Source organism: Allobosea sp. ASV33, assembly GCF_016428755.1.
Classification (GTDB): domain Bacteria; phylum Pseudomonadota; class Alphaproteobacteria; order Rhizobiales; family Beijerinckiaceae; genus Allobosea.
Genome location: NZ_JAELTI010000003.1, coordinates 1 through 57,325 on the forward strand (window position 1 = coordinate 1; position 57,325 = coordinate 57,325).

Sequence of the window (57,325 nt, forward strand, 5' to 3'; positions counted from 1 at the left end):
TTGCTATCTGCCCGAATAAGGCGCTCGATGTGAGCAATGCTGCCTTTGCGCGCTTTCCGGCCGACGGAGCATTTCGGCGGCAATCACGATCGAGGCCATCGCGGAACCCGGCCAGGCAGTCTGATCCTGCGCGAAGGCATGGACGTTCCCGTGGGCAGTGGATGATCGAAAACAGCGCAGGCCGAGCCCGGCGCGATTTACGGCAAGGTCCTCCTCCATTGCGATGAGGATGCAGCGGCTTAGCTCGCCGTGACCGACCGGACGGACCGGTATGGCGCTTGTCGCACGACCATTGCCGCACTCGGCGAGGCCTTGCATCGGCGCGTCAGAAGGATCTTAAGCTCGCTCTCGGCTCCAGAGGGCATCGAACCAAGGAGCGAGATATGTCGCATCACTTCAAGGTCGGGGACCGAGTCAGCCTCGCATTCGGCTTTTACGATCAGGGCGCCACCGGCACCTATGCCGTGACCCGGCTTCTGCCCACGCGCATGAACGGCGAGCCCCAGTATCGCGTCAAGGGGAGCGATGACCGCGAACGCGTCATAGGCGAAGGTCAGATCGCGCGGCCCGGGAAGGCCAGTTCGTTCGGGCGCCGACAAAGCGGCCACAATCCGATCACCGATGCCCTGAACCGCATACCCAGCAAGACGTGAGAAATGCCGCAACCGGAGGCATGAGCGAAGCCGCGGGAGCGCCCCTTCGCCAGGTCGGTCATGCCCCTAGGCGACCTCTTCGGTGATCACCTCGAAGCGGTTCAGCACATGCGGGCCGAAGGTATGGACCATCGGGATGTCGGCTGCGTCGCGCCCTCGCGCCACGAGGATGCGACCGATGCGCGGCATGTTGTGGCGCGCATCGAAAGTCCACCACGTCCCGCCGAGATAAGCCTCGAACCAGGCGTTGTAGTCCATGGGCGCAGGATCGGGGGGAACCCCGATATCGCCGAGGAAGCCGTTGCAGTAACGCGCCGGAATGTTCATCGCCCGGCACAATGCGATGGCCAGATGCGTGAAGTCGCGGCAGACGCCGACGCGCTCGCTCATCGCCTGGGCGGCTGTTCTCGTGCTGCGCGCGCATTGATAGTCGAAGCGAATCTGCGCGTTCACGTAATTGCAGATCTGCTGAACCCTGTTCCAGCCCGGCGCGAAACTCCCGAACAGATTCCAGGCCGTGGCCGACAGCTCGTCGACCTCGCAATAGCGGCTCGGCAGCATGTATTCGATCACGTCAGGAGGCAGATCGGCGGGCCATATCTCCGCAGCCGTCTGGTCGAACTGATCGGGCATCCCGGAATCGCGCACCACCAGGTCGTTGGTGAAGATCGCGCCGCCCGCGGGAATGACGAGCCGGCGGCAGAGATTGCCGAAGCCGTCCGTATACGCCTCCACGGGCACCTCGGCTCCGCCGGCGATCGAGACGGCCCGCGGATTTGGCTCGCTCACGAAATCAGCCTGTCGGCCCGGATGCGGATCAAGGAGCAGGATGCCCGGGACGGCCTGGATTGCGCCGATCTCGATGCGGTAGCCGACGCGAATGTCCATGAATGCCTTCTCACCTGAATGGGTGAGAGCGCAACACGCGGCCGCCGAGCCGGGTTCCGGCGAGTTATGGTGAGATTTTAGACAGGAATGCGCAGTGCGGACGCACCGCGCTCATCCACTCATCGTTGCGCGTGACGGCGCCCGATTGCGAATCCGCCTGGCGCCGGCGCCGGCAGAAATTCTAGCCAGCCGTCGAGGAGCTGGCTCGATGGGCAAGACTAGATGGCCGGCGATAGGCCCCGTTCCGGCAATCCGATCTCGAGACGCGTATCGACGTCAGCCTTTGGCCTTCGCGCGCTTCTTTTTGGGCGGCGGCGGTGATGCGAGAGCCAGGGCCTGATCTTGCGCCTCCTTGGCGAGCCGAAGATCGCGCAAGCGGGCCGTGTTCTCGGCGCGCTGCTGGATAATGCTCTCCATCTCCGAAGTCATTCGACCTCTCGACAGCGATTTGGTCTGCAGCTTGAGGAATTGATTGTCGGCAGCCATACGCTGCTTGGATTGTTGAAGCATGTCGTTCTCCTTGCGTTGTTATCGAGCACTGGCGCGAGCAGAAGCTATGTGCGCCCTGTTGGCCGCATCGTGTCGGCCCGGCCGGGGTCGCCGAGCGTCGGCGACCTCAAAAGCAAAAAAGGCCGAGCATGAGCCCGGCCTTTCCGATGGCTATGGTCAAGGCGCCAGTACATCCGTGGTCGCCGATGACACATTGCCTGATCACGCAGCCTGGAGCTGCTCCGCCGCCATCTTGCCGGACTTGTTGTCGCGAGCGACCTCAAACCCGATCTTCTGGCCCTCGCGGAGATCCCGCATGCCAGCACGCTCAACGGCGGAGACATGGACGAACACGTCCTGGCCGCCATCGTCGGGCTGGATGAAGCCGAAGCCCTTGGTGGAATTGAACCATTTCACGGTGCCGGTGGTCATGAAAACCCTCCTTTTGGCAAACTCTGTCGCTCCCCGACAGGATGTCGGGAGAGTTCAGAACGATTTTGAAGGGGGGATCATCGATGCCGCGCTCGGAGCGCGGTAAAACAAAAACCAACCAAGCAATCTCGATGCAGTTAGATCTAGATGATATCTTTCGAAAACACAAGAAAATTCTTTCGCGGAAAACGCGAGATACGAGATTACCGATTTTTATCTTTTCCGGAGATCGTTCCGTGCAGAGCCGGGCAGGGGCTCATCACGACGACGCATGCGGCGCCACAAGCGCCCGAAACTCCTCGCCGACGGAGAGCCGTCCATACATTGCGTGCGATCAGGCAGGCGGCCTATGTCGCGCTGTTCCGAAGAAACGTGACGACGTCGTCGAGCACCGGCGCTTGCCATTGCAGAAGCCGGGACAGCGCCGTGGCCGTGCCGGCATGGCCGAGCCCCTGATAGATCTTCAGCGAGACCGATCGCGCGCCCGCTTTTCGGAGCGCCAGCGCCATGCGTTCGCTGTTGCGCGGAAGCACCGTCGTGTCCTCCGATCCCGTGGCCAGAAAGACCGGCGGTGCGTCGCGCCTGGCAAAGTTGATCGGCTGCGTCCGGGCGGGGTCGCGCGCGTTTCCGAACGCCTCCTTCGTCACGTCGATATCGAACGGGAGAAAGTCGTAGGGGCCGGAGAGGCCGACAATGGACCGGATATCGCCGGCGCGCATGCCCACGGCGGCGAGATATCGCTTGTCCAGTGTCAGCATCATCGCGTTGTAGGCGCCCGCCGAGTGCCCCATCAGGTGGATCGCCTCCGGGGCGCCGCCGAAGCGGGCAATGTTGTCTCGCACGAAACGCAGCGCGAGCGCGCCGTCCTCAATGAAGACCGGGAAGCGGACCTCCGGAACCAGGCGGTAATCCGCGATCACCGTGACGAAGCCGCGAGCGGCAAGCGCGTCGCCCACGAAGGAATAGGTTTCTTTGGCGCCGTTGGCCCAGGACCCGCCATAGATGAAGAATACCACCGGCTTCGGCGCGTCTCCGCGGCCCCGAGGCACGTAGATGTCCATGCGCTGCCGGGGATGGGGACCATAGGCCACATCGCGCGCGCCTTCGGTCAGGCCGCCGGGGCGCAGGGCTGCGCAGGCAGGCAAGGCGAGTCCGGCAAGCAACGGCAGGATGGTGCGTCGGATAATCCGGATCGTCATGGTCACCTGCGTTCGAGGAGGTATCGCCTTCTATACGCTCGGCCCGCCGGAACGGATTTCCACGGCGATGGGGCAGGATCGCAAGCGGAACTGAACCATGTCAGCCCGCTCGGCGTATCTCCCGCTCTAGACCAGGGAGATCGCCATGCGCTTCGTTGCCGGTTACGTCGCCTTCCTCATCGCCTTCGGCATCTGCGACGCCATCTGGCTGGGCACGATGACAACGAGGCTCTACCGGCCCGCGCTTGGCGATCTGATCGTGGAGCAGGTGCGCTATTGGCCGGCGGCGCTGTTCTATTTCGGCTTTCCGCTCGGGGTCGTCTATTTCGCGCTGATGCCCGCGCTGCGCGACGGCAGTGCGAGCGCCGCCTTGCTGAATGGCGCGCTCATCGGCCTGCTGGCCTATGCGACCTATGACCTGACCAACTACGCCACGCTGCGGCCCTGGACGCTGACGATCACGCTCGTCGACCTCGTCTATGGCACGGTCGTCGTCGGCCTGTGCACATGGGTCGCCTTTATCGTTGTCCGGCGCCTTGTCGGCTGGGGCTGGGTCTAGTCCCAGCCCGGCCAATCGGTCAGGCCGCGCGCAACCTGTAGTGATGGACGCCCCAGGCGTCGCCACCGGCATGGCCGAACAGTCCGCTTGTCGCCAGGAAGAACAGCCGCCAGCGCCGGCGCCAGAGCGGCGCATCCGCACCATAGGTCTCGCGCAGGATCGGATCGATCGTCGCGAGATTGCGATCGAAATTCGCCAGCCAGTCCTCGGCCGTGGCGCGGTAGTGCTCGCCGCTCCAGCGCCACTCGTCCTCCACCGTGAAGAGATCGGGGAATTGGTGAGCGAGCGTCGCACTCGGCATCAGGCCGCCGGTGAAGAAATGCTGCGCGATCCAGTCGCCCGTATCGCCCGCATCGAAACGGTAGCAGCCCTGCCGGTGGGCGAAGACATGGATGAAGAGCCGGCCGTCCGGCTTTAGCCAGCCACGAACCCGCCCGAGCAGTTCGCGCCAGTTCGCCATGTGCTCGAACATTTCGACGGAGACGACGCGATCGAAACGCTCCTCCGTCCCGAACGCGTTCATGTCGGCGGTGACGACGCGGAGATTGCCGAGATGACGGCGTTGCGCCTGCTCTTCGATATAGGCGCGTTGCGACGCCGAGTTGGAAACCGATACGATCCGTGCCTGCGGATAGCGCTCCGCCATCCATAGCGAGAGCGAACCCCAGCCGCAGCCGAGTTCGAGGATGTCCTGCCCATCGGCAAGATCGGCATGCTCCGCGGTCAGCTCCAGCGCCTTGTCTTCCGCCGCGGCCAGCGTGTCGCCGGGATCCGCGTAATAGCAGGAGGAATACTTGCGCCGCGGGCCGAGCACCTGATCGAAGAAGGCGGCCGGCACCTCGTAATGCTGGGCATTGGCCGCATCGGTATGAACGGCGATCGGGAAGTCCGCCATGTCACGAGCGAAGGCCGCGGCATCGGCCGACTGCGCGGCCAGCGACCGGGCCGTGCGCCCGACCAGCGACGCGATCACCATGCGGCTGACGGCATCGGGAACGGGCAGCCCTTCGCCCCAGGTCGAAAGCTTCTGCATGATCGTCATGACGTCGCTCCTTTCGGCGGCAGCGGGATCAGGGCGCTGGTTCGATTCTGGTACGCCCGATAGGCCTCGCCGTGCTTGGCGAGCATGTGCTCTTCCAGGGGCGGAATGCCGGAGATGCGGGTGAGCAGCAGCGTGATGCAGGCCGGTGCCAGCAGGGCGAGCCAACCCCAGGGGTAGCCGGCGTCGAGCGCGATCACGGGATAGCAGCACCAGAGCAGGCACTCGAAGAAGTAGTTCGGATGCCGCGACCAGCGCCACAGGCCGGAGTCGCAGACGCCGCCCGCTCCCGAGCGTGCGAAGGCCCGCAATTGCCCATCGGCGATGGCGCCTCCTGCAAGGCCGGCGACGAATACGGCGATACCGGCAAGATCCTGCCAACCCAGCGCCGGCGCGGGGCTATGTGCCGCCAGGACGATCCCCAATCCCAGGGGTATGCTGACCAGCGCCTGCATCTGCAGCAGCCGGGCCAGTTGCTGCGGCGCGGCGCTGCCCCAGTCCCGCTTCAGCTTCGCGTAGCGAGGATCTTCGGTGATGCCGGCGGTCCGTCGCGCGATGTGCAGGCCGAGCCGAAGCGCCCAGGCCAATGCGAGCCCGGCCACGACGAGGCGTCGTGGCATCGGCCCAGCCCCGAAAGGCAGCAAGGCGCCGGCAACCCCCGTCAGCCCCAATCCGAAAGTCCAGACCACGTCGATCCAGCCGGAATTGCCGGTGCGCCGCTCGATCAACGTCCCCAGGGCCATGAAGGCCGACATGGCCATGGCCACGAAGACCAGAGCCGCTGCGAAGGACGCGATCGTCAAAACCGCACCAGCGGTTGCAGCAGCCGGCCGAGCCAGCCCTGCAACTGCACGCTCCCGGTCATCGCGACGATGCAAGTACAGCCCTCGACGGGATCGACCCGCGGCGTATGGTCATGCTCGGCATCGGCCTCGTCGAAATCGCCGGCTGCGTAGCGCCCATATTCGTGCTCATAGGCGCCGGCGAGGATCGTGGTCCATTCGAACCCGGTATGCTTGTGGTGCGGCAGGGAGATTCCGGGCCCGGCGCGCAGCATGAAGACGCGCGCATCTGCTCCGGGAACCTCGACGCGTCGCATGGCGATGCGGATACCGATGGGGCGCCACGGACCGAGGCCATAGGGGCGCAGCACCTTCGGCATCCCCTCGGACATCGGGGCGGTCGCAACCGACGCTGCCTCGGGTCGTGCTGCAGTGGCTGCAGTACTCGGGCCGGAAGCCATTGCGACGGGCTCGGCCGCATCCAGCAGCGCGCCTTGCACGGCCTGGAGCTCGCGGAGGCGGCCGCGGCTCTCCTGGTCCGCCTCGATATGGCAGGCGACGACGACCGCGAGGCCTTCGTCGAGCTGGCCCGCTGCGAAGGCGGCAAGCGTCTCGTCGGACGGGCGATGCGACATGCTCATCGCAGATCCTCCAGCCGGCCGCGCAGATGCGACAGGGCCAGGCGCAGGCGGGATTTCACCGTGCCCAACGGGATCGCGAGGCGATCGGCGACATCTTGGTGGCTGAAGCCTTCGATGAAGGCGAGTTCGACCACGCGGTACTGGTCGGGTGAAAGGTGGGTCATCGCGGCTCGCACGCGCGCATCGCGTTCGGCGCCGGAGAGCATCGCATCGGGTTGTTCAGGGGCTTCTTCATCCAGGATCTCGTAAACTTGCGACAGCCGCGACCGGGTCTCGCGTCGGGCAATGTCGATGCGCAGGTTGCGCGCGATCGTTGCGATCCAGGTCGAGGCGCTGGCCTTCGCCGGATCGAACAGGGCTGCCTTCCGCCAGACGGCCAGGAGCGTTTCCTGCGCGACCTCCTCGGCCAACTCGGCCGGGGCGCCGCCGCGCATCAGCAATCCCTTCACGCGTGGCGCGAAATGGTCGAACAATTCGGCAAAGGCCGCCCGGTCGCCCGAGCGCGCGATGGCGGCAATCAGACTGTTGGGGTCGAACAAGACGATAAACCGAACTCCTTGCGCGACAGCTCCCGCGTTGCGCATGCCGTCGACGGTCAGGGCGAGTGCGGGAACCATATACGAGATACGCGGCCGGCTCCGCACTGGATCACTTGGGCGAGAGCGGGCGCCATCACTCCACGGCCTTCCAGTTCACGTCGCGGCAGATCAGTTTCGCCGCGATGCAGCCGCGGGTGGTGAGAGCGCCGGGTTTGGCGGTGATCGTCATCGAATAGGTCCAGTCGCGCTTCGCGTCGTAGGCGCTGCCGGAAAACGTACCGTCGGGCTGGCGGGCCAGCGTCATGACGAGCTTGTCGCCGGCCGCCTCGCCCGTGCTGGTGTCGCCGATCCAGAGATTGGTGGCGCAGATCTTGTCGCCGCAGGGCGCGATCCGGACGCGGGCGTTGCCGTCGTCGCGCAACCACGTTCCGTCGAGATCGTTGGCGGCGGCGCTATGGGCCGAAAAAGCGATGAGGGCGAGGACAAGCGGAAGGCGCGTCATGATGAAGTCCTTTCGGCGGATGCGTTTCGTCTACGCTCCGGCAGCGCCGTCAGTTTCATCGGCGCGCGAATTTGTGTCCGGACGCCCGACGAACAGCCATCCGATCAGGGCGGTCAGGGATGCAGCGCTCAGAAAATTCAGGCGCTGCAAGGCTGCGTATTCGTCGGGCCCGTAGAGATGTATCGGCGCCCCCAGGATGGCGGCCGGCAGCAGATAGGCGGCGAAGGCCAGTGCCGCGAAACCGAGCGCGACGGCGCGTTCCGAACGGCGAAACAGCATCATCGCCAGCATGAGGCAAGGAAACAGGAAGACCTCGACCCCCGAGCCCGGGCCAAAGGCGGCCCGGCAGAGCAAGGTATTGCCGATGCCGGCGACAAGAAGCAGAGATCGCCCGAGCACGGCGCTGCGCCGCATGACGGCCGGCACCGCCGCGAAGAAAGGCGTCGACAGGAAGGTGAGATAGGACGGCGTTACGACGGGCGAGACCGCCCAGTATAGATAGAGCGGATAGAAGGGCTGGTTCGAGACGATCACCAGCGCGACGGTGTTGGCGATCGCGGCCCGCGGATCGGTATGCGCCGCGTAGGCGCCGATCGCTGCAAACACCCGCTTCATTCGGCTCATCGGCATCGTCGCCCTCGCGGAAAGTCCCGGCCTGTCTTCGTTTACGCAGGAAGCGCTGCGGCGGGTCACTCGGCCGGCGTGCTTTTGCTCGCGCGGCGGCAAATCCAGTCCGGCCCCAGCCGCGTATACCCGTCATGATCAATGAAGCAGCGACGATGGAACGGGCACAGGGCAAGGCGATGCGGATCGCCGTGATCGGTGCCGGCATATCCGGTCTCTCGGCGGCGTGGCTGCTCGGGCAGGCGCATGACGTGGTGCTGTTCGAGGCCGCGCCCCGCCTCGGCGGTCACGCCAACACGGTTCGCGTCACGGGGGCTGGCGGCGAGACGGCGGTCGATACCGGCTTCATCGTCTACAACGAGGCGACATACCCGAACTTCATCGCGCTGATGGATCATTTGCGCGTCGCCACCCAGCCGACCGAGATGTCCTTCGCCGTATCGCTCGATGGCGGGCGGCTTGAATATAGCGGCACCAGCGTCGCAGGGCTGTTCGCACAGCGCAGCAATCTCGTGCGCCCGCGGTTCTGGGCCATGCTGCAGGACATCACCCGCTTCTACCGGAGTGCATCGAAGGACGCGCTGGCGGGCGGCTTGGCCGGCATCTCGCTGGGCGACTATCTCGCGGCCGGACGCTACGGCGCCGCTTTCCGGGATGATCATCTCCTGCCGATGGCGGCAGCTATCTGGTCGGCTCCCTGCTCGGAGATCCTGTCCTATCCGGCCGCCGCCTTCCTGCGCTTCCATCACAATCACGGGCTCCTCCAGCTCACCGACCGGCCGGTCTGGCGCACCGTCACAGGCGGCAGCAGCGTCTATGTCGAGCAGCTACGCGCTGGCTTTTCGGGTGAAGTCAGGGCCGGCACGCCGGTGCGTCAGGTGCGACGTGGGGCAAACGATGTCATCCTGACGGGCGATGGCTGGGCAGAAACCTTCGACCAGGTCGTCTTCGCGACACATGCCGACCAGACGCTCGCCATGCTCGCCGATTCCAGCCCGACGGAAGCCCACGCGCTGGGCGCCTTCCGCTACAGCCGCAACCGCGCCGTCCTGCATGGCGACGAAACGTTGATGCCGAAGCGCCGCCGCGCCTGGGCAAGCTGGAACCATATCGGTCAGCGCACGCAGCCGGATTCTGCCTGCGCTGTCACCTACTGGATGAACCGGCTCCAGGGGCTGCCGGAGGCTCAGCCCTTCTTCGTCACGCTCAATCCGCCGGATACGCTGCGCGAAGAGACCATCTTCCACGAGGAGATCTACGAGCATCCGCTGTTCGATGCCGCAGCTCTCGACGCGCAGGAACGGCTCTGGTCCCTGCAGGGCACGCGTCGAAGCTGGTTCTGCGGCGCCTATTTCGGATCGGGCTTCCACGAGGATGGCCTGCAGGCGGGGCTTGCCGTCGCCGAGGCGCTCGGCGGCGTCCGCCGGCCCTGGAACGTCCCCAACGAATCCGGTCGCATTCCGATCCTGCCCCGGCTGGAGCAGGCCGCATGACCTTGCAATCCGCCCTCTATGTCGGCCTTGTCAGGCACCATCGGTTCCGGCCCCGGCCGCATGCGCTGGCCTATCGGGTGTTCTGGACGCTGCTCGATCTCGACGAGATCGATGGGTTGTCGGCGAAGCTCCGCTTCTTCTCGCGCAACCGCTTCAATCTCTACGCTTTTCGCGACGCAGATTATGGCGATCGCAGCGGGCGGCCCCTGCGGCCCCAGATCGAGGAAACCCTGGCCAAGGCCGGGATCGCGCATGACGGCGGCCCCATCCGCCTGCTGACCATGCCGCGCATCCTGGGCTACGCGTTCAACCCGCTCAGCACGTATTTCTGCTACCGCCGCGACGGCAGCCTTTGCGCGACCGTCTACGAGGTGCACAACACCTTCGGCGAGATCCATAGCTATGTGGCGCCTGCCGATATCTCGGAAGGCGCACTGAGGCAGGAGGCCGACAAGGTCTTCCACGTCTCGCCGTTCATGAACCTCGACATGCGCTACGCCTTCACCGTCACCGCGCCGGGAGAGCGCGTCTCCGTCGCCATCGAGGGCAGCGACACTGAGGGACGCCTGATCACCGCCGTGTTGAGCGGCAAGCGCACGGAACTGAGCGATGCGGCCCTCCTGCGGCTGCTCGCAACCCATCCGCTGCTCACGCTGAAGGTCACCGCGGCCATCCACTGGCACGCCGTGCGCCTGCTGGCGAAGCGGATTTCCTGGCGGCCCCATCCGGCGGCGCCCGAACGCCCCTTCAGTCTTTGCAGAGCCGTGACAGCCCATGCGAAAGGACCGATGAAGCCATGAGCCGTCCAGACGCGGAACAGCATTTCAGCATGCCCGAAGAGGGGCTCGCCTTGCCAGGTGGTATCGGCCTGTCGCGCTGGTTCCTGCGCCGCGTGCTCTCCCGGATCGCCATCGGCCACCTGACGATCTTCACGCCGGATGGCGAACGGCTCTGCAGCGCGCCCGGCCTGCCGGGGCCGCAGGCGACGATGATCCTGAACAACTGGCGCTCGATACGCCGCCTTCTGCTCGACGGCGATATCGGCCTGGCCGAAGCTTATCGCGACGGCGACCTTCACACGCCGGACCTCACGGCCTTGATCGAGCTCGGCGCGCGCAACGACGCGACGCTGCGCGGCCTGGTTTCGGGCGCCTGGCCGGCGCGGCTGCTCAACCGCCTGCGCCACGTTCTGAACGCCAATACGCGCCGCGGCAGCCGCCGCAACATCACGGCGCATTACGATCTCGGCAATGAATTCTACGGCCGCTGGCTCGATTCCAGCATGATGTATTCATCGGCGCTCTACGAGACGCCGACAGAGACGCTCGAGGCCGCGCAGCAGCGCCGGCTCGATCGGATCGTCGCCATGCTCGACCTTTCGGGCGGCGAGCATGTCCTGGAAATCGGTTGCGGCTGGGGTGCACTGGCGGAGCGGCTGGCCCGCGAGGGCTGCCGCGTGACCGCGATCACCCTGTCGCCGGCGCAGCTCGAAGCCGCACGAAAGCGCATTGCCGACGCGGGCCTGTCCGAGCGCGTCACCATCGAGCTCAGAGACTATCGAGACATCGCCGGGCAGTTCGACCGCATCGTTTCGATCGAAATGATCGAGGCGGTCGGCCGCGCCTACTGGCCGTCCTACTTCGATACCCTGAACCGCTCATTGAAGCCGGGCGGTCGCGTCGTCCTGCAGGCGATCACGATCGACGATGCGTTGTTCGAGAGTTACCAGCAGGGCACCGATTTCATCCAGCGCTACATTTTCCCCGGAGGTAGCCTGCCGTCGGTCCCGGTGCTGAAGAACAGTGCCGAGGCTGCTGCTCTCGCTGTGGTCGAGCAGCTCGACTTCGGGGGCAGCTACGCCCTGACCCTGAAGGAGTGGCGCCGGCGCTTTCTGGAAAGCTGGGCCGAGATCGCGCCGTTGGGGTTCGACGAGCCGTTCCGCCGGCTCTGGGAGTTCTACCTCTGCTACTGCGAAGCCGGCTTCCGCGCCCGGACGATCGACGTCAACCTGCTCGCTCTGGAAGGCCGCTGACGGGCGCGGCGATTTCCAACTCAACCATTTAAAGCCGTCGCGCAGTCAGTCCCTTGGCGACGATCGGGCCGGTCGGGCGTCCGGTCGGAGATCCGGCAGCGGGTTCCACCGTGATCTCGAAGAGCTGATCGGCCCCGAGCGGCAGGTTGTCCAAGCGCAGCGGCACGGCCCGGGCCCTGTCGATCAGGCCGACCGAGCGCGGCCCGGTGGCACGATCCCATAGCGTCCAGATTTCCAGCGCGCGGCCCTGCGGCACGGCGATATCCTGAAGCGGCAGCAATTCGACGCGCCCATCGGCAAAGGTGTTCACCACCGCCGCGGCGAGATTGGTCTCGGTCAGCAGAACGGCGACCATCACGGGCTGACGGCGCGCGCGATCGAGTGCCGCGACGAGTCCCACGGCGAGCAGGAGCGCGGCGGCGATGCCGGCCAAAGCGGTTCCGCGCCAGAGCCAGAGACTGTCCCACCATTGCGAGAGCCGCGCGCCGAGCGCGGATTGCGGGGCCGTCGCCTGGCTTCGAGCGGGAGCTTGGCCGAGGCCGCTCTCGATGCGCTGCCAGAGCCCTGTCGAGGGCTCTATCAGCGGAGCGGTGACATCAATCGGCGCCAGCCGCGCCTGCCAGCGGGCAACCGCGGCATCGAGTTTTGCGTCGCTCGCCGCTTGCTTCTCGAACGCCTCCTTCTCGGCGCCGTCGAGCAGACCCAGCACATATTCTCCGGCGACAATCTCGCGATCTGGTTCCTGCGTCATCCCAGGCACTCCTTGAGTGCGAGCAGAGATCGGCGGATCCAGGATTTAACCGTGCCGAGCGGCATGCCGAGCTTGCCGGCGATCTCGCCATGGCTCAGCCCCTGTACGAAGGCGAGCAGCACCATCCCGCGCCGCGGAGCGGGCAGGGTTTCCAGGCAGCCGCGCAAGGCCTTGGCATCGGAGAGCTTCGCCATCACGGTTTCCGGATCATCCTCCTCGCTCGCGGCCTCCTGGCCAATCGGGCTTTCGTCGGTCTCCAGGCGTTTCTCGTCTCGCAGGATCGAGAGCGAGCGATTGCGCAGGATGGCGTAGATCCAGGTCAGACCCGAACCGCGTTGCGGATCGAAGCGTCCCGCATGCCGCCAGATCAGGATGAAACTGTCCTGCACCGCTTCCTCCGCCAGGGCGCGGCGCTTCAACATGCGCTGCGCCACGCCGATCATACGCGGGCATTCCTGGTCGTAGATGCGCCGGAGTGCGTTTTTATCGCCGCCTGCGCAGGCGGCCAGCGCCTGCTCGATGCCTGCTCCCTGCGATTGCGCGGCATTGACGGCCATGCGGGATCCCTGAACTCGGCGGCCCCCGGTTGGGCGGCGCGACGGGAGGATACGCTGCCTGCGTGACGATGGATGCACCCCGGCGGCTTTATTTTTTCGAGCGCATCCAAGGCCTTGCTCCAGCTCTATCCGGCATGAGCGCCACCGCAAGGCACCCAGCCAGCGGCGCTGACAAAACCGGAGGACAAGATGACCAAGACGATCCGTTTCGCCCTCGTCGTTTCCACGTTTCTCGGCAGCGGTCTTGCCGCGCAGGCCGCCATGCTGGCAGCCCTGACCGGCGACGACACGCTCACCATGGTCGATACCGCGACCCTGAAGGCCAGCAAGCAGATGAAGGTCACCGGTATTGCCGGCAAGATCGCCGGCATCGATGTCAGGCCGGCTGACGGCATGCTCTACGCGCTTGGCGACGACGGCACGATCTACACGATCGACAAGGCGGGCAAGGCGACGATGAAGTCGAGGATGGACACTGTGCTCGCTGCCGGCGCCATGGCCACGGTCGATTTCAACCCGGCCGCCGACCGGCTCCGCGTGATCGGCTCCGACGGCACCAACCTGCGGGTCAATGTCGATGACGGCAAGACCACGGTCGACGGCAAGCTGAAATTCGCCGAGGCCGACATGCACAAGGGCGAGGCCCCCATGATCGTGGCCGGCGCTTACACGAACTCGGTCAAGGGCACGAAGGAAACGGCGCTCTACGACATCGACGGCAAGATCGGCGGCCTGATCAAGCAGGCGCCGCCCAATGACGGCGTCCTCGGCGCGGTCGGCAAGCTCGGGATCACGGCGAAGGCGATCGCCTTCGATATCGAGACGGCCGCCGACGGGTCCAATACCGGATGGCTGCTTGCCGACGGCGCGCTCCATAAGGTCGACCTTGCGACCGGCAAGGCGACTGCGATGGGTAAGGTCGCCGGTCTGGGCGAAGCGGCAAGGGACATCGCGGTCCTTCCCGCGATGTAGGCTCGCTTTGGGCGATCGGGACGCTCGCCACCCGGCGGGCGCCCCGATCCCGTCTCATCCAACGTTCAGGGTGCGCAGCTTGTCCTTGGCGGTGACCATCGCGACCTTGAAGCCGGCCTTCTGGAACTCGGCCAGGATGGTCGGCGCCCGCAGGAAGCGGGCATCGCTCATCATCACCTCTTCCTTGGCCTCTCGGTCGTAGAAGAAGTCACCGGCGATCCCGCGCCAGGCCGGCGGGCGGCCGGTGATGATCGAGAGGTTGTTCGGGTTGGTGAAGCTCGGGATCACCGAATAGGCGTGGGTGCTGGCGCCGGTCCGCATGATCCGGTCGAGGTGCGGCGTCAGCCCCTTGGCGCTCGCCGCCTCGATATAGGCCGGCTCCGAGCCGTCCATGCAGATCAACTACCGGACGCTGCGGGTGAGCGCATTCGCGACCGTTCGCAACCACGTCAGCGCCCCGTTTCGGATGCACGTTCGTCTCAGGGCTCCTTGTGTCGGCGCCGATCAGCGGATCAGCGCCCTGACGCGTGACGAAACAAGGTCCGCCACCAGGACCATCGCGAGGATGACAAGGATGCAGGTCGCGGTGTCCTGGTACTTGAACAGCTTCATCGAGGAGACGAGTTCGAAGCCGATGCCGCCGGCGCCGACCATGCCGAGCACGGTGGATTGCCGGACATTGGTCTCCAGCCGATAGAAGATCGTCCCGAGCCAGGTCGGCAGGACCTGCGGCAGCACACCGAAGAAGAAGGTCTTGAACGGGCCGACGCCGGCCGAGCGGAAGGCCTCCAGCGGCCCCTCGTCGATATCCTCCATCGCCTCGGCGAAGAACTTGCCGAGCATGCCGGCGCCGTGGATGGCGAGCGCCAGCACGCCGGCGAAGGGGCCAAGCCCGATGGCGGCGACGAAGATCAGCGCCAGGATGATCTCGTTGATGCCGCGCAGGCAATTCAGGAGTTGCCGCGTCGCATGGAAGATCGCCGGGCTGGGGCTGAGGTTCCGCGCCGCGAAGAAGCAGATCGGCAGGGAGATGACGACGCCGAGCAGCGTGCCCCAGACCGCCACCTGCAGGCTCTCCAGCGCCGGTTTCCACAGCCGTTCGAGGAATTCCGGGTTGGGCGGCACCATCCGCACGAGGAAATCCCACATATAGGGGATGCCGTTCCAGAGGTTGCCAGCGTTGATCTGGGAGCCGACCGCCGCCCACCACAGGAAGACGAGGATGGCGAGCGCAAGCGCGCCGACGCCCCACCAGCCGAAGCGGTTCTGCGGCGGCCGGATGACGAGTTGCAGCGTTCCGAAGGACATGAGCTTGCTCCTCGTCAGGCGATTGCGGGGGCGATCATCGGCGCCAGCACGGGTTGGCTCGCCGGGCGGGGCTTGAGCACGCGGCTGATGCCGGGGTCCTCGAGGCCGGGATAGATCTGGTGGACGATCTCGGAGGTAAGGTGGTCCGGCGTATCGTCGAAGATCACCCGGCCCCCGCTCAAGCCGACGATGCGCTCGCCGAACTCGACGGCATAGTCGACCTGGTGGAGGTTGCAGATCACGGCGATCCCTTCCGCCTTGCAGATCGCCTTGAGGTAGCCCAGCACGATGCGCGAGGTCTTGGGGTCGAGGCTCGCCACCGGTTCGTCGCAGAGGATCACCGCCGGCTGCTGCGCCAGCGCGCGGGCGATGCCGACGCGCTGCTGCTCGCCGCCGGAGAGCTGGTCGCCCCGCGAGTTCGCCTTGTGGGCGAGCTCGACACGCGCCAGGCAGTCCATGGCGATCTCGACATCCTGCCGCGGGAAGAGCTGCAGCATGCTCAGGAAGGAGGACAGGCCGGCCATGCGTCCGACGAGGACATTCTTCAGCACGGAGAGGCGCTTCACCAGATTGTGGTGCTGGAAGATCATCGCGACCGGCCGCTTGCCGGCCGCCGCGCGCTTGCTGTCGAAAACGGTCCCGTCGATGACGGTCCGCCCGGCATCGGGCTGCGCCAGCCCGTTGATGCAGCGCAGCAGCGTGGACTTGCCGGCGCCGCTGGGGCCGAGCACGACGAGAAATTCCCCGGCTTTGACGCTGAGGTCGATGCCCTGCAGGACCGGGCGGCCGGCATAGGATTTCTTCAGGCCTTCGATCGTGATCATGTCGCCTCCTCCTCGGCCTGTGCCTACTTCATCTTGGTCAGGTCGAGCTTCAGCACCTTCGCCGTCTCTCGAATGATGTCGTAGGCTTGGTCGTTGGTCTCGACGAAGCGGTTGAGCTTGCCCTGGTCGGCCCAGGTGATGTCCCGGATGTTCAGGAAGGCGGACTTGATCTGCGCCTTCAGATCGTCCGGCAGGTTCTTGCGCCAGCAGGTCGGCGATTCCGGGATCGGGTCCGACTGCCAGACGACCTGGATGTCGGCCGGATCGACCAGCTTCTTCTGCACGGCTGCATCGAAGATGCGGTCGGCGATCGTCGCGGCATCGACCCGCTTGTTGGCGACGGCAAGCGCGTTGGCATCATGCGAGCCGGTGAAGAGGACGCGGCCGAAATCCTTCTCGGGATCGAAGCCCAGCTTCATCAGCCCGGCCTTCGGGAAGAGATGCCCCGAGGTCGAGGAGGGGTCCACGAAAGCGAAGGTGCGGCCCCTGAGATCCTTGACCTCCTTGATGCCGCTGTCCTTCCGCGTGATGATCAGGCTGCGATAGTAGCTGCGGCTGGATTTGGCCGTCTCGGCCGTGGCGAACGCCTCGATGGCCGCGACCGTGGTGCCGAGCACATAGGAGAACGGGCCAAGATAGGCGACGTCGACATGGTTCGAGCGCATCGCCTCGATCACGCCGTTATAGTCCGAGGCGACGAAGCCCTGGACTTTGATGCCGAGGTTCTTCTCCAGCGCATCGAGCAGTTGCTGGCTCGATTCCAGCATCGCCCGCGAGTCCTCGGACGGGATCAGCCCGACGCGGATCAGTTTTGTCTGGGCCTGGACCAGAGCCGGCATTGCCAGCAGCGTGCCCCCGGCCAGCGAGCTCTTCAGAATCGTCCGACGCGTGATGGTCATGTCATCCTCCCAAGATGATCCGGCGATCTTTGATCTGCCGGTGAACCGTTGCGGGCGTCGTGCCCGTTGCTTGCTCTCAGGCGGCCATGGCCGCCTGCCGTCCGATGAAATTGCGGCCACGCTCGCCTTCGAGTGCCTTGCCGACGAGGCGGTTCCACTCCAGCGGCGAAACGCCGTAGGCCGTGGGATCCGTCGAGACGCCGAGATTGTGCAGGAAGGCGCCGAGTCGCTCGGCTCCCGCTTCGAGATCCGGGCCGAAGACGCGGCGCAGCGCGGCGTCGCATTGCGGCTGGGCGCCCATGGCCCAGCGCATCACGATCGGCAGCGAGAAGGAGCAGGCGATGCCGTGGATCGTGCCGCTCTTCAGCGTGATGTCGTAGGAGATGTTATGGGCGAGCGCGGTCTTGGTGTTGGAGAAGGCCATGCCGGCCAGCAGGCTCGCGCGCATCTGCCGGGCCCTGAGCTCGATATCGTCGAGACGCTCCAGCAGGCGGGGCAGGGTGTCGATGATCTCCCGCGCGGCCTCGACGGCATAATTCGCCGAGACCGGGTTGCCGTTGACGTTCCAGATGCTTTCCAGGGCATGCGAGAGCGCGTCGAGCCCGGTTGCCAGCGTCAACCCGCGCGGCGCACCCACCGTCAGCGCCGGGTCGAGCACCGCGGTCTCCGGATAGAGCCGGGGATGGGCGAGCGAGTATTTGCTGCCATTGGCGGCGTCCCAGACCGTCGCCCAGGAGGTGACTTCGCTGCCGGTGCCGGCTGTCGTCGGCACGGCGATGATCGGGATGATCGCGGCCTCGTCGAGCGGCTTCTTCTCGACGAGATGGCGGCGCACGGTCTCGAAATCGCCGTTGCTGGCGGCCAGCACCTTCGCGGCATCGATCATCGAGCCGCCGCCGAGCGCGACGATGACCTCTGCCGGCTCGGCGGCGCCGAACTGGCGGCATGACAGGGCGAGATCGGCGCAGTCCGGATTGGTCTCGATATTGGTAATCGACACGACCGGTGCGCCTGCAACCGCCGTCAATCGGACGGAGAGCTCGCGAAAGACTGGCTGATCGTAGGTGACGAGCGCCCAGCGGCGCTTGCCGATCAGCGTCGCGACCTCGTCGAGCAGGCCGGATCCGAAGCGGATCTTCACTGGATTCCAGTATGCCCAGTTCATGCGGTTCATCCCTCGCGATGCGCCTTTCCGGCCTTGAAGGGATGCTGTCGGAAGCCTGTTCCTATAACAAATTGATTTTTTGATCTAATCGGATAGTTTTTTGCTATGCGTTACACCCAGCTTAGATCTTTCCATCTCGTGGCCGGTTCGGGCGGCTTCAATGCCGCCGCGGACGCCTTCCACATCAGCCAGCCGACCCTGACGGCGCAGGTCGGCGCGCTGGAGGAGGAGTTCGGCGTCGAGCTCTTCGTCAAGCGTGGCCGGCGGCGCGAGCTCAGCGATACCGGCCGCCAGCTCCTCGCCATCACCACGCGTCTCTTCGCCGAGGAAGCCGAGGTGCTCGCCTTCCTGACGGAAACGCGCGAGCTGCGGACCGGGCGCCTGTCGATCAGCGCCGTCGGGCCGTTCCATGTCACGGAAATGCTGGCCGCCTTCAACCAGGCCTATCCGGAGATCGAGCTCGCCGTGAAGCTCGGCAACTCCGCCGAGGTTCTCGACGATCTTGCCAGTTACCGATGCGACGTCGCCGTCCTCGCCTATATCGACGAGGACGACCGGCTCCTGACCATCCCCTACAGGCGCCATCCCGTCGCCGTGTTCGTGCGGAGCGACCATCGTTTCGCCACGCGCGACAGCATCCGCCTGACGGAGCTCGAAGGCGAGCCGATGATCGTCCGCGAGCAGGGCTCGACCACGCGGCGCGCCTTCGAGGAGGCTCTCGCCAGGACCGGAACGAAGCCTCGCCTGATGATGGAGATCGGCAGCCGCGAAGCGATCCGCGAGGCGGTCATCCACGGCCTTGGCATCAGCTATGTCTCAGAGGCGGAATTCGTGCCGGACGAGAACCTGAAGCTGGTTCGAATCGAAGGAGCGGAGGTCTATACCTATGCCCATGTCGTGGTTCTGAAGCAGCGCGAGTCGAGCCGCATCATCAAAGCCTTCCTCGACGTCGTGCATCGCGCACGCGATGCTTTCGACGCCGTCGCGGGCAGGTCCCGAGTGTAGGCGGTCCTTGGCGAGCCTCCGATGCGGACATGCGAATGTCCGGAGTTCCCGCAAACCGGGGTCGCGCTGGCTCGACCAATCGTGGTTGATTCGAATCCGGGCGATTATCGGGCGCAGGTATCTGTTGGGGCAAAAGCCGGCGGCAGCGCTGATCGAGAACCCTGATCTCTCAATTCTTTCATCTGCTTAGCGCAGATGAAGTGGCGGAGACGGAGGGATTCGTTGCCGAAATCCCGCTAACCTCCGGTGAATCCTAAGCTTTTGAAGCAAGGATTTTCATCGCGCGTGCCATCTCCAGCAGCCATTTTCAGCGGCAGATTGACGTGCTGGTTGCGTGCTCGTCAAGGACTAAAGGATCGTCGGTTTGAAGGATTGAAGGCGCATTCCTTAGACCCGGCGCCGCGATGCCTGTCCCATAGTGCTTGCCGACTAGCTCGGGCGGAGAGCTTGGATTGACGCTCCGTGCGCTGGCAACCTAGCCTCAGCCGTTCGGCAAGCCGCAAGAAGCCTGCGGGCTTGGGGAGGGACGATGACGGCTATCGCGCGTGTCGCGCTCGTCATAACCATTTTGCTCGGGGCCGGTTTGGGAGGCTATGCATGGGCCGCAGGTTGCGTCATCGACGCTTCGCCTTGTCGCGGTTGCGGCTGCAAAGGGGGGCCGGGATATCGCCATTTGGCATCAGGCCAGTGCGTTGGATTTCGTGATCTCGCCAAGAAATGCGGCGAGCCACCTGGCGCCGCTTGCGCCTTCGAAAATGCGCCGGGCACGGGCGCTAACCGCGAGTGCGCGTTGGGGGGCAAACCCCAGAAGTAGGCCCACCCCACCAATCTCGAATGCTACGAATGCTAGCTGCCTTAGACGCCTGGCAGCGCGAACCCGCGAGCAGCGCGAGCCGATATGACGTTATACAAGTACTACCCGGAAGACAGATTCTTCGAGAGGCGCCTCGTCCGGTTCTCGCAACCTAGCGCGTTGAACGATCCGAACGAGGCGCTGCCGGAAATGCTTATCGGGCGCTACTCCGAGGACGACTACGAGAAGGCGCGGCGTGAAGCGGAACGCGCTGGGATGCATGATGCGACAATCGAGGACCTTGAGGCCTTCTTTCTCAAGCCGTTCCCATCGGCGCGCTTTGACGAACGAAGTTTTCCTGGGCTTTGGCCCGCGCATGAACCGCGACTGAAATCAGAGCCGTTTGATACGATCGCGGAATACGACCACGCCATCGCGATACGAGCTATGGAACTTTTGGCCGAACGCGCTAATGCAACGATCGGCATTTTCAGCCTGAGCCGCGTCTTGAGCGACCCGATGCGCGCCTACTACGCAAACACCCACCAAGGGCTGGTGATCGGCTTCGACGAAAGGCATCCTTTCTTTGCGGGACGCTGCCTTGAAGTCGAGCATTCCGACAGGCCGTTCTCGGTGTCATCAAATGACGGAGGGGTTCGGGTCTTTAGCGCTACCTTCAACAATGAGGACATCCTCGAAGGCCGATTGGAGACCATTCCTCACCAATTGTTTCTGCGAAAGCGACCAGGCTGGGAGCATGAAGGGGAGGTGCGCATGATAGCCCCCCTGACGGCGGCGACAGCAGTGCTCAACTCGGCTGATGCCTATCCCGTGTATCTGTTCGTAGTCCCAGCTTCTGCCGTTGTATCCATCGAATTCGGCTATGCAGCAGCTGACGATTTTGTTGCCGCCACAATGGGTCGAGTCGCTGATCAGAGTGTTTGGGGCCATCTCAAGATTATCCGTCGACGCCGCCTCAGAAGTCGCATGATCGAAGATGAGGTCATAAGTTGACCATAAAGCGGAGCAGCCGGAGATATGCGACGCACGCGGACGCTTCGGCGGAAGCTACGATTACCCCCTGCACAATCGGTGCGGACTCGAACTCGACCGTAACGACGCGCCCGAGCCCGCGGGACCCATGGCGGCTTTACCCCGTTCCAGGCTTCGACGGCATGGTCGCCTGGTCCAAGCGTCGATGAATCAGCGAAATAAGCGAGAACGCGTCTTCCGCTTCCTCCTTCGTCATATGCCAGTAGAGGCGTGGGGCGTGGGCTGCAGGATTTCGAAACATTCCGAAGGTGCCCTTTATCAGGTTGCAGAAGCCCTTCTGCTCGCTCCGATCGTTTTCGGTAGCGAGCGCGTTTATCGCTAGCATGGGCTGAGGGCCTCCCAGCGCTTGATCTGCTAAAGCGCTCCCGTCTTCAACAAGCCCAGTCCGGCTTCGGATTTTGTCAGCCGCGCTCTTCGTCGCCTCAAGCACAGCATGAAAATAATTCTCAGCCAGCAGCTCTTCTCGACAAAAATGAAGCACATCCGGATGGATCTTTCGGCTGACAAGGTCGGCCCGCAATTCCTGCGCTCGGCGCGAAGCTTCAGTGAGTGTCCTGGCTCGCTCTATCGCGTCCAGATTGCCGGCGGCGTCGACCGCCATCCCTGCGAACGAAAGAGCTCGATTCAGATTCATCCGTAATGGCTCGAACCGCTCGGAGTCTCGAACGAAGCGGGACGGCTTCATCGCCTTACGGATGAAGGCGATGACATGGATGCGGTCCTGATGCTTGTTTTGGCTGCCGGCGAAAGCATTGAAGAGGCGATGTCGCTTTCCGAGCAATGGATGCCGGTCCTCAATGCGAGCGGCCGAAAGGAGCTGGCCGATCTCGCTGCCGCTTAGCCCATCGACTGTATCGCCCAATGCATCTGCGATCGCACTTAGTTCAGACTCGGAAAAGAAGGCCATGGCGCCTAATTAGCTCGGCGGTGATCTGCCTGAAAGCGGGTTAAAATGGGCAAGCGCTGTTTTCCTTGCAAGAACGGGCAGGCCGGCCGATTTTGACAGAATATGGACACTTTCACGCGCCAAGCGCAGCGAAATTATGAAAGCAGTGCGCCGCGAGAACACGGCGCCTGAAATGGTGGTTCGGCGGCTTCTGCACGGGCTGGGTTTTCGGTATCGCCTGCACGCTAAGGAGCTATGGCCCGCAACACAGCGCGGCGCCGTGCCAAGAGGGTCTGGGCTGTGTCGCGGCGCTTGCAGAGCGCGCCGCGTGCCGGGGTGCGCCGGCCACGACCTCACGCCGTTTTGGGGTGGCCCAGGCAGCTCTCCAGCACGCGGCGTAGGTCTGCCTGCCGAAACGGCTTCTTGAGAAGGACCACCCTTCCATCGCCTTCGAAGCCGGCGACCTCACCGTGGCCTGTCGCGAAAACGACCCGGATGTCGGGTCGCTCTGCGAGCACGCGACGTGCCAGTTCGTCGCCCTGCATGTCGGGAAGGCCTATGTCGGTGATGAGGACGTCTACAGATCGTCCGACGGCGATCTCGAAGGCCTCCTTCGCGGAGCCGGCCTCCAGCGCTACGTGACCCAGGTCTTGGAGCATGTCGATGGTGTCGAGGCGGATTAGCGCGTCGTCCTCGCATACGAGCACGGTCGCCGCCGCCGAAGGCATCGCGCCTCGGCTCGTCGATTCCTGATCTTCGGTCGGAACCGCGGCCTTGCCGTCCCGGGCAAAGACCTGGCGCAACTTCCGAGCCAGCGCCTCGCGCGAATAGGGCTTGGACAGCAGGTTGACGCCCTCGTCGAGGCGCCCTCCATGGACGATGGAGTTCTCGGTGTAGCCGGACGTGAACAGGACGCTCAGTTTCGGCAGGCGTTCCCTGGCTCGCCTCGCGAGCTCCGTGCTTTTCATGGGTCCGGGCATAACCACGTCGGTGAACAAGAGGTCGACCTCGACCCCGCTCTCGATAACGGCGCAGGCGGTTTGGGCGTCCGGCGCCTTCAGCACGCGGTATCCGAGCTCGCCAAGCGTTGCGACAACGGTGTCGCGGACGGCGTCGTCGTCCTCGACGACAAGCACAGTCTCCGAGCCGCCCACGACGGGACCGGAGTCGGCCTCCGTCGATTGCTCCTCCGGTCTTGTGGAGCGCGGCAGGTAGATCTTGACCGTCGTGCCCTGTCCGGGCTCGCTGTAGATCTTCACGTGGCCCCCGGATTGCTTGACGAAGCCGAAGACCATGGAAAGCCCCAGGCCGGTCCCCTTGCCCTCGGGCTTCGTCGAGAAGAAGGGCTCGAAAACCTTCGCCAGGACTTCCGGCGTCATCCCGGTGCCCGTGTCGGTCACCGAGAGCTGGACGTATTGTCCGGCCTGCACCTCGTCGTGCAGCTCGGCATAGGCGTCGTCGAGGAAGGCGTTGCCCGTCTCGATGGTGAGGTGCCCCCGCCCGTCCATCGCGTCGCGCGCATTGATCGCGAGGTTCAGCAGCGCGTTCTCAAGGTTGGTCGGGTCGACCAATGTGTTCCATAGTCCGCCGGCCACGATCGTCTCGATATTGACGGCCTCGCCGATCGTGCGCCGCAGCAGGTCGTCCATGCTCCGGATCAGCTTCCCGACATTGACGACCTTAGGTTCCAGCGGCTGGCGGCGGCCGAAGGCGAGGAGCTGGGAGGCGAGGTGCGCACCCCTCGCCACGCCGGCCATTGCCTTCTCGACACGCGCCTTGGCGCGATCGTTCCCGTCGATGTCCCTGGAGAGAAGCTGCAGGTTCCCGCCGATCACCTGGAGTAGGTTGTTGAAGTCGTGCGCGACGCCCCCGGTCAGGTTTCCGATCGCCTACATCTTCTGGGCTTGGACGAGCATCCCTTCGAGGCGGGTGCGTCGCTCCGCCTCCGTTACCAGACGGGCGTTGGCTTCCCGGAGATCGGTGGTGCGCTCGGCAACGCGTCTTTCCAGCTCATCGCTGTCACGCTTCAGTTGGCGCGACGCCAACGAGAGAGTATCGCGGAGCGCCCTGAACTCGCGCAGCCGCGTCGGCAGGGCGATCCCGACATCCGTCTTGCCGAGATCGCGTCCAGCAGCCGTCAGGACGGCGAGGGGCCTTTCAATCGCGCGCCATAGCAGGGCGGCGCCCAGCCCGGCGACGATGAGCGCCGCCCCGCCGAACCCGGCGAGCGCGATCAAAGCCCGCCATAGGGGGCGCTCCACCGTCGATTGCAGGACGTTCGCGGCAACCAGCCAGCCCGAGACGTCTGACCTCTCGTAACCCACCAGCACGCCTTCGCCGCGCGCGCTGCGGCCGAGGAATGTTCCGCTCTCGCCGGCAGCGTTGGCTAGGAATTCCGGGTCGCCGGGCTTGCCTCGGAAACCGGCGTCGTCGTCGGAGCGGAGGACGTAACGCCCGGCGTTGTCGCCCACGCCGATGATCCAGTCCGGCGGCAGCGCCTGGTGGACCAAGTCGTGTAAGACCGTCGTCGCAACGCTGGCGTGGAGCAGGTACTTCGCTTCGCCGCCCACCGAAACAGGCACGACGACTGCCACCAGCGGACGGTCGACGATCGCGCCGACGAAGACGTCGGAAACGAAAGGGGTGGCGATGGCCTGCCCGACCGGGCTCGGTATACGAGACGGCGGCAAATCCGCGCCGAAAGGCGACGCGGTGCTGAGGATCAGCTTCCCGTCCAGGTCGCGCAGGCCGATTTCGCCTTCGACGAAAGGCCTGACCGAGATCGCCTGGTCGTAGAACGATCGCAGGTCTCCGGTTCTTAGGTGGGCGGATGTCGCGAGCGTCTGCAAGGTCGCCTTCCATCCCAGCAGCTGCCGATCGATGAGGGATGTGGCGGCCTGCGCGACCGTCCGCGCGTCCTGCTCGTAGCGCGCGCGTTCAGCTGACGCGTAGCGGCTCAGCAGCAAGCCCGCGTAAGCAAGTCCCGGCAAAAGAATGATCGCGACCAAGGCGAAGGCGATCGCACGCGACGGGACACCGGTTTCAGAGTGAATCGACGGCGTTGTTTGATCGGTCGCCAACTCGCGCCCCTCTTATCCTTTCGGCGAGCTGTGCCAAAAAATCGGCGCACGCGCCAGTTGCGGCGCGCGGATTTATGGCTTTGTAGCCCCAGCTCGGATTCGACATGAACGCGGATGTGCCGCTCCCGTCGACGCCCATTCAATGGCCACGGCGTGGCCGGCAGGGCCAAGGTTCGGCATACGGCCGAAAGCACGAGTGGCGCGGGGAACGCGTCGGGGGCTACGCCGCGCGTTCCTCTTCCGACATATATTTGCGGAAGACGCCGTCTTCCGCGGGGAGCGTCGTGTCGCCGGACCGGAGCTCCCAAACGGCCGCGGCCAACGGAAGAGTGATCATTTTTGTCCGTCAGTTTCCCGGTTGGCGGGCGCGGCTTCGCCTTTTACTTATCTCACTTTTCGAAAGCAGGTATTCGACAAAATTTCTATTTCTGCGGTCTTGCACGCATGCGTTGTGTCAAGCAGGATGGTGACATTAGCGGGGAGGGGCTCATGGCTTCCGTCAGGCGAGATGTCGCAACCTTAGGGAAGGGTTGGAACGACACGCTTCTGCATTACGCGATGGCGGTTCGTCATCTGGACAATAAGCCGATCTCCGAGCGTACCAGCTGGAAGTTTCTAGCCGCGATGCACGGGTTCCACCGGCCCTGGTGGGTTCAGGCGAACGTGATCAGCGAGGCGGACCAGATTCCACCGGAACTGGAGGATGGTACGTACGGCGACCAATGCCAGCACGGCAGCTGGTATTTCCTTCCGTGGCACCGCGGCTACCTGGCGGCCTTCGAGGCGATCGTCGCCGCCACGGTCAAAGAACTCACGGGCGCCGAGTGGACGCTTCCCTACTGGAATTATCTCGACCCGGGAAACCCGGCGGCGCGGGATATCCCGGAGCCCTTCGTCGCGGAAAAAATGCCCGACGGCTCCGAGAACCCGCTGCGGAGATATCCGCGCAGGCTGACGGATCGCCTCCCGAACGTGTCGCCGCAACGCTTCGGCCTAGGGGCGATGGCCGAGAACGATTTTCTTGTCAGCGCCGACGGAAGCATCGGCTTCGGCGGCGGCGAGAAGCCTTTCGATCCCGGCGCGGACGCCAGCGGGGATCTGGAATTCAATCCCCACAATTCCGTCCACTCGATGTTGGGTGGCTTCATGGGCAATCCGTATTTCGCGGGGCTGGATCCGCTATTCTGGCTTCACCACTGCAATATCGACCGCTTGTGGGAAGCCTGGATGCGGACCAAGGGGAAAACGATGACCCGCGATCCGCGTTGGCTCGACGGGCCAACCGACCGACGCTTCATCCTGCCCAGCGTCGACGGCAAGGATCCGGGCATTTATTTCAGCGCGCGCGATACGCTGGGAGGCGGTAAGCTCCATCCGACCTACGACGACCTGAACAAGGGAACGGGGGTGACCCCGGGTGCTGCCATGGTAGCGACCGTCGGGATGGGACCGCCCGAGCGCCAACGGGTGGATTCACTCGGGTCGAACGGCGAAGCCGTCGTCCTCACGGGACAGGCGGCGGTCACGACGGTCCGTGTCGATCTCGCGGCGACGAAAGCCGCGGTGACCAGCATGGGCGTCACCGCCCCGGGGAAGGAGACGACGCGCCTCTACCTGAAACTGGAGGGCATTCGGGGCGAGGCTCCGACGGCCTTGCTCGACGTCTACGTGAACCTGCCCGTCGGCGCGGATCCCGCGTCCCACGAGGGCCTGCGGGCCGGCTCCGTCGATCTGTTCGGCCTTCAGCGCGCGTCGAGGCGAGGGGCGGGTCACGGCGCCAACGGGCTTTCGCGCGCGCTCGACATCACGGAGATAGCTGATCGCCTCCGTGCCGCCGGCGATCCTGTCGGGGCAGACCTTCGGGTGACGCTCGTTCCCGTCGAGGGCAGCTCCTCCGATGTTCCATTGACCGTCGATAAGGTGAGCCTGCTGAAGCGAACCGGCGTCGCTACCCCGCCCTGAGCCGTGCGCGCCGGCCTTCTCCTCCGTAGCTTTGGGCGGCCTCCCTGGATTTTCCTCGTCGGGATCTCCTTGGGCGGAATGCTGATGGCGGCTGTCCGCGCGAACGACGCCGCCTTGGCTGGCTTCTGCGGAAGCGAGGTGGCGTCGGCGTTAGCAGCCAGCCCGATCGAGGCCTTGGGGTATGCGTTCGCGGCGTATTCGCCGAGCGCCTTGCTCCTCGATTGGCTCGTCATGTTGGCGGCGATGATGCCGGTATTGCTGGCGCACCCGATCCTCCATGTCTGGCGGTCGGTCGTCCCGCGCCGTCGACCGGGCGCGGTGACCTTGTTCGCGCTCGGCTACCTTTGGATATGGTCGCTGGCGGCGATCCCGCTGGCGACCGCGGCGCTATGGCTACAGCTCGCCACGGGCGGCGGCGTTGCCGTCGTGGCGGCCGCTGTCACCGTGGCGCTCGTCTGGAGCGCGAGTCCCTGGCAGGCGCGCGCGATCGATCGCGGTCATCGGCTAGGTCGTATCACGAGCCTCGGCTGGCGCGCGGACCGCGACGCGGCGGTCTTCGGGGTAGAGCACGGGGCATGGTGCGTCTGCGCGTGCTGGCCGTGGATGCTCGTGCCGATGACGGCGGGAAATTGGCACGTTCCCGCCATGGCCGTCGCTGCGTCGGCCATTCTAACGAAGCGGCTGACCCGGCGAGGGAGCCCTCGCTGGCGACTTCCCGCGCCACTTGACCGCCTATTGTCCAGTCCGCGCTTCGTGAGGATATCGGAGGCTGCGAGGCATGGGTAGGCGGGTCTGTCTTTCGATCGGCGTCGGGATATTGAGCCCAGTCCCCGGCGACGCGGTGAGCTTCGCCCCGCTCGAAGGAGCCGCTCTCGCCGCCGAGGCTTTGGGGGAGTGGGCGCGCGCCGCTGGCTACGGAGAAGACAACGTCGTCGTAGTGACCGACGCCCCCGGCGACGGCCCCGTGACCCCCGCTCGCGTACAGGCGGCGGTCGATCAGCTTTTCGCCGCAGGGCGCGAGCCTGTCGATCACCTGCTGCTCAGCTATTGCGGACACGGTCTCGCCGGGCCGGAAATCAACAGCGCGTTCTGGCTGTTCAGCGACGCCATCGAGAGGCGCTACCGCGTCAACGTGGACGGATTCGTGGCGGAGCTGCTTCGCTTTGGGATCGGGCGGATCACGCTCGTTTCCGACGCGTGCCGCGAGGGGCCGCCTACGTTCGACCTGCTGCGATACGAAGCGCGCAGGGCGATCGACGGCAAAGGCGCGGGGGTGCGCAGCCCGTTGTTCGACCGGTTGTCGGCGTGCCAGGACGGCAAGAGGGCCTACATGGTCGGCGACCAAGCCTCGGCGCTGCCCGGAAAGTGCATCTTCTCGGGCGTCGTCGTCGACGTGCTATGGGGAAGGGAAGCCGAAGCGTTGGACGAGGGTTCGCTCACGACGTCTGGCCTCGGGCTCGCGGCGCGCGAACGCGCGACCCAGAGGGCCGCGGACTACGGCCTGGAGCTCTATCCGCATTGCATGGTCGACCCCAAGCCTCTCGTCCTTTTCGAGAAGGCCCGCCCGCCTGCCGGCGATCCGCGACTTCAGGAGTGGCCGACCGCCGCGTCCGCGAGCGCCCTCGGCGCCGAGCTACCCGCGGTCGCGCGCTCGGACGTCAGGAAGACTTTCGAGCGCATCGTCGACGACGAGGAATTCCGCGCCCGGTTGCTTGGCTTTAGCTTCGCGAAAGGCTCCCCGCATTTTTCGGGAGGCGCCGGCTTTCGGGGGTTGCCCGGCGACGCGAAGCCGGTCGTGGAGGACCTTCTGAAGCTGGAGGGGATCGGCGAGGCGGGGGCCGGATCCGAAAAGGCAGCGACCGTCCGCCGGCTGGAGGGTAAAGCCGTCGCTCACGCCCGACGTCAGTCAGCGGCGGATTTGCGCGCTTCGGCGAGTACGGCGGCGCGGTGGCGCCCGGAGAATGGCGGCCGTTCGGCGAACCTACGCGTGCACGGCTTCGAGGTGATTTCGGCCTGGAGTGAGTTGGCCGTGCGCCGCTTGGACAAGGTTCCGGGAGCCGAAAGCTTCTCGGCCACGGTCGAGCGCAGTCGCGGCAACCAGATGCTGTTCGAAACCGAAGACCATTTCGTTGTTCCCGCGGTGGCCTTCCCAAAGCTCACCCAGGTGGTCCTGCGCGAGCCGGGCGGCGGTTTCGCGATTGGGTACGGAGAGGGATCGATGCCCTCGACGCTGCGGTCGGCTTTCGACGCCATAGCCAGCCTGATCTCGGGCGAGCTCGCACCTCGCGACGTGGATCGGCTCGCGACCCAACTGCGGAGCGGCAAGCACGCCGACCCGTTTTTGGGCGTCGTATGCGCTTACCTCTATCGAGCCATAGCCGACTTCGACAACATCCGACGGATGGCGTGGTTCTACCGGTCCCGGAATCAGCCCGTCCCGTACGACATCGTCCTGCTGGGCGAGATGACTGTTCGAGGCGGAGAAGGCGGTCCCTTGCTCGTCGACATCCCTGGCGTTCCTGAGCGACGGCCGTTCACCCCAGATCTCCCGGAATTCACGACAACGAGGACCCGAGCCGCAACGGGTATCGTCGGCGGGTTCTGCCCTTGGTTGGCCGCCGGTTGGGACTACGTGGCCGACCCACGCGCCGAATGGCGACCGCTCGTTGAGGGGCTGGCTGCTTATGCGTCGGAAGTCGCACGCGGAGGGATCACTGTCCTACCGGCGGCGATCGGAAAGGAACTCGCCCGGCGCTGGCGTTTGAGGGAATGGTAGGCGCGGGCCCTTCGCGGCTCGTCTTCTGAGGGAAAGGTATTCAATGAGATCGCAGAACCCGGTACTCGCGCTCGCCCTCGTCGCGACATCTTTCGGCGTCGGCAGCGCGGTCGGGCAACCGACGGGTTGCCCCGTCGCCGACGCCGCGGGACATATCGTCTTCGCGGACGGGGCGATCCTGATGGAAACCAAGCTGGCGGTGAACCCTGACGGCGCGGCCGCCTCGTATCTCCCCGGCGATCATGGGCTTACATATCTGAACAACGGCGTGAACCTCAGCCGCGGCGGCAAGAAGGTCGGGTGCGTGGCCAACCAGGCGCTATGCGCCTCGGAATGGAGGCGAGCGGAGCTCGGGGCCTTCGGTTCGGGGACGCCCGAGTTCTGCGTTTTCGCGATCGAGGCGGAGCCGATCCTTCCCGGCAGCTCGCTCGTGCCGTGCGAGCGGCCACGCGAGGGACGTTTCCTGGTCGGCAACGGGAAGGGGCAGCCGAAACTGGGTGACGCGATCGCGTCGGTTTCGGGCACGAGCGTGAGGCCTTACGTATCCACGACCTCGCTTCGTCACCGCAAGGACGGGAAAACCGCGTATCTCGACTCCGGAGCCATACCCGGATTGGTCGTGCCCTTGGAGCGCGCGGACCTCAAGGGATCGCTGGCTTGGGTGCGATACGGCGCACATTCGACTTTCGCCATCGTGAGCGACACCGGCCCTGCGTTCGGCGAGGGCTCGGTCGCCCTGCATCAGCTCCTGCGAACCGGCGCGGTCACGCCGTTGCCTGCCGTCGGGCCGATCCCTGTCGGGGCCCGATGCGGTCCGGCGGAATCGGGCTTGCTGCCTCCATTCCAGTCCAAGCCCGACGGCGGAAAGGCGGATAGGTGTCGAACCGGGCACAAGCCCGGCACGTCCGCCGATATCCGCGCCTACGAAGGCATCGGAAGAGGCGTCGTTTCCGTGATCCTCGCTCGGGCCAAGCCACCGATGACTGGCTCGACGGTGTCGGAGGAGGTGACGACCGATCGGCTGCGCAACTGGGCCGACGCCGCCGGGTACGGAACGTCGAAACTGGAAGCTATGGCACGTTGCCTGTCTTCCGCGTCCCGAGGCGTCAAAGGGGGTGGCTAGTCTTGTGCCGCTCGGCGTCGCAGGGAGCCTATTGCCCCCGACAAGGAGCGAACCATGGATCCTCGCCGACGGCCAAGGGAGGGGGCCGACCTGGCAACTTTGGATGGCGGCTTCCGCGTCGATGATCGCCCGATCGTTCCCCCACGAGCTTTACGTCGAGGCGGCGAGGAGCGCATCGGCCTGGCGGGCGAGCCGCCGTGGCGTCTCGAACTCGGCCGGTTCGGGATCGGCTACGCACCCCTCGCGACGCTGCAACTGGCGGCGGCTCGGGTTCGGCTGTTCTCCAATCGAACGCCGACGTCACGCTTTCCGAGGGATCACCTGAGACCGTAACGATCGAGATGGAACCACTGCGCGATCTGCTCTTCCTGGTCACTTGGCAGGAATCTGCCGTTCCCAACTGTCGTGCACCTTGAAGATTATCGCGATTGGAAAATCACGACGCACATCACGGGTGCCGATGGAAGCTTTCAGATTTTTCGTGGGACTATGCAGGAGCTTGGAGCGGACAAATGAAAATCGGCATCCCCGTCTATGACGAAGTCGACATGCTAGATGTTACGGGCCCGTTCGAAATGTTCGATTGGGCGGGATTCGAGGTCGAGCTGCTCGCTGAGAATGCGGGGTTGAAACGATTTCGAAGCCAAGGGTTTTCGTTTGAGGTCAGACAGACCTTCGTCAGCGCGCCGCGGTATGACGTGGTCTGGGTGCCCGGCGGTGACCCGAAGATGCTGGCGCGAATCATAGGTGATCCCCAGAGCGCCTACTTGTCCTTCTTGATCATTCAAGCTCGAACAGCTCGGTTCATGTGTTCGGTTTGCGAGGGCGCCATGCTCCTGGCTGCCGCCGGGCTGCTCGATGGGTATCGCGCCACGACCCATTGGGCATTCCTGAGTTGTTTCCCGCAACGCTTTCCGAACGTCGTGGTTGAGGAGGGATACCCTCGCTTCGTACGCGATCGCGACCGTCTAACGGGGGGAGGGATCTCGTCCGGGCTCGATGAAGCTCTTGAATTGATCCGACTGCTGGCGGGCGAGGCTGTTGCAGAAGACGTCCAACAGTCCACGCAATATTATCCCAACCCGCCTGTGAACAGCACCCTTCCCGCTCCGCCAGGCGAGTGCCCGGTTCCCTGGATTTGATTGCAACGTCGAGGCATCCGAAGGGCCGATCAGCGGCCAAGATTCGTCAGGCGCACGCTTCCGCCGCGAAGTCGTCTGCGGGTCCACTGGCTAAAGCGTCCCGGAGTCCGCGCCCAAAGAGGTCGGACAGCCGGCGCCGACGTGATCGAATAACACGGTCCTGTGGCTGTCACGGAACGCCGGCTCGACCAGGCGCCACATATTCTGATCGCAACCAAACCCGTGAGCAAACATCATCGGCCGGCCGCCGGCCCCAGAGACCTTCACGTTATTGCGTTGGAGCACGGGCTTTGCTTGCATAAAAGCGTCTTACCCCGACACCCCTCCAGTAGCCACAAGGGATTTGCCAATCCGCTTGGGGTGGTGATTTTCGATACCTGTCCACGTTAGGTCGCTATGGCAAACCGCGACCAAAGCAGATCGGCAGTTCAGCTTATACGCATTTCAGCGGCTATACCCAAGATGGTCAGTGTACCGGCGCGGTTGTCAAAGCCCGCCGCTGGCGCAGGACATCGGCGATGAACAGGCGCGACAAGGCATGATAGAGCGGCTCGCGCGTGATCAGACGCGCAGTGCCGTAGCCAAGCACCGAGGCGGCCATCAACGCGATGACATTGTCGTGGTTTCCGGTCATTTCCAGGATGATCACGAAGGCCGTCATGGGCGCCTGGACAACTCCCGAGAAATAGCCGGCCATGCCGAGCACGGCGGCCAGGCCGATCGGCGAGCCGAGGATCTGACCCAATGCGCTCCCGAGTCCGGCCCCGACCGAGAGCGACGGCGCGAAAAGTCCCCCTGGTATGCCCGAGATGGACGACGCCAGGCTTGCCAGGAATTTCGCGATGAAGAAGGAGGCGGGCAGGGGCGCGCCCTCGATGGCGCTCCGCGCTTCGGCATAGCCAGTACCAAAGGTCATGCCGTGGGTTAGAACGCCGATGATCGCTACGGCAACACCAGCCGCGACAGCCACGAACAGCGTGCGCCTGAGCGGCGTCGTCGCCCGCCAGCGGCGGATGCGCCGCGTCAGAGCGACCATGGAGCTGCTGAAGCAGGCGCCGAATGCGCCGCCGACGACGCCGCAGGACAACACGAGGAGCCAGTCACGCTTCAGTTCTGCCGTCGCGTTTGTGAAGCCGAAATAGGTGTAGTTGCCGACGATGGCGAGCGAAGCCAGCCCCGCGATGATGACCGCCGACAGAACGATGCCGTTGGTCCGGGCCTGATAGGTCCGGCTCATCTCCTCGATGGCGAAGACAATCCCGGCGAGCGGTGTGTTGAAGGCTGCAGCGATGCCGGCGGCGGACCCCGCGAGGATGAGCCCGCGTGCCTGCGCCATGCCGCCCCAGCGGGCTGCCTGCAGCATGATCGAGGCACCGACCTGTACCGTAGGCCCCTCGCGGCCGATCGAAGCGCCGCAGAGCAGGCCGAGCACCGTCATCACGATCTTGCCGGCCGCGATGCGTAGCGACAGGAAGGCGGAGCGCTCGGCATCGTCACGCAGGTGGCGCGCGGCGATGGCTTGGGGAATGCCGCTGCCCTGCGAGCCTTGGACGAAGCGCGCCGCCACAAAGGCGCAGACGCCGAAGCCGAGGGGCGTCACCAAGAGGGGCAGGAAGCGCCATCCATCCTGTCGTCCAGCGGCTCCCATGAAGAGATGCTGCGCCAGATCGGCAAGCCGTGCGAAGCCTGCGCTAGCAACGCCAATGGCAAGCGCTCCAAGCCAGAACACCAGCCGCTGCCGCCAATACCGCGGGGTTATGACCAGCGTACGCGAGCGCCTGAGAATGCGCGATCCCTTAGCGGCCACTCCGTTCACCTTTGCGCATCACCATGCTGCTCTTGGCCTAGCAGCATTTTGTTGGAGTTGTCTTGGGCGATCGGCCTCGTCGACCCCGCGAGGCTGTTGGTCTGCAGCCGTACTGCCGTCGTCCCGCACCTTGAATGCGCCAGGAACAGACATTGGAACATTGCCCGGGAGCGGACGTTCTAGCTCCGCTTCCGGGGCCCGACCTTTAGCGGCTTCCGTTAGATCAGCAACAAGGCCGTCGACGACCTTCCCAGCGGCATGCTAGCCCCTCGGAAACAAGGATATTGCCAATAGACGAGCCATTGCGACTAAGGGGCTGCTGCCTCCAAATAGCCGGACGGGCCGACGGTTTCGCTCAGACGTGTAGTCATCTGGATCGAAGGCGTCTCCTCGGTTCGGTGCTCCGAATCCAGCAGAGCAAGGTCGTTGGTTGGGTCGCGAGCGACAATGGGGCCTCTAAGAGCCCCTACTCCTTCGCGCCGCCGAGCTTTTGGGCGATCAGCGGCAGATACTTGTTGACCTGTTCGCGATCACTCTCTTTCTCTCTCTCGGTAAGGTCCGCGTATTTGGTCGCTATCTGCCGTTCCCACTTCTCCACCAGCTCGGGAGGCAGCAGGAGCGATCCGTCAGGCTGACGGATCGCTTTGCTGTGCACATAGCTTTGCCAGTGAGCCCAACGCTCATGCTCAATGGAAGCCAGAGCTTCCATCAGCTCATTGAGTGCCTGAGAGCACCAGTTCGCCGCCATACCCAATTAGATAAGACCTTGCTCAACCAACCTGCGGTAATGCTCACCCAGGACCGTTAGCTCGCAGGCTTTGCTCTCCATAGCAGCGTGCCACATGTGGGGGGCATCGACCGGCTTGAGGAGATTAACCCGAGCGTACCTCTGTAGCATTGCGAATACCGCTGTTTTGGCAGGGTCCGGAGGCGGAATTGTGGAATCCTTTTTCTGCTCCTCATTGCGCTCCGGCTCGTAGGCAGGGTCGAGCCGCAGCTGAAAGCCCGGAGCGGGAAAGTGCATGGTCAGGGCGTGCAGATCCTGCAGCGGGATCGGCGGATCCGCTTTACGCAACGATATGAACTTCTGCACGTTGGTTTTGAAGACCGGGCGCTGGCCCCAAGTACCCAAAGACTGGTCAATGTGAGCGTAGACACTTCCTGGCGTTACTTCGCCGAGCAGGTTTGCCGCCGAGCCATTGAGTGCATCGACAAGCAGCGTTGTGAAAACGCCCGCGCCGCCGCCAAGTACCTCCATCGCATATTGATCTTTGTTGGACGCTGTGAGGATCGTCGTGCCGTCCTTGATCTCAGAGAAAGCATTATGGATGTGTGAGCCACCGACAGCGCCGCTATGGCAGCTGTCCAGAATAATGACTTTATTTGTGGCTTGAGAATTATTGGCAAACGTCATCAGCTCAGCGAGCGGAAAGCCATCGTTGCCATCCGCGTTGTCGGAAGAACAGAGGAAACCTCCGGTTTCGTCGATGTAACCATGCCCCGCAAAGTAGAACAGTGCGACGTCTGACCGATCCTGAAAGAGTTCCCGGACTGCTTCACGGAGGTCGCGCCGTATCACGCCACGACCTGGCCCGGTGCCCACCATAAGACGAGGGGTCTGGAAATTGACCGACCCGTCAGCATCGCGCTCCAGCATGGCCTTCACGGCATAGGCGTCATTTACGCAGCCGCTGAGAGGGCTGATGTTATCGTAATGGTCAATGCCGACAATAAGTGCTTTTCTCATTTGCTGGAGCCTCAGAGCATATTGATGAAGTCGCTGATGTTCTTGTCGCTCCACTCGTAAGTAGTCACGCCGGGGATCTGCTGCCGGTCGTTCGAATAAGCCCAGATGCCTCGAATTGGTTTGCCTTCCTCCTTGGCGCAGGCGATCTCCCACTTCTGGCCGGATGAGTTAAGCGAGCTCCGGCTGACCAGCACGATCACGCCGTGCGAACGACGGATGCGAGTCCGGACCTTATCCTTCCAACCTGAATCATAGGCTTCCTTCACCGACATATCGATGAATTCGAAGGGTTGCCGAGGGTGCAAAGATTGACCCTTTAGGAAATCCCGCTGTCTTTCATCTTCAATTGCAAAAGCTACGAAAACGACTTTTGTATCAGCCATAATATTGGCCTCCATATTGAATTAATAGCAAATGTTACTGGCCGAGCTTCCTACGAATGTCGGTGAAAAACTCACGCGTCGACCGCGAGCGAGCTACTTCGATACTGTCGAAGGCACGCTTCCTAACAAATGCTTGCTCAGTCGCTTTTGAAACTTGGGCATAAGTGTCGAGGTCAGAAGGCGAGCGAAGATAGGGCCACTTCTCCAGGAACTCAGGTGGCCAAGCGGAACCATCGAGATACGTCGCTAGAGGAAAGTCTTTCTCCGTCGCAACGCCGATTTCCCAAGGCACCCAAGCAGAATGGCGCGTGTTTTCCGATACAACGGCCAGCAACTGCGTGCATTTTCCCATTTCGGCTTGAATATGAGCAGCCAGGTCTTCGCCCTTCGAGAGATATGGATCGATCACGTCCAAATACGATTCAATCGAATGATACGTTCTCAGCCGGTGCGCAATTGCGGCTGCACTTACCGCATCGGCGCGTTGATGCGAAATGAACACCTTAATCAATCAAGAGCCCCCTTTGAGTTACGTTGCCGCTTACCATGCGGAACCGATACCTACCTATGCGTGCAATTTATCGATTGCAAGATGTCGGCCAACCACTCCTGTCAAAATCTGGCGTCCGGCGCTGCTGCACAACTCAACAACGTGTGGCCATGTTCATGGCAAATCTTGCGATCGGGACGCTGCTCGCCGGCTTCGAGCCGTTGCTTGAGTTCCGGGGCAAACGGGTTGGCGCCAACTCCGGACATTCGACGCCTGCCGGAAAGCGGACTTTCAGCCCAGGCCAGAATACCGTCCTGATCCGGCCTGGCTTCGGTAGCGCAAAGCGTCGACAACGACCTTGAAGGCGGGAAGGTTCTGGCGGCGGCTGGGATAGTAAAGGAAATAACCGTCGAAGAAGGGCGACCAGTCGTCCAGGACCTTGACCAGTTCGCCCGACGCGATCTGCCGCTCCACAATGTCGTCGGGGACGTAGGCGATGCCATAGCCGCTCACCGCCGCATCGATCATGGCGTAGGAGTTGTTGAAGGTGAGCTGGCCGCTCACCCGGACACGCAATTCCTTTCCGGCTTTTTCGAACTCCCAAGCATAAAGCCCGCCGGCTGTTTCGTGGCGCATGTTGATGCAGACATGGCGCACCAGATCATGCGGATGTTCTGGGACGTCGTGCGCGGCGAGATATCCAGGCGAGGCGACCGCAACCAACCGCCAGTCGGCACCAATGCGCACGGCGATCATGTCCTTCTCGACGCTCTCGCCCAGCCGGACACCGGCATCGAAGCCCTCCTCAACGATGTTGCGGAAGGTGCTGTCGAGGATCAGTTCGACATTGATGTCGGGATAATCCCGCAGGACCGGCCTGAGCTTCGGCCAGACCACGCTTTCAAGCGCATGGTCGGATAGTGTCAGCCGGACCGAGCCCGACGGCTTGTCGCGCAATGCCGTCAGCGCCGCGATCTCGTCCTCGATCTCCGCGATCCGCGGCGTGATCGTCTGGAGCAGCCGCTCGCCCGCGGTCGTGGTCGCGACATTGCGCGTGGTCCGGGTCAAAAGGCGAACGCCCATGCGATCTTCGAGCTGCTTGATCGCGTAGCTGAGAGTCGATTGCGCGACGCCGATTTTCGCCGCCGCCCGGGTGAAGCTGTGCTCCTCGGCCACGATCTGAAACCACCGGAGCTGGTTGAGATCGGTCTTGTCCATGAGAACCCTCGGCATCTGCCCCCCGAGATTAATCGATCACATCGATCAGTGCATTCCAATTTCGGCGGGTAATCGTTTCGAGCCTGAACCGCTATTTTGCACCGCATCAACAGATGCAGGAGCGACCCAACATGGCGGTTACCGCCGTATCGGAGGAAGGAACCAAGCCGATCGCCGCCTGGGGCGCCGTCCTCTCGATGGCGCTTTGCGTGGCGATGCTGATCGCTTCGGAGTTCATGCCAGTCAGCCTGCTGACGCCGATGGCCGAGGGGTTGCGCGCGACCGAGGGCCAGACCGGACAGGCGATCTCGATCAGCGGCCTCTTCGCGGTCATAGCGAGCATGGCCATCACCACGGCTGCCGGGACGCTGAACCGGAAACGGGTCTTGGTCGCGATGACGGCCCTCATGCTGGTCTCGCTGGTCCTGGTCGCGGCCGCCCCGAACTTCGCGGTGCTGATGCTCGGTCGCGCCCTGCTCGGGATCTGCATCGGTGGCTTCTGGGCGCTCGCGACGGCCGTGATCATGCGCCTGGTTCCTGTAAGCGAGGTGCCTCGCGCGCTGGCCCTGATGTATGGCGGGCAAGCCATCGCGGCCGCCTTCGCCGCGCCCGTCGGCAGCTATCTCGGCGGCCTGTTCGGCTGGCGCGCCGTGTTCTGGGCGCTGACGCCGATCGTCGTCGTCAACCTCGTCTGGCATGTGATCGCGCTGCCGTCGCTGCCGGCGGGCCAGCGCCAGGATTTCAGGACCATGTTCGGCCTGCTGAAGCGTCCGTATTTCCTGCGCGGCCTGATCGCGTCGATGCTGTCCTGGGGCTCGGCCTTCACGATGTTCACCTACCTGCGCCCGTTCCTCGAACAGGTGACGGGAGCCGATGTGACGACGCTCTCGATCCTGCTGCTAGTGCTCGGCTGCGCTGGCTTCGTTGGAACCTGGGGCTCCAGCCGCTTCCTGCATGGCAGCGTCGCTCCCCTCCTGAAGCTGCCAGCGCTGCTGATGGGCAGCTGCACGATTGCTCTCCTGCTGCTCGGCGGCTCGCTCGCCGCAGTGGTCCTCTTCCTGGCTGTCTGGGGTGCGATGAACACCGCCATGTCGGTGATCTGGATGACCTGGATGTCGCAGAACGTCGACGATGCGCCGGAGGCCGCCGGCAGCCTGATGGTCGCGGCGATCCAGGCCTCGATCCTGCTCGGGGCCGTGGTCGGCGGGATGCTGCTCGATGGCCTGTCGATCTTCGCGACCTTCCTGGGAAGCGTCGCCCTGGCCGCCATCGGCATCGCGCTGATCGGCAACGGAAAACGTCTGCTGAAACCCGAATAGTCACAGAGAACGGGGAGATTTCGATGGACACCAACACGATCACCGCGTCGTCCGCACGACTGGACCGTCGCGACTTGATGAAGCTGACCGGTGCGGGCGTCGCCGCCTTAGCAGCCGCGCCGCTCCTCAATATCTCCAATGCAAAGGCACAGAACATGTCAGCGGACTGGGACAAGACTTTCCCGAAGAGCGAGAAGGTCGATCATCAGAAGGTCACCTTCAAGAACCGATACGGCATCACCCTGGCGGGCGATCTCTATTTGCCCAAGAGCCGGGCCGATCGGCGATTGGCGGCCTTGGCCGTTGGCGGGCCGTTCGGCGCAGTGAAGGAGCAGTCGTCCGGCCTATACGCGCAGACGATGGCGGAGCGCGGGTTCGTGACGCTTACCTTCGATGCCTCGTTTACCGGCGAAAGCGGCGGCGAGCCTCGGAACGTTGCCTCGCCGGATATCAACACCGAGGATTTCAGCGCAGCCGTCGACTATCTCGGCCTTCACCCGTCGGTCGACCGCGAGCGGATCGGCGTCATCGGTATTTGCGGCTGGGGCGGCATGGCCTTGAACGCCGTCGCCGTGGACAAGCGGGTCAAGGCCGTCGTCGCCAGCACAATGTATGACATGACCCGGGTCATGTCGAAGGGCTACAACGACAGCGTGACGCTCGAACAGCGCACGCAGATTCTGGCGCAGATGAGCCGGCAGCGTTGGGAAGACGCCGCGAACGGAACCCCGGCTTACCAGCCGCCCTACAATGATCTGAAAGGCGGCGAGGCGCAGTTCCTGGTCGACTATCACGACTATTACCGGACGCCGCGTGGCTACCATCCGCGCGCGGTCAACTCGGGCAATTCCTGGACCCGGACGACGCCGCTCTCGTTCATGAACATGCCGCTCCTGACCTACATCAAGGAGATCTCGCCGCGCCCGGTTCTGCTGATCCACGGCGAGAATGCCCATTCGCGCTACTTCAGCGAAACCGCCTATGCGGCGGCCGCGGAGCCGAAGGAATTGATGATCATTCCGGGAGCCAGCCACGTCGATCTCTACGACAAGGTCGACGTGATCCCGTTCGACAAGCTGGCCAGCTTCTTCGGCCGGCATCTCTCCGCCTAATCTCGACCGGACCCGAAGCGATGGGGCCGCCGCCCTCGGGGAGGCCAAAGGCTCGCAGGCCGATCTCCCACCGCTGGACCGGCGGGAGATCGGTGAACGGCAATCACTACGGAGGATCGGACAATGCCGCTCAAAGCCACTCGGATCGCCGGCGCCCTACTCCTCGCAACGATCGGGACAGCCATGGCTCAGGAACGCATCAAGATCTCGTCGGAGTGGGGTTCCGTTACGGCGGAGCTCGCCGACAACGCCGCGACCAAGGCGCTGCTTGGCGTGCTGCCGCTGACAATTCCGATGACGGACCACCTTCGTCAGGAAAAAACGGGAAGCTTGCCGTCGGGTCTGCCCGCCGCAGCACGGCAGCGCGCCTTCAAGAATGGGACGATCGGGCTTTGGGGCCCGGACCACTTCGTTGTCTACTATCGTGATGGCCAGGTCCCTCAGCCCGGTATCGTCATCCTCGGCGAAGTGACGGGCGGGGCTTCGATCTTCGACCGACCCGGCTCTATCTCGATGCGGGTCGAGCGCGCGGATTAGAGGGAGGCGGCAGAGAGCAGACTGATGGCTTGAGCCAAAGTTGCGGACAACCTTAGGCCACTCCGCAGCGCATCATCGAACGATATCGGCGGCCGAGCGCCAGAAGCGGACGCTGGAGCTCTGCCGCAAAGCCGACTCAGTGCGATTGTGACGCTGGCCGGTTCACGTGTTCGGCAAAACGTCTGGCGCGTTTCCTCAACAGGATTGGGGCGGTGTCTTTGAACCTCCTCTCCAGGCGGCGATCCCGATCCCTGCCGTGACCGCTACGAGGCCAACAAGCAGATTTTCGCTTAAGGCCTCACCGAGCATGGGGACCGCGAGCAGTCCCGCCGTCACCGGGTTAATGGCGACGGAAACGGCCACGAGGGTCGGCGGCGTCCGCCCCAACGCGAAGGCCCAGAGATAGAAGACGAGCGCGCCACCCACGAAAGCGAGATAGGCGAGGGCGAGCCATTGCGGCCCGGTAAGACCGGTGAGCGCCGATGCCCGGCCGGTCGCTAGAGCCAGGACGCACAGCGCGGCGGCGCCGCAGCCCATGCCCGAAGCGGCGAAGGCGATGGCCGTCGAGCGCGCAACGAAGGGGCGTGACCAGACATTGTAGAGCGCCATGCAGCCGGCGGCCGCGATCATGATGAGGTCGCCGCGCCACGCGCCGGCCGGGGCATCCGCCAGATTGCTCGCCAGCGCAAGCGCGACACCGGCTACGGCCAGCAGGACGCCGGCCGTCCTGCGGATTGTCATCGCTTCGACCCTAAGAAGGGCGGCTGCGGTCATCGTCAGAAGCGGGAGGGTCGACAGCGCGAGCGCGCCCCGTGCGGCGGTGGTGTAGATGAGCGCGGCATTGAACAAGATAGGGAAGAGGCCGAAGAACAGCAGGCCAAGACCGGCGACACCAGCCCAGTCGCAGCGTGCCGGCCAGCGTTTCGTCTGCCCGACGGTCAGGAGCATCAGGACGAGAAAGCCCCCGGCGAATCTGAAGGCTCCGATCGTGATCGGATCGAGCGCTCCCGACAGGAAGCGCGTGGCTACGATGGCCGTGCCGCCGAATGCGCTCGACAGGATCGCTGCCCAAAGGCCCGCATACATTTGTACCCTTTCGCTGCAGGCAGTCTTGTAGCGACGATCGGCTCACGCCAGAATGAAATAAGTCGACTAAAACTGACAATGGAATCGCATGAGCCTGCCTAGCCTTGACCCGGATCTGTTGCGGAGCTTCGTTGCAGTTGCCGACAACCTGTCGTTCACCCGCGCGGCCCACCGGCTGAACCGGACACAGGCCGCCGTCAGCGCCCAAATCAGAAGGCTGGAGCAGCGCCTCGACACGCGGCTGTTCGTTCGCTCGACTGTCCATGTGCAACTTAGCGAGCAGGGCAACATGCTGCTGGCCGATGCGCGCCGTATGCTGTCCCTGCATGATGCAGCGGTTGCACGACTGGCCGGGCGCAGCGCCGAGATCCATCTGCGTCTTGCCCTCATGGAGGACTATGGGACGAAGCACCTCCCACACATCCTTGCAGAGATGTCCGAGGAGTTTCCGACGGCCCGCATCGATGTCGAGGTGGGATTGACGTCGCGGTTGCTGAAGCACCTCGGCCGCTCCTTCGACGCGGTCATTGCGATGCATGCGGCGGGCAGTTCCGATGGAATGCTGATCTGCAGGGAGAAAGCGATCTGGGTCGCGGCGGCGGACCGCCATGTAGAGTACGTCGATCCGCTGCCGGTGGCGCTGTCCAACCCCGACTGCCTGTTTCGGAACTGGGCCAGCAGCCTCCTCGACGAGGCTAGGCGGCCATGGCGGCTGGCTTATGTCAGCCCGAGCTTCACGGCTGTCGAGGCCATCGTCGAACGCGGACTGGCGGTCAGTGTGATGAAGGCGAGCCTCGTGTCAGCACGCCTGCGGCAGGTCTCGTCGACCTGCCTTCCTGCACTGCCTGACGCAGAAATTCGCCTTCACCTCGCGGCCGGACTCGATAGAGAAGTTCTGGTACTGACAAACCAGATCGCGCGTCGGCTAGGGGAGATGGCGCAGTGACAGTGCAGGCCACTGCTTCGCGCCAACTGCCGATATTCGACCGATGACGGAAAGCAGACCTATCCGAACAACGCTTCTCGGCTGCCAGCGTCCGATCTACTACGGCAGTCGAGCACTTCGCTCATCACCCGGGCCCTCGCGCTGCGGATGGGATGGCTGGAGGGCGTCAACCCGCTGCTGCCCACAGGATTGCTGTCATTTGCTCAACCGCAGCGTGATGATTCTTTCTCCTCGATTGCATTTCCGGTGCCGACGGTTTGAGAATTAGCTCAACGATTCATGAAGCCGTCGGGGAGCTGGGGGTGTCGGAAGAGAGTATGCATAGCGCGGATGCGTCTGCGCTCGGTTTTCTCTATCAAGGCCAATACGCACTGTTACTTCTCTGGCGCGATCCGGACGAAGAGGCCACGATCTATATCGAGTGTCTTGATGACGTCCATCTGGTTTCCAACGGGGAAACACTTCTCCAACAGCTGAAGCATTCTCTTCAAGCCAAGCCTCCGGCTTTGACACTAGCCAGTGTTTCCGTTTGGAAGACGCTTCGAGCCTGGATCAACGGGCTTTCGTCGATAGACCTGTCCCACACCTGGTTTCACTTGGTGGCGGTCGCGGGCATTTCTCCTGGCTCTCCGCTTGAAGCGCTACTCGACGATAACGCTGACAGGGGTGTCCTGGAGCAAGCATTGTTGGACGAGGCCGAGCGCATTTTGTCGGAGCGCGCGACAGCAGCACGGGCCGGCAGCCCATCGCTCCCGCATGCAGAACGTTTCGCGGCGTGCAAAGCGTTCCTCGGACTGGATGCAGAGCAGAGATCAAAGCTTCTCAGACGGGCCCGGATAAGGCCCAATCAACCCAACATAACCGAGATTGAGAATCTGCTAGCTGCGGAATTCACCTCCGTTCTTCGCAAAGATCGAGCTGCCATCGCGCGCGAGCTGATCGAGTGGTGGAACGCCCAAATTCTCGATCTGCTGACGAAGAAGCGCGCGTATGGCATCTCTCGATTTGAGCTAGTTAAGCGTCACATGGAGCTCGTCAGATCGATCCAGCTCGATGAACTGACTAGTGCGTTCGACATGACGCCAGTGCCTCCCTCCTATCAGCCTGACGGTATGATCCGTAGGCAAATCGAGCTCGTCGGCGGCGGTGCTGCAGAGTTGAAAATTGCAGTGCGCGAGGAATGGCGCGCTAGGGAAGAGCGTTCGAGATGGTCGACTCAAAACCCGGCCCGAGACAAGGTCATTAGGGATTACGACGAACTTCTCGTCGAAGCATGGGCCGATCGCCACATGTTCATGGTCCAAGACTGCCAAGGGGGATCGGAGCAGATCCTAAAAGGGAAAGGCTCCCAACTGCTCCGTTGGACCCTCACCGATGCGAATCGAGACCTTGCGCCTATCTCGCCGCAAATAATATCCCCGCACTATGTCAGGGGTTCCTACCAAGTGCTCTCCATCAACGGAAACGTTGGATGGCATCCTGATTATAGAAAACTCCTGGGTTTCGAGCCATGAAGGTCGCTCACGATCTCTATGCGGAAACCAATCCCGCATTTGGTGTCTTCACGATTGCCGCATTTTGCCGGACCTACCTGGTCGACAAGAAGCCCTCGGTAGATGTCGGGCTACTCTACCTGGCGGTGCCGATCGCGATGTCGGGAGACACCGAAAAATCATTCAGTGAAACGAATGCGAAAACTGGCCTTCTCGCGTGGCTGACCCGGTACCCAGCAATCCGGTTCGATCTTAGCGAGCGACTGGATGCATCAGTTCCCATCGTGTCCGCGGCGATCCGTTTCGGATTGAGCTCACGGGCTCTACAGCTATGCAAGGACGGCACGGTTCAGCTCGGGCCAATCGGATTGCCCATTTCCGTCGCTGACAGTTTAGCACCCGGCCCAAGGCAGGTTCTTCGGAGAGCGGAGCGACTGGGCGCCTGGATGAGTAAAGCCGGTGCTTCTGCGACGATATTCTCAGCCTTCGGAGTAAGCCCGTGACACGATGGAATGTCGCTGAGATAGCGTTCTACAGCACGGACAGCAGGCGCAGAATCATCTCTTTCAAAGAGGGGGCCGTAAACATTATCACCGGGGCGTCCGGCACCGGAAAATCGGCGATTATTGATGCTATTGACTACTGCCTGGGTTCCTCTAGCTGCGGGTTGCCGTATTACGTTCGAGAGCATGCGGTCGCAGTGGCCGTTCGCTGGCTCAACGGTGACAAGGAGTTGATTGTAGGCCGTAATATTCCGCGCGCTGGCAAGGGCACCGCGATGATGTACGTCAAAGCGGGGCGAAATCTGCAAATTCCAGAGATTGCCGCCGACCTGGAGGGCCCGACGAACCGCGATACCGCGCGCCAGCTTATCGAGCGAGCTTTTGGGATCGATGACATCGATAGCCCAGAGTTGGCCGCTGCAACGGGGAAAGGTCGGGCGACCATCAGGGATGTAACGCCCTATCTGTTCCTCTCCGGCGACGTCATCATCAGTAGGGGCACGCTGCTGCACGACCTGAATCGGAGCGACAAGGCGCCGGACATCAAAGCGACGATTCCGTTCTTCGTGGGGGCAGTCGATCAGGAAACCGTGCTGGCGGAACGCAAACTCCGTCAGCTCGAAGCGGCCTATACTAGGCTTTCGCGAGAGGCGAAGGCGAGAGAGCGAAGCCGCGGCCGAACGACCGAGCGAGCGATGACCCTCCTGAGCCAGGCAGCTGCCGTAGGGCTCGTAGCTGAACCTGATCAGTCGGCGTCGGATCAGTCACTTCTAGATCGTCTGCAAGAGCTGGTGGCGGGCACTATCTCACCCGCGACGGTATCGGTCGGTGATGTTCGCGACCAGCTCAGCGTCCTTGAGGAGGAACGGACCCGAATCGTCACAAGCCTTCAAGCCATGCGCGAGAGGAAGCGTGCATTGACCCAGGCGATCAGAGAGGCTTCCGGCTACACGACCGCGACGGTTGGGCAGGCTCACAAGCTAAACCTTATCAAGCATTTGAAACTCGATTCCAGCAAGTGCCCAGTTTGTGAATCCGACAATCCAGCCGGGCAGGCAATGGCGGCTCAAATTCGCGACTCTCTGGAACTCGTGAGTGGAGAGGTCGCCGCGGTTGAGAGATTGCGCCCAGAGTTGATCAAGGAGGCCGCAATACTTGACCAAGATATCGGTTCGGCCGGCGGGCGGCTTCGGGAGGTCGATGCCCAGATGAGTGGCATTATTCGGCTTAGCGAAGATGCCGCCAAGGCCGCATCACTAGCCGAGGAACGTGCGATTATAGCCGGGCGCGCAGCTCAGTTCCTAGAAATGACCGCGCAGGATGTCGAAAAACAGACCGAAAATCTGGATGAACTTGAGCGAGACATCCGGCTTCTGAAGGACCTAGTTGATCCAGAGGCCAAGCGGGATCGGATTCGATACGCGGAGACCGTTATTGGCGATTACGCTACCGCCATGCTGACGGACCTGCCTACGGAAGTGCCTGTGACCGGGGCACGGCTGATGTTCCATGCAACTCCCAAGGTGACCATTGTCGAAAAGAAGCACCGCGCTGTTCTTAGCCTTGCGGAGATCGGATCGGACCAGAATTATCTGGCGATCCACCTCGCGCTCTCATTCTCGTTGCAGAAGCACTTTCAGGATATCGAGGCACCGGTTCCAGGTCTGTTGGTCATCGATCAGATCAGCCGGCCATATTATCCAGAGGGCGGTGACGAGAAGAGCCTCGCCGATATGGCCAAAGACAGCGACCGTCTCGCGATGCGCAAAATCATCAGGTTCCTGTTCGAAGAAATTGCCCGGCAGCAGGGGCTACAGATCATTCTCTTGGAGCACGCGTATATCGAGGACGATCCGGAATATGTGGGGGCTGTGCGCGGCCGTTGGACCCTGAAAACCGGAGAGAAGCTCATCCCGACGGACTGGCCCAGTCGCCCCAACTGACCCATCATCGATCTCGGCAACCTCGATGGGAAGGAATGAGGTAGAGCCTCGTCACGTTGATATCGCCGCCATCACTGGCGGCGATGGCGACGGCCTTCGCCGAGCAAGACCCGACTTCCAACGTCGGCAGACTACTGGGGGGTTTAAACGGAGCCTGAGATGAGATCGCAGCGAACACGTTAATCGAGAGCGGCTTCCAATTCGGCACTCTCCACGACCTTCGACAGAACCAATTCGTGCCACGCATCTTTGAGCCAGGCGTCAATTTTTTCGCGCGCGGAGTTTCGCCCCGGGTCCTCGAACCAAGCCTCCATCATCCTGCCGATGTCCTCGCGATAGCCTAGTCCTTGGCCGTAGCGACGGCGCAACACAGACCAGCTCCGCCGCGCCGTCTCCTCGCTGTAGAGCATACTCAAGGGGTCAACATTGGACGCCGATCGGGGGGCAACTTTGCGGGCCGTTTGACACGCAATACACCTGACGCTGAGGCAGGCCCCTTCGTCATCTGAACCGACGCCCCCTATCAGCATTCGGCGCGAACTCGGCCCGATCCGACCTAGTTCACCTTTCCCTAAATGCTTTCGCGATCTGATCCCTGAGCGGCTTGATGATGTATTGCCAGGGCGTGCGATCCTCGGTCTGGACGAAGGCCTCGGCCTGCATCCCGGCCGAGACGTGCTGCGGTGCGAGGCGGGCGTATTCCTCGGTGGGGATCGTCACGCGGATCGTGTAGAAGGTCGCACCGGTTTGCTGGTCGCGGCTGGTATCGGCTGAGATGCGACTGACCTGGCCTTTGAGCTCCGGCGTGGTGCGCTGGTTGAAGGCGTGGAGCTTGATCTGCGCTGGCCGGCCAAGCCCGATCTGGTCGATATCCGGCGGATTGATCCGAGCTTCGAGCTGCAAGGCGTCTTCTGCCGGGACGATCAGCATCGCCGGTTCCGCCGGCGTGATTACACCGCCGATGGTGTGGACCGCGAGCTGGTGGACAAAGCCGGCGCTCGGCGCCCGGATTTCGACGCGCTTGAGCTGGTCCTCCGCCGCAACACGTCGCTCGGTCAGTTCGGCGCTCTTGCCCTGGATCTCGCGCAGCTCCTTCATGGCCTCTTCGCGCAGCACCTCATCGATCTGGATGATCTGGAGTTCGGTCTCGGCGATGCGGCCCTCGGATTGTGCGACCGAGGCGATGAGCTGGCCCTTCTGTCCGTCGAGGCTGGCGGCCTCACGCTCCAGGGCGGTCTTGCGGCTGATGGCGACGAGGCTTTTCTCGTAGAGCCCACGCACTCCAGTCAGCTCCTCTTCGATCAGAGCCGCCTGCCGATCCCGCGCCACCTGCTGCGCCTTCAGCCCTAGGATCTCGTCGCGCAACTGACCAACGCGCTTGAACAGTTGGGCCTTCTGGCCGTCGCGGGCCGCGCGCCTTGCCTCGAACAGGCTCTGTTCGGCGGCGATCAACTCGGCAACCTCGGGGTCGTGTTGGCGAGCGGTCAGTTCAGGGGCCAGCATGATGGTCGGCCTGCGGTCACGCTCGGCCTGCAGCCGCCCACGACGTGCCGCGAACTCGTCGAGCTGCTTGGTGACGATCTGGAGATTGGATCGTGTCACCGTGTCGTCGAGCCGTATGAGCACCTGGTCCTGCTCGACGCGGTCACCTTCCTTGACCTTGAGCTCGCCGACGATGCCACCGGTCTGGTGCTGGACCTTCTTCACATTGCCGTCGACCACGAACTGACCGGAGGCGACGACCGCGCCCGATAATGTCGTGGCGACAGCCCAGACGCCAACCGTACCGGCAAAGAGTGCGACGCCCGCACCACCAACGAGCCCCAGGCGCCGCAAGGTCCGGGCGTGATCAGGCTGCTTGGTCTCGGATGCTGGGCTCATGAAGCCACCGTCTGACGCTGGACACTGGGCAGGCCACCCTGACGCAAGACCTTCTGCAGGATCTCTTCCTTGGGTCCGAAGGCCTGGATGCGGCCTTCCGCCATCATGGCGACGTGATCGACTCCGGCGATGGCGGTTTGGCGGTGGGTGACGACAATGACGATGCCGCCGCGCTCACGTACCCCGATGACTGCCCGGGTCAGGGCCTCGTCGCCGTCATGATCGAGATTGGAGTTGGGCTCGTCGAGCACGATCAGGAAAGGATTGCCGAAGAGCGCACGGGCCAAGCCGACGCGTTGGCGCTGGCCGCCGGAAAGCGCGGCTCCGCCTTCCCCGATCACCGTGTCGTAGCCGTTCTCCAGCTTGGCGATCAGGTCATGAGCGCCGGCTGCCTGCGCTGCCGCTATGATCGCCTCGTCGGAGGCATCGGGTAGGAAACGACTGATGTTCTGGGCGACGGTTCCGTCGAAGAGCTCGATGTCCTGCGGGAGATAGCCGACATGGCGCCCGAGCTCGGCAGCATCCCATTGCGGGATCGCGAAGCCATCGATCCGGACATCGCCCTTAAGTGGCTTCCAGACGCCGACGAGCGCGCGCACCAGTGTCGACTTGCCGGAGGCGCTCGGACCGATGATGCCGAGCCCCTGGCCGGCTTCCAGCCTCAGAGAAACGCCCTGCAGGATCGGGTTCTGCCGTCCGGGCGCGGCCACGATCAGGTTCTCGGCCGCTACATGCTGCGTCGGCGCGGGCAAGGCAGTCTTGCGATCTTCTGCGAAAGCGGGGGAGTCGAGCACCTGCTTGAGGCGGGCATAGCCCTGCCGGGCGCTGACGAAGCCTTTCCAATGCGCGACGGCCGTCTCGATCGGCGCCAAAGCCTTCGAGGTCATGATCGAGGCCGCGATCATCGCGCCGCCCGAGACATCGCCATGGATCGAGAGATAGGCGCCCATGCCCAGGACCGCCGATTGCAGGATCATACGGAACACCTTGGCGAAGGTGCCGATACCGCTGGTCGCATCCGAGCTCGCCAACCAGTCGCCGATATGGCGCAGATTGGCTTCGTGCCAGCGCTGTTGGAAGGCGGGGGCCATGCCCATTGCCGTCAGAGCCTCAGCATTGCGGCGGCTCGCTTCCGCCACGGTCTGGCGAACCCCAGAGCTCTGCATCTGAGCCTTGGTCGCAGCCCGGCTGCTGCGCTCGGTCAGGAAGGTCAGCAACAGGATGACGATACCGCCTCCGACGGCGAGCCAACCCAGATAGGGGTGGAGGATGAAGCAGCCCGCGAGGAAGATCGGCATCCACGGCATGTCGAACAGGGCCGTCGGTCCGAGCGACGACAGGAAGGCCCGGATCTGGTCGAGATCGCGGATCGGCTGCATCGCCTGCTCGGCTCGGAAGCCCATCAGGGGCAGGCGCTGCGCTGCCGCGAAAGCAGCGGGAGAAACCTGATCGTCGAAACGCGCCCCGATCCGCGTGAGCATCCTGACGCGCACGGCATCGAGAAAGCCTTGCAGCACATAGGCCGCCAGCAGGAGCAGCGACAGGCCGATCAGCGTCGGCACGCTGCGCGAGCTCAGCACCCGGTCATAGACCTGCAGCATGTAGAACGAGCCCGAGAGCATCAGCAGGTTGATCAGGCCCGAGAAGATTGCGACCGCGATGAAGGCACCGCGACAAGATGCAAGCGCCTTGGCAACGACGGAATGCGAACGGGCAACGGCTGAACGGCTCAAGGGAAGGGCTCAAAGGCAATGGGGAGACAAAGAGGCCGGCGCGGTTTCCCGCGCCGGCCATGCAGATCACATCAGACGAAGCGGAAATCGTCCTGATGCAAGTTCGACATTGTCACGTTCTTCAGCGTGATCGTGTTGTTGGCGTCGTAGGTAATCACCGTGTCGGCCCCCGCTTGGCTCGCCGCCGCCAACACCGACGACAGGTCGGCGAAGACGGCATCGTTAAACTCGATCACATCCCCCGAAGCGGCACCCGCCACGAAGTCCGTGATGATGTCCTTGCCGAAGCCGGCACCGAAGACAAACACGTCGTTGCCGGCGCCGCCCGTCAGCGTGTCGTCACCAGCGGCGCCGTACAAGGTATCGTTCCAACCCGATCCGGAGATCGTATCGGCGCCGCTCGTTCCACGGTACCAAGCCTTCTCATTGATTTGCGACAGGTTCCAATTGCTTCCGTCGGCAAACTCGAACCGCTCGATACCCCAATTGCCGCTCATCGACCAGAAATGCTCGTCGATCGTGATCGTCTGGCCGGTCGAGTTGACCTTAACCAGCAGATTCATGCCGCTTCGCGTCAGCGTCAGATCTTCGGCGTTCAGATCGGTCAGCTTGAGAACGTCGACATCCGTCGTCGAACCGGACTCGTCATCGATGTAATCGTTCCCGTCGCCTGATCGGTAGATATAGGTATCGCTACCTGCGCCAGAATTGAAACGGTCATCTCCATTTCCGCCAAAGAAAGTATCATTTCCTGACGAACCCGAGATCGTATCGTTGCCGGCCGTACCGCGATACCAGGCCGCCTGCCTGATGCCCTCCGCATTCCAGATGACATTGTTGGCAAACTTGATCTGCTCCAACCCGTAACCCGAACCCAGGAACTGATACTCGGACTTCAACGTCTCGCCTGTGGAATTGATCTTGAGGAAAAGATCGTTGCCCACCCGTGAGGCCGTGAGGTCCGCTGGGTTTAGATCGACAAGCTGCAAAACGTCGGTGTCGGAGCTTCCGCCAGAGTCATAGACGGTGTCGTTGCCGAAGCCTGCCCCGAAATAGTAGAGATCCGAGCCGCCTGCACCTTGCAGATAGTCATCGCCTTCCTTCGCATAGAAGGTGTCGCTCGTCGCCGTACCTGAGAGTGTGTCGTTACCGACCGTACCCCGATACCAGGCCGCCTGCCTGATATCCTCCGCATTCCAGATGACATTGTTGGCGAACTTGATTTGCTCCAGCCCGTAACCCGATCCAAGGAACTGACTCTGAGATCGTATGATTTGCCCGGTACCATTTATCTTTATAAACAGGTCCGAACCGGTCCTCGACATCGTCAGATCGGTCGAATTCAAGTTCGTGAATTGGAGCACATCAGTATCGGCTGCCCCACCATCATCGTAAATGATGTCATTGCCGTCACCGCTTGCGTAGATGTATCGATCGCTACCGGCCTGTCCATTCAGGGTGTCATCGCCTGTTAACCCCTTAAAAACGTCGTTGCCCAACGTTCCAGATAGGGTCTCACCAGCTGCTGTCCCCATGTGGGTAACGTCAGTCTCTTGCGCTGGCAGCAGCGCCGCCAACTGCTGGTGGGTCAATTCGGTTCCATCAGCAAAATGAAAGCTTTCGACGCGGTCCGCCGAATCATTTGGATTGAGCTGGTTTTTTAGCGTGAGGCTATCTCCGGCAGAGCCTGCGAACGTAATTATTAAGTCATACCCATACGCCGTGACCTGAAGATTCGTCAGCTCAATCCCGCTCTTGAAGCGGACTTTATCCGCAGTGGAGTTCCCTTTGTCCTGAATGGCGTCGTGGCCATATCCCAAGCCAAATACATAGATATCGTTTCCTTGCCACCCTTGAAGGGTGTCGTCGCCCGCAAACCCGTCGAGCGTATCATCAGCGAGATACCCCACGATTACGTCATTACCGATCGTACTGGCGCTCGCCACGACGAATGCCTGTACCTGCGCAGCCGTGAAGACCTGACCGTTGGCGAACTCAAAATTCTCGACGACGGCAAATTCGTCGTATGCGAACTGCCGCACCACACGCAGCGTGTCCGTTCGGCCCAGGACTCTTATGAAAAGGTCCGCACCGTCGCGCGTGAAAACCGTGTTCGCTTCTGAAAGACCAGAACCGAAGCGAACTGAATCAGGCCCGTCGATAAACGGATGATCGTCCATCCCCTCGATAATGATATCCTGACCGTAACCCACGTCGAATAGGTAGGCGTCACTGCCCGTGCTTCCCCGGAGCGTGTCGTTACCCGCCCCGCCGTCCAAAACGTCGCCGGTGTAGAAGCCATAGATGACGTCACTGCCGCTGGTCTTTGCTGTCGACAGCAACTTCAGGCGAATGTCGGCATCGCTCCAGACCGACCCGTCTGAGAACTTGATGGTCTCGATATCATTCCAAGAACCATACCAGGCAGCCGACGCGAACTGACCAACAACCGTGATCTTGTCGGCCGTTCCCGTAATCGAGATCACCAAGTCAGCACTCGGCCCAGCACGGGACAGAGACACCATGCTTTGCGTGATGCCAGCTCCAAAAACGAGTGTGTCGTTGTCGCTATACCAGACGTTGCCGACAGTCTCCTCGATACGATCCTGTCCATCTCCCAGCGCGAAGAAATAAGTGTCGGAGCCGTCGCCTCCACGCAGAATGTCGTTTCCGCGCCCGCCGGCGATTTCGTCGTCTTTGATGCTTCCGATAACGATATCGTCCCCTTCCGTGAACTGAGCATTCAATGCAGCCAGCTCGGCCTCATCCTTTGTGACGACCGTCCCATCCGCAAACGTAAAGGTTTCAACCTGCGCGGAAGCCGACGCAAAATGCCCCTTGATCCGGACGGAATCCGTTCCCCCGCTGAGAGAGACGAGAAGATCGTCGCCCTGACGCGTGAATGCAACGTCCTGCTTGCTGATGCTCGCGCCGAAGCGCAAGTCGTCCGGCCCATCGATGAAGGGGTGATCATCAACGCTTTCATAGATCGTGTCATGCCCGGAGCCCCGGCCGAACACGTAGGTATCGCCCCCGGTACTGCCCCTCAGTTCATCGTCACCTGCTCCGCCGTCGAGGACGTCAACGGTATAAAAGCCATGAATGATGTCGTTCCCAGATGTACGGGTATCAGCCAGGAGCTTTTCGCGAATGGTATCGCTTGTCCATCGGGAGCCGTCACTGAAGACGATTGTCTCGATATCCTTCCAGGATCCATACCAGGCGGCGCTCTCAAACTGACCTTTGATCGTGATTCGATCGGTGCTGTTGGCGAAAGTGATAACCAGATCGTCGAGATTCGGGCCGCGAGCGATCCGCACATCTGCGGCGGAAATACCGGCGCCAAACACGATCGTGTCATTGTCTTGGATCCCGGAATTGGTGACGCTTTCCTCAATGACGTCCTGACCGAAACCCTGCGAGAAGAGATAAGTGTCACTCCCATCCCCTCCCCGGAGCGTATCGTTGCCCGCACCGCCATCAATCATGTCGGAGCCACTCGTTCCGACTACGATGTCGTCGCCTGCCGTCGATTGGGCAGTGAGGGTGTTCGCCTCAGCTTGCGCAGCGGTAATCAACGTCCCGTCGTTGAACCTGAAGAACTCGACCTTGCTCGTAGCAGACACGAAATGGTCGCGTATCGTGAGCGTGTCGGTGGTGCCCGCTAAACTGAGAACGAGGTCACCTCCCACATGGGTGAACGCAACGTTTGCCGCCACAATGCCGGGCCCGAGCAAGACCGTATCTGGGCCGTCGATAAACAGATTATCGTCCAGGCTCTCTTCGATGACGTCATGGCCATAGCCCAATCCGAACTTGTAGGTATCGCTCCCTGTGCTGCCTCGGAGGATGTCATCGCCGGCGCCTCCGTCCAGCACGTCCGCCGCATAGAATCCTTCGATGATGTCGTTGCCGATCGTCCGCGCTTGTTCCAGCAACATTCGCCGGATGTCGCCTTCCTCCCAGACGGTACCGTCAGTGAATGATATGCGCTCGATGTCGGTGAATGACCCGTACCAAGCGGCACTGGCGAACTGCCCAACGACGGTAACCTGATCAGACGTGCCAGCAAATCCGATGACTAGGTCATTACCGGCCCGCGTCAGGGACACATCGGCTGGCGCAAGCCCAGTTCCGAATTCGATCTGATCGAAATCCTGATATGCCACGATCTCGACTGATTCTTCGATGCGATCCTGACCAAACCCAGCTGAGAATCGATAGGTATCGGAACCATCATGGCCACGCAGGATGTCGTTGCCGGCTCCGCCTTCGATGACATCGCTCGTCCAAAAGCCTTCGATCGTGTCCGCCCCGGCGGTTTCGGTTTGCGCCAAATAGCGCTGCCTTATTTCCGACGCCAACCAGACGTCGCCATTGGCGAAGGAGATAGCCTCGATCTCGTGCTGGCGATAGTTGATCGACGTGTAATCGAACTGCCCCTCGATCGAGAGCGTGTCCGAGCTTCCGCTAAAGCTGATCTTCAGATTTTCAAGCTGGGAGCCGTAGCGCGTGAGGATGACATCATTCGGGTTAACGCCGTTCCCGAACGCGATGCGATCCTCGTTCTCAGACAGGATGTTATCCCAGGAATCACGAATAACGTCAGCGCCACGCCCGATATCGAATATATACGTGTCCGAGCCGTTGCCGCCTTCAAGGCGGTCATTGCCTGCGCCTCCATCGATGAGGTCATCGAAATGGGTGCCCTCAATAAGGTCGTTGCCGGACGTCTTGCTGGCTGCAATGATATCCTGAGCGAGCGAGGACCAATATTTGACGGTGCCGTCAGCCCACTCGAACCGCTCGACCTGATTAAATTCCTGAGCCCCGAACGGACCGGTTTCTATAACTTCGTACTGGTTCTCGATCAGAAGGGTGTCGGCCGATCCTACAATTGAGATCAGCAAGTGCTTGGTGCCCGCGACGCGCGTGAAGACGACATCGGATACGGCAACATCCGCCTTGAATTTCACCGTGTCTTCGGTTGGCGTAAGAATGTTATCCTTGCCTTCACGGATCGTGTCGTTTCCATAACCGCGGCCGAAGATATAGGTGTCGCCGTCGTTGCCGCCGCTTAAAATGTCGTTGCCGCCTTTCCCGTCGATAATGTCCGGGTAATAGGCGCCATAAATGACGTCATCACCATCAGTCCCGGTCGTCACTATGTGGAGAACATCCTCCCAGCTCAGGGATGTTCCATCGGCAAATTTAAAGGTTTCGATACGCCCAAACCAGGCGATTCCTAGAAACCCAAACAAGTCCAGCTTGATGCCGTTGAATTGATCTAGGATCGTTACCTGATCGGTCGAACCCGCAACTGTGATAAGCAGATCCGGGCTTGCGCCAAGCCTTTTTAAAGTGATATCAGAGCGTGTGATCCCTTCGCCAAAAACGAGCGTGTCGTCTTGGGATCCAATGCCTCCAACGAAACCGGAAAAAGGCGTGTCGACGTAACGAGAGGCATCATCGATCGTATCGATGCCGGATCCTTTCGAAAAATGATAGGTGTCTCCACCATCGAGACCCGAAAGATAATCGTCGCCGCTGCTAGATTTGAATTCATCAGGCGTGCCGAAACCGTACGTAGCGTCATTACCGTCGGTCGTGTAAGCGCTTATGACCTTCTGTTGAAGATCGCCCCAACTCCAAGATGGACCTTCAAAGAAGAAGATGCTTTCAATTCTGGTATCAAGCGAATAGGGTCCGTACCCCAATGGCGTGTAAAGCGCTTGGTCTTTTAGCGTAACTTTACCGCCATCAGACATCACCATCGAAATATCATTCGACGAGCCATCTCTGAACAAAGTTACGTTATCTGCATTCACCCCACCGAGCAGAAACAACACGTCTCCGCCCTGAGCATAAAGGTGAGTTCTAACGTCCTGCACAACATCTTGACCGTCACCCAAGCTATAGAAGTATAAATCCCCGCTATCACCTCCTTTAAGGAGATCATCTCCTGCGAGGCCGCGCAGCATATCTTCGCGATATGACCCCAAAATCACATCGCTCCCGGCCGTCCCAGTTCCGACCGATTTGGCGATCTCGGCGGCTCCCCAGATTGTGCCGTCCGCAAACTGAATTTCTTCGACTCCATAGCCGGGCTGCGCGCCTATCATCCACGGCGTAACTGCCGCGGGTGTCTTATACTGGCCTTCTATCTTGATGGTTTCGGAGGTCGCCAGAACCGTGATTAGCAGATCATCGCCTAGGCGCTTCAGTGATATATCCGCTTGATTGAGGAAGGCAAACCGAATGCGATCCCCGTTCGACGTGAATTCGGTGTCGACGATAGTGTCATGACCAATATCTCGGCCGAATACAAAAACATCCTGTCCGGCGCCACCTTCCAAGCGATCATCGCCCTGCCCACCGATGTAGATCTGTGTTCGTGGCCCAGTCACGTCACGAGCGAGCGTATCTGCCGCAGATGTGCCGATATGGATACCCTCAATGCCCAGCCCCGCGACCAACTCACCGAGGGACAGAGGAGTTGGAACGACGTCCAAAGCTATCACCAGGCTCTGTATGATATAATCGTTCAGAACCAGATTGCCATCAGACCGCGTTGTTGCATTCGCAAATGCGACAAGGGCGGGAGCCCAGGTTTCATGCCATGCAGTACTCGCAGCGGGCTGCGAGGAAGGCAACTGCGAAAGAATTGAAACCACGATCTGATTAACGGCAGATTGAGTGTTGGCAACGAAGATATCCGTCGCCTTTTCGAAGGTCACGCCGTTGAAAATGTCCGACCAAACGCTCTGAGCTGCAAAGCGGATGGTAAGCTTTTCTAAGATGGCGTCCCACATTCCGATAAGTTCGTCGGAGCTGCTTGCGACAGGATGTCCCAGGGCATCACGAGGCGCGAGCGAGCGTCCCGCATAAGCTTCAAGAAAAGCCAGCCTCTGTTCGTCAAACGATCCGCCAGCGAAGGGCGTCGCAGCAACGCCCTGCAC

Annotated in this window: 52 protein-coding genes (1 of these 52 cut by a window edge); 21 read left to right on the plus strand and 31 right to left on the minus strand. The window is 62.7% G+C overall.

All coding sequences use genetic code 11. The annotated features are described in order from the left end of the window. Positions 1-383: 383 nt before the first annotated feature. Positions 384-653, plus strand: a complete 270-nt coding sequence (locus JHD80_RS01360; protein ID WP_199084578.1) for a hypothetical protein — start codon at positions 384-386, stop codon at positions 651-653. Positions 654-719: 66 nt separating this feature from the next. Here JHD80_RS01360 and JHD80_RS01365 read toward each other — a convergent pair whose 3' ends face one another. The 4 genes from JHD80_RS01365 to JHD80_RS01380 form a co-directional block, all read right to left on the minus strand. Next, on the minus strand, positions 720-1,541 hold the full coding sequence (locus tag JHD80_RS01365) for a transglutaminase-like domain-containing protein (RefSeq protein ID WP_199084579.1): 822 nt from the start codon (positions 1,539-1,541) through the stop codon (positions 720-722). A gap of 276 nt (positions 1,542-1,817) precedes the next feature. Then, the gene (locus JHD80_RS01370) at positions 1,818-2,051 is read right to left on the minus strand and encodes a hypothetical protein (RefSeq protein WP_199084580.1); all 234 of its coding nucleotides are present in this window, start codon (positions 2,049-2,051) and stop codon (positions 1,818-1,820) included. Positions 2,052-2,252: 201 nt separating this feature from the next. Beyond that, positions 2,253-2,462 (minus strand): cold-shock protein, encoded by a 210-nt coding sequence (locus tag JHD80_RS01375; protein ID WP_047576572.1) that lies wholly within the window; start codon positions 2,460-2,462, stop codon positions 2,253-2,255. Positions 2,463-2,809: 347 nt separating this feature from the next. Beyond that, positions 2,810-3,661 (minus strand): alpha/beta hydrolase, encoded by an 852-nt coding sequence (locus JHD80_RS01380; protein ID WP_199084679.1) that lies wholly within the window; start codon positions 3,659-3,661, stop codon positions 2,810-2,812. A gap of 145 nt (positions 3,662-3,806) precedes the next feature. On the opposite strand from JHD80_RS01380, the gene JHD80_RS01385 reads away from it, so the two are divergent. Further along, the gene (locus JHD80_RS01385; protein WP_199084581.1) at positions 3,807-4,220 is read left to right on the plus strand and encodes a DUF2177 family protein; all 414 of its coding nucleotides are present in this window, start codon (positions 3,807-3,809) and stop codon (positions 4,218-4,220) included. Between the two features lie 19 nt (positions 4,221-4,239). On the opposite strand, the gene JHD80_RS01390 is transcribed toward JHD80_RS01385, so the two are convergent. The 6 genes from JHD80_RS01390 to JHD80_RS01415 all read right to left on the minus strand — a co-directional run bounded on the left by JHD80_RS01390 (position 4,240) and on the right by JHD80_RS01415 (position 8,449). Next, positions 4,240-5,262, minus strand: coding sequence for an SAM-dependent methyltransferase (locus tag JHD80_RS01390; RefSeq protein ID WP_199084582.1), 1,023 nt, complete (start codon positions 5,260-5,262; stop codon positions 4,240-4,242). Beyond that, positions 5,259-6,062: a DUF1295 domain-containing protein gene (locus JHD80_RS01395; RefSeq protein WP_199084583.1), complete on the minus strand. Its 804-nt coding sequence runs from the start codon at positions 6,060-6,062 to the stop codon at positions 5,259-5,261. The genes JHD80_RS01390 and JHD80_RS01395 overlap by 4 nt, the downstream gene beginning before the upstream one ends. Next, on the minus strand, positions 6,059-6,682 hold the full coding sequence (locus tag JHD80_RS01400) for a ChrR family anti-sigma-E factor (protein WP_199084584.1): 624 nt from the start codon (positions 6,680-6,682) through the stop codon (positions 6,059-6,061). The genes JHD80_RS01395 and JHD80_RS01400 overlap by 4 nt, the downstream gene beginning before the upstream one ends. Beyond that, the gene (locus tag JHD80_RS01405; protein ID WP_248311333.1) at positions 6,679-7,221 is read right to left on the minus strand and encodes a sigma-70 family RNA polymerase sigma factor; all 543 of its coding nucleotides are present in this window, start codon (positions 7,219-7,221) and stop codon (positions 6,679-6,681) included. Before JHD80_RS01405 ends, JHD80_RS01400 begins: the two co-directional genes overlap by 4 nt. A gap of 133 nt (positions 7,222-7,354) precedes the next feature. Continuing rightward, on the minus strand, positions 7,355-7,723 hold the full coding sequence (locus JHD80_RS01410) for a DUF2147 domain-containing protein (protein WP_199084585.1): 369 nt from the start codon (positions 7,721-7,723) through the stop codon (positions 7,355-7,357). Between the two features lie 30 nt (positions 7,724-7,753). After that, on the minus strand, positions 7,754-8,449 hold the full coding sequence (locus JHD80_RS01415) for a hypothetical protein (protein WP_199084586.1): 696 nt from the start codon (positions 8,447-8,449) through the stop codon (positions 7,754-7,756). A 53-nt stretch (positions 8,450-8,502) separates the two neighbouring features. Here JHD80_RS01415 and JHD80_RS01420 point away from each other — a divergent pair, with 53 nt between their 5' ends. The 3 genes from JHD80_RS01420 to JHD80_RS01430 are packed head-to-tail and all read left to right on the plus strand — an operon-like array spanning position 8,503 to position 11,872. Next, positions 8,503-9,840: an NAD(P)/FAD-dependent oxidoreductase gene (locus JHD80_RS01420; RefSeq protein ID WP_199084587.1), complete on the plus strand. Its 1,338-nt coding sequence runs from the start codon at positions 8,503-8,505 to the stop codon at positions 9,838-9,840. Further along, complete coding sequence (locus tag JHD80_RS01425) at positions 9,837-10,640, plus strand: DUF1365 domain-containing protein (RefSeq protein WP_199084588.1); 804 nt, start codon at positions 9,837-9,839, stop codon at positions 10,638-10,640. Before JHD80_RS01420 ends, JHD80_RS01425 begins: the two co-directional genes overlap by 4 nt. Then, entirely contained in the window at positions 10,637-11,872 is a 1,236-nt protein-coding gene (locus tag JHD80_RS01430) for an SAM-dependent methyltransferase (protein ID WP_248311334.1), read from the plus strand. Before JHD80_RS01425 ends, JHD80_RS01430 begins: the two co-directional genes overlap by 4 nt. 28 nt (positions 11,873-11,900) lie before the next feature. Here the strand turns inward: JHD80_RS01430 and JHD80_RS01435 are convergent, their stop codons facing one another. Further along, complete coding sequence (locus JHD80_RS01435; RefSeq protein WP_199084589.1) at positions 11,901-12,623, minus strand: anti-sigma factor; 723 nt, start codon at positions 12,621-12,623, stop codon at positions 11,901-11,903. After that, entirely contained in the window at positions 12,620-13,180 is a 561-nt protein-coding gene (locus JHD80_RS01440; RefSeq protein ID WP_199084590.1) for a sigma-70 family RNA polymerase sigma factor, read from the minus strand. Before JHD80_RS01440 ends, JHD80_RS01435 begins: the two co-directional genes overlap by 4 nt. A gap of 189 nt (positions 13,181-13,369) precedes the next feature. Between JHD80_RS01440 and JHD80_RS01445 the strand changes: the two genes are divergently transcribed. Then, positions 13,370-14,152 (plus strand): DUF4394 domain-containing protein, encoded by a 783-nt coding sequence (locus tag JHD80_RS01445; protein ID WP_199084591.1) that lies wholly within the window; start codon positions 13,370-13,372, stop codon positions 14,150-14,152. A 54-nt stretch (positions 14,153-14,206) separates the two neighbouring features. On the opposite strand, the gene JHD80_RS01450 is transcribed toward JHD80_RS01445, so the two are convergent. The 5 genes from JHD80_RS01450 to psrA form a co-directional block, all read right to left on the minus strand. After that, entirely contained in the window at positions 14,207-14,545 is a 339-nt protein-coding gene (locus JHD80_RS01450) for an alkaline phosphatase family protein (RefSeq protein ID WP_199084592.1), read from the minus strand. A gap of 111 nt (positions 14,546-14,656) precedes the next feature. Then, on the minus strand, positions 14,657-15,460 hold the full coding sequence (gene phnE, locus JHD80_RS01455; RefSeq protein WP_199084593.1) for a phosphonate ABC transporter, permease protein PhnE: 804 nt from the start codon (positions 15,458-15,460) through the stop codon (positions 14,657-14,659). A 14-nt stretch (positions 15,461-15,474) separates the two neighbouring features. Further along, a complete protein-coding gene (gene phnC / locus JHD80_RS01460) occupies positions 15,475-16,284 on the minus strand; it encodes a phosphonate ABC transporter ATP-binding protein (protein ID WP_199084594.1) in 810 nt (269 codons plus the stop codon). A gap of 23 nt (positions 16,285-16,307) precedes the next feature. Then, positions 16,308-17,183: a phosphonate ABC transporter substrate-binding protein gene (phnD, locus tag JHD80_RS01465; protein WP_199084595.1), complete on the minus strand. Its 876-nt coding sequence runs from the start codon at positions 17,181-17,183 to the stop codon at positions 16,308-16,310. A gap of 76 nt (positions 17,184-17,259) precedes the next feature. Beyond that, positions 17,260-18,348, minus strand: a complete 1,089-nt coding sequence (gene psrA / locus JHD80_RS01470) for an iron-containing alcohol dehydrogenase PsrA (RefSeq protein WP_199084596.1) — start codon at positions 18,346-18,348, stop codon at positions 17,260-17,262. A gap of 105 nt (positions 18,349-18,453) precedes the next feature. On the opposite strand from psrA, the gene JHD80_RS01475 reads away from it, so the two are divergent. Next, a complete protein-coding gene (locus tag JHD80_RS01475) occupies positions 18,454-19,353 on the plus strand; it encodes a LysR substrate-binding domain-containing protein (RefSeq protein ID WP_199084597.1) in 900 nt (299 codons plus the stop codon). Positions 19,354-20,251: 898 nt separating this feature from the next. After that, a complete protein-coding gene (locus JHD80_RS01480; RefSeq protein WP_199084598.1) occupies positions 20,252-21,160 on the plus strand; it encodes a DUF2971 domain-containing protein in 909 nt (302 codons plus the stop codon). 136 nt (positions 21,161-21,296) lie between these two features. Here the strand turns inward: JHD80_RS01480 and JHD80_RS01485 are convergent, their stop codons facing one another. Next, positions 21,297-22,106, minus strand: coding sequence for a TIGR02391 family protein (locus JHD80_RS01485; RefSeq protein WP_199084599.1), 810 nt, complete (start codon positions 22,104-22,106; stop codon positions 21,297-21,299). A 100-nt stretch (positions 22,107-22,206) separates the two neighbouring features. Between JHD80_RS01485 and JHD80_RS01490 the strand changes: the two genes are divergently transcribed. Continuing rightward, the gene (locus JHD80_RS01490) at positions 22,207-22,512 is read left to right on the plus strand and encodes a hypothetical protein (RefSeq protein WP_349237189.1); all 306 of its coding nucleotides are present in this window, start codon (positions 22,207-22,209) and stop codon (positions 22,510-22,512) included. On the opposite strand, the gene JHD80_RS01495 is transcribed toward JHD80_RS01490, so the two are convergent. Then, the gene (locus tag JHD80_RS01495) at positions 22,439-23,920 is read right to left on the minus strand and encodes a response regulator (protein WP_349237187.1); all 1,482 of its coding nucleotides are present in this window, start codon (positions 23,918-23,920) and stop codon (positions 22,439-22,441) included. The two genes, JHD80_RS01490 and JHD80_RS01495, sit on opposite strands and share 74 nt — an antisense overlap. Before the next feature lie 54 nt (positions 23,921-23,974). Further along, complete coding sequence (locus JHD80_RS29230) at positions 23,975-25,165, minus strand: hypothetical protein (protein ID WP_349237188.1); 1,191 nt, start codon at positions 25,163-25,165, stop codon at positions 23,975-23,977. Positions 25,166-25,654: 489 nt separating this feature from the next. Here JHD80_RS29230 and JHD80_RS01500 point away from each other — a divergent pair, with 489 nt between their 5' ends. The 5 genes from JHD80_RS01500 (at position 25,655) to JHD80_RS01520 (ending at position 32,168) form a co-directional block, all read left to right on the plus strand. After that, the gene (locus tag JHD80_RS01500; protein WP_199084601.1) at positions 25,655-27,127 is read left to right on the plus strand and encodes a tyrosinase family protein; all 1,473 of its coding nucleotides are present in this window, start codon (positions 25,655-25,657) and stop codon (positions 27,125-27,127) included. Positions 27,128-27,211: 84 nt separating this feature from the next. Then, positions 27,212-27,913 carry a copper chaperone gene (locus tag JHD80_RS01505; RefSeq protein WP_199084602.1) on the plus strand — a complete coding sequence of 234 codons (702 nt, stop codon included), beginning with the start codon at positions 27,212-27,214 and terminating at the stop codon, positions 27,911-27,913. Positions 27,914-27,968: 55 nt separating this feature from the next. Next, positions 27,969-29,903 (plus strand): hypothetical protein, encoded by a 1,935-nt coding sequence (locus tag JHD80_RS01510; RefSeq protein WP_199084603.1) that lies wholly within the window; start codon positions 27,969-27,971, stop codon positions 29,901-29,903. Between the two features lie 43 nt (positions 29,904-29,946). Further along, positions 29,947-31,026, plus strand: a complete 1,080-nt coding sequence (locus JHD80_RS01515) for a hypothetical protein (RefSeq protein WP_199084604.1) — start codon at positions 29,947-29,949, stop codon at positions 31,024-31,026. A 512-nt stretch (positions 31,027-31,538) separates the two neighbouring features. After that, positions 31,539-32,168 (plus strand): DJ-1/PfpI family protein, encoded by a 630-nt coding sequence (locus JHD80_RS01520; protein ID WP_199084605.1) that lies wholly within the window; start codon positions 31,539-31,541, stop codon positions 32,166-32,168. 466 nt (positions 32,169-32,634) lie between these two features. Here the strand turns inward: JHD80_RS01520 and JHD80_RS01525 are convergent, their stop codons facing one another. From JHD80_RS01525 to JHD80_RS01550, 6 genes are all read right to left on the minus strand, one after another. Beyond that, on the minus strand, positions 32,635-33,975 hold the full coding sequence (locus tag JHD80_RS01525) for a chloride channel protein (protein WP_199084606.1): 1,341 nt from the start codon (positions 33,973-33,975) through the stop codon (positions 32,635-32,637). Between the two features lie 466 nt (positions 33,976-34,441). After that, positions 34,442-34,723 (minus strand): hypothetical protein, encoded by a 282-nt coding sequence (locus tag JHD80_RS01530; RefSeq protein ID WP_199084607.1) that lies wholly within the window; start codon positions 34,721-34,723, stop codon positions 34,442-34,444. 6 nt (positions 34,724-34,729) lie between these two features. Then, complete coding sequence (locus JHD80_RS01535) at positions 34,730-35,722, minus strand: caspase family protein (protein ID WP_199084608.1); 993 nt, start codon at positions 35,720-35,722, stop codon at positions 34,730-34,732. An 11-nt stretch (positions 35,723-35,733) separates the two neighbouring features. Then, the gene (locus tag JHD80_RS01540) at positions 35,734-36,105 is read right to left on the minus strand and encodes a TIR domain-containing protein (RefSeq protein WP_199084609.1); all 372 of its coding nucleotides are present in this window, start codon (positions 36,103-36,105) and stop codon (positions 35,734-35,736) included. Positions 36,106-36,139: 34 nt separating this feature from the next. Beyond that, the gene (locus JHD80_RS01545; protein WP_349237190.1) at positions 36,140-36,607 is read right to left on the minus strand and encodes a TIR domain-containing protein; all 468 of its coding nucleotides are present in this window, start codon (positions 36,605-36,607) and stop codon (positions 36,140-36,142) included. Between the two features lie 279 nt (positions 36,608-36,886). Further along, positions 36,887-37,813: a LysR family transcriptional regulator gene (locus JHD80_RS01550; RefSeq protein ID WP_199084611.1), complete on the minus strand. Its 927-nt coding sequence runs from the start codon at positions 37,811-37,813 to the stop codon at positions 36,887-36,889. 131 nt (positions 37,814-37,944) lie between these two features. On the opposite strand from JHD80_RS01550, the gene JHD80_RS01555 reads away from it, so the two are divergent. The 3 genes from JHD80_RS01555 to JHD80_RS01565 all read left to right on the plus strand — a co-directional run bounded on the left by JHD80_RS01555 (position 37,945) and on the right by JHD80_RS01565 (position 40,781). After that, positions 37,945-39,132: an MFS transporter gene (locus JHD80_RS01555; RefSeq protein ID WP_199084612.1), complete on the plus strand. Its 1,188-nt coding sequence runs from the start codon at positions 37,945-37,947 to the stop codon at positions 39,130-39,132. A gap of 23 nt (positions 39,133-39,155) precedes the next feature. Then, complete coding sequence (locus JHD80_RS01560; RefSeq protein WP_199084613.1) at positions 39,156-40,244, plus strand: alpha/beta hydrolase; 1,089 nt, start codon at positions 39,156-39,158, stop codon at positions 40,242-40,244. Between the two features lie 123 nt (positions 40,245-40,367). Next, positions 40,368-40,781, plus strand: coding sequence for a cyclophilin-like fold protein (locus tag JHD80_RS01565; protein WP_248311335.1), 414 nt, complete (start codon positions 40,368-40,370; stop codon positions 40,779-40,781). 195 nt (positions 40,782-40,976) lie between these two features. Here JHD80_RS01565 and JHD80_RS01570 read toward each other — a convergent pair whose 3' ends face one another. Then, positions 40,977-41,867: a DMT family transporter gene (locus JHD80_RS01570; RefSeq protein WP_199084614.1), complete on the minus strand. Its 891-nt coding sequence runs from the start codon at positions 41,865-41,867 to the stop codon at positions 40,977-40,979. Positions 41,868-41,955: 88 nt separating this feature from the next. On the opposite strand from JHD80_RS01570, the gene JHD80_RS01575 reads away from it, so the two are divergent. The 4 genes from JHD80_RS01575 to JHD80_RS29235 all read left to right on the plus strand — a co-directional run bounded on the left by JHD80_RS01575 (position 41,956) and on the right by JHD80_RS29235 (position 46,752). After that, complete coding sequence (locus JHD80_RS01575) at positions 41,956-42,813, plus strand: LysR family transcriptional regulator (RefSeq protein WP_199084615.1); 858 nt, start codon at positions 41,956-41,958, stop codon at positions 42,811-42,813. A gap of 317 nt (positions 42,814-43,130) precedes the next feature. Continuing rightward, positions 43,131-44,327, plus strand: a complete 1,197-nt coding sequence (locus JHD80_RS01580) for an ABC-three component system protein (RefSeq protein ID WP_199084616.1) — start codon at positions 43,131-43,133, stop codon at positions 44,325-44,327. After that, a complete protein-coding gene (locus tag JHD80_RS01585) occupies positions 44,324-44,809 on the plus strand; it encodes a three component ABC system middle component (protein WP_199084617.1) in 486 nt (161 codons plus the stop codon). Before JHD80_RS01580 ends, JHD80_RS01585 begins: the two co-directional genes overlap by 4 nt. Beyond that, positions 44,806-46,752, plus strand: a complete 1,947-nt coding sequence (locus JHD80_RS29235; protein ID WP_199084618.1) for a DUF3732 domain-containing protein — start codon at positions 44,806-44,808, stop codon at positions 46,750-46,752. The genes JHD80_RS01585 and JHD80_RS29235 overlap by 4 nt, the downstream gene beginning before the upstream one ends. A 179-nt stretch (positions 46,753-46,931) precedes the next feature. On the opposite strand, the gene JHD80_RS01595 is transcribed toward JHD80_RS29235, so the two are convergent. The 4 genes from JHD80_RS01595 to JHD80_RS01610 all read right to left on the minus strand — a co-directional run. Further along, positions 46,932-47,162 (minus strand): hypothetical protein, encoded by a 231-nt coding sequence (locus JHD80_RS01595; RefSeq protein WP_199084619.1) that lies wholly within the window; start codon positions 47,160-47,162, stop codon positions 46,932-46,934. A gap of 151 nt (positions 47,163-47,313) precedes the next feature. After that, complete coding sequence (locus tag JHD80_RS01600; protein WP_199084620.1) at positions 47,314-48,633, minus strand: HlyD family type I secretion periplasmic adaptor subunit; 1,320 nt, start codon at positions 48,631-48,633, stop codon at positions 47,314-47,316. Beyond that, the gene (locus JHD80_RS01605; protein ID WP_199084621.1) at positions 48,630-50,366 is read right to left on the minus strand and encodes a type I secretion system permease/ATPase; all 1,737 of its coding nucleotides are present in this window, start codon (positions 50,364-50,366) and stop codon (positions 48,630-48,632) included. Before JHD80_RS01605 ends, JHD80_RS01600 begins: the two co-directional genes overlap by 4 nt. 71 nt (positions 50,367-50,437) lie before the next feature. After that, on the minus strand, positions 50,438-57,325 hold the 3' portion of the coding sequence (locus JHD80_RS01610; protein WP_199084622.1) for a calcium-binding protein. 2,685 nt of this gene lie beyond the right edge of the window; 6,888 of the gene's 9,573 nt are visible here — the last part of the coding sequence; the start codon falls outside the window, past its right edge — the gene reads right to left on this strand; it ends in the stop codon at positions 50,438-50,440.

Bases quoted from the DNA above. Each gene is read 5' to 3' on its own strand.
- JHD80_RS01360 (WP_199084578.1), top strand. From the start codon at position 384: ATGTCGCATCACTTCAAGGTCGGGGACCGAGTCAGCCTCGCATTCGGC.
- JHD80_RS01365 (WP_199084579.1), bottom strand. From the start codon at position 1,541: ATGGACATTCGCGTCGGCTACCGCATCGAGATCGGCGCAATCCAGGCC.
- JHD80_RS01370 (WP_199084580.1), bottom strand. From the start codon at position 2,051: ATGCTTCAACAATCCAAGCAGCGTATGGCTGCCGACAATCAATTCCTC.
- JHD80_RS01375 (WP_047576572.1), bottom strand. From the start codon at position 2,462: ATGACCACCGGCACCGTGAAATGGTTCAATTCCACCAAGGGCTTCGGC.
- JHD80_RS01380 (WP_199084679.1), bottom strand. From the start codon at position 3,661: ATGACGATCCGGATTATCCGACGCACCATCCTGCCGTTGCTTGCCGGA.
- JHD80_RS01385 (WP_199084581.1), top strand. From the start codon at position 3,807: ATGCGCTTCGTTGCCGGTTACGTCGCCTTCCTCATCGCCTTCGGCATC.
- JHD80_RS01390 (WP_199084582.1), bottom strand. From the start codon at position 5,262: ATGACGATCATGCAGAAGCTTTCGACCTGGGGCGAAGGGCTGCCCGTT.
- JHD80_RS01400 (WP_199084584.1), bottom strand. From the start codon at position 6,682: ATGAGCATGTCGCATCGCCCGTCCGACGAGACGCTTGCCGCCTTCGCA.
- JHD80_RS01410 (WP_199084585.1), bottom strand. From the start codon at position 7,723: ATGACGCGCCTTCCGCTTGTCCTCGCCCTCATCGCTTTTTCGGCCCAT.
- JHD80_RS01420 (WP_199084587.1), top strand. From the start codon at position 8,503: ATGGAACGGGCACAGGGCAAGGCGATGCGGATCGCCGTGATCGGTGCC.
- JHD80_RS01425 (WP_199084588.1), top strand. From the start codon at position 9,837: ATGACCTTGCAATCCGCCCTCTATGTCGGCCTTGTCAGGCACCATCGG.
- JHD80_RS01430 (WP_248311334.1), top strand. From the start codon at position 10,637: ATGAGCCGTCCAGACGCGGAACAGCATTTCAGCATGCCCGAAGAGGGG.
- JHD80_RS01435 (WP_199084589.1), bottom strand. From the start codon at position 12,623: ATGACGCAGGAACCAGATCGCGAGATTGTCGCCGGAGAATATGTGCTG.
- JHD80_RS01440 (WP_199084590.1), bottom strand. From the start codon at position 13,180: ATGGCCGTCAATGCCGCGCAATCGCAGGGAGCAGGCATCGAGCAGGCG.
- JHD80_RS01445 (WP_199084591.1), top strand. From the start codon at position 13,370: ATGACCAAGACGATCCGTTTCGCCCTCGTCGTTTCCACGTTTCTCGGC.
- JHD80_RS01450 (WP_199084592.1), bottom strand. From the start codon at position 14,545: ATGGACGGCTCGGAGCCGGCCTATATCGAGGCGGCGAGCGCCAAGGGG.
- phnE (WP_199084593.1), bottom strand. From the start codon at position 15,460: ATGTCCTTCGGAACGCTGCAACTCGTCATCCGGCCGCCGCAGAACCGC.
- phnC (WP_199084594.1), bottom strand. From the start codon at position 16,284: ATGATCACGATCGAAGGCCTGAAGAAATCCTATGCCGGCCGCCCGGTC.
- phnD (WP_199084595.1), bottom strand. From the start codon at position 17,183: ATGACCATCACGCGTCGGACGATTCTGAAGAGCTCGCTGGCCGGGGGC.
- psrA (WP_199084596.1), bottom strand. From the start codon at position 18,348: ATGAACTGGGCATACTGGAATCCAGTGAAGATCCGCTTCGGATCCGGC.
- JHD80_RS01475 (WP_199084597.1), top strand. From the start codon at position 18,454: ATGCGTTACACCCAGCTTAGATCTTTCCATCTCGTGGCCGGTTCGGGC.
- JHD80_RS01480 (WP_199084598.1), top strand. From the start codon at position 20,252: ATGACGTTATACAAGTACTACCCGGAAGACAGATTCTTCGAGAGGCGC.
- JHD80_RS01485 (WP_199084599.1), bottom strand. From the start codon at position 22,106: ATGGCCTTCTTTTCCGAGTCTGAACTAAGTGCGATCGCAGATGCATTG.
- JHD80_RS01500 (WP_199084601.1), top strand. From the start codon at position 25,655: ATGGCTTCCGTCAGGCGAGATGTCGCAACCTTAGGGAAGGGTTGGAAC.
- JHD80_RS01505 (WP_199084602.1), top strand. From the start codon at position 27,212: ATGGCGGCTGTCCGCGCGAACGACGCCGCCTTGGCTGGCTTCTGCGGA.
- JHD80_RS01515 (WP_199084604.1), top strand. From the start codon at position 29,947: ATGAGATCGCAGAACCCGGTACTCGCGCTCGCCCTCGTCGCGACATCT.
- JHD80_RS01520 (WP_199084605.1), top strand. From the start codon at position 31,539: ATGAAAATCGGCATCCCCGTCTATGACGAAGTCGACATGCTAGATGTT.
- JHD80_RS01530 (WP_199084607.1), bottom strand. From the start codon at position 34,723: ATGGCGGCGAACTGGTGCTCTCAGGCACTCAATGAGCTGATGGAAGCT.
- JHD80_RS01535 (WP_199084608.1), bottom strand. From the start codon at position 35,722: ATGAGAAAAGCACTTATTGTCGGCATTGACCATTACGATAACATCAGC.
- JHD80_RS01540 (WP_199084609.1), bottom strand. From the start codon at position 36,105: ATGGCTGATACAAAAGTCGTTTTCGTAGCTTTTGCAATTGAAGATGAA.
- JHD80_RS01550 (WP_199084611.1), bottom strand. From the start codon at position 37,813: ATGGACAAGACCGATCTCAACCAGCTCCGGTGGTTTCAGATCGTGGCC.
- JHD80_RS01555 (WP_199084612.1), top strand. From the start codon at position 37,945: ATGGCGGTTACCGCCGTATCGGAGGAAGGAACCAAGCCGATCGCCGCC.
- JHD80_RS01560 (WP_199084613.1), top strand. From the start codon at position 39,156: ATGGACACCAACACGATCACCGCGTCGTCCGCACGACTGGACCGTCGC.
- JHD80_RS01565 (WP_248311335.1), top strand. From the start codon at position 40,368: ATGCCGCTCAAAGCCACTCGGATCGCCGGCGCCCTACTCCTCGCAACG.
- JHD80_RS01570 (WP_199084614.1), bottom strand. From the start codon at position 41,867: ATGTATGCGGGCCTTTGGGCAGCGATCCTGTCGAGCGCATTCGGCGGC.
- JHD80_RS01575 (WP_199084615.1), top strand. From the start codon at position 41,956: ATGAGCCTGCCTAGCCTTGACCCGGATCTGTTGCGGAGCTTCGTTGCA.
- JHD80_RS01580 (WP_199084616.1), top strand. From the start codon at position 43,131: ATGCATAGCGCGGATGCGTCTGCGCTCGGTTTTCTCTATCAAGGCCAA.
- JHD80_RS01585 (WP_199084617.1), top strand. From the start codon at position 44,324: ATGAAGGTCGCTCACGATCTCTATGCGGAAACCAATCCCGCATTTGGT.
- JHD80_RS01595 (WP_199084619.1), bottom strand. From the start codon at position 47,162: ATGCTCTACAGCGAGGAGACGGCGCGGCGGAGCTGGTCTGTGTTGCGC.
- JHD80_RS01600 (WP_199084620.1), bottom strand. From the start codon at position 48,633: ATGAGCCCAGCATCCGAGACCAAGCAGCCTGATCACGCCCGGACCTTG.